At 60.2% G+C, this 43,730-nt stretch carries 49 protein-coding genes, 1 tRNA gene and 2 pseudogenes (1 of these 52 cut by a window edge); 23 read left to right on the top strand and 29 right to left on the bottom strand.

What is annotated here, in order from left to right; all coding sequences use genetic code 11:
• The 3 genes from IWX85_RS05590 to IWX85_RS05585 form a co-directional block, all read left to right on the top strand.
• Window positions 1-566 (top strand): hypothetical protein (locus IWX85_RS05590; RefSeq protein ID WP_196869030.1); only part of this gene is annotated, 566 nt, incomplete at its 5' end.
• The gene (locus IWX85_RS20320; RefSeq protein ID WP_231379549.1) at window positions 523-1,248 is read left to right on the top strand and encodes a hypothetical protein; all 726 of its coding nucleotides are present in this window, start codon (window positions 523-525) and stop codon (window positions 1,246-1,248) included. The genes IWX85_RS05590 and IWX85_RS20320, both read left to right, overlap by 44 nt.
• On the top strand, window positions 1,238-1,597 hold the full coding sequence (locus IWX85_RS05585) for an integrase core domain-containing protein (protein ID WP_370584221.1): 360 nt from the start codon (window positions 1,238-1,240) through the stop codon (window positions 1,595-1,597). The genes IWX85_RS20320 and IWX85_RS05585 overlap by 11 nt, the downstream gene beginning before the upstream one ends.
• Before the next feature lie 41 nt (window positions 1,598-1,638).
• Here IWX85_RS05585 and IWX85_RS05580 read toward each other — a convergent pair.
• A pseudogene (locus tag IWX85_RS05580) lies at window positions 1,639-1,809 on the bottom strand (IS630 family transposase); the annotation flags it as partial.
• Between the two features lie 49 nt (window positions 1,810-1,858).
• On the opposite strand from IWX85_RS05580, the gene IWX85_RS05575 reads away from it, so the two are divergent.
• Window positions 1,859-2,260 carry a transposase gene (locus tag IWX85_RS05575; protein ID WP_370584225.1) on the top strand — a complete coding sequence of 134 codons (402 nt, stop codon included), beginning with the start codon at window positions 1,859-1,861 and terminating at the stop codon, window positions 2,258-2,260.
• 303 nt (window positions 2,261-2,563) lie between these two features.
• On the opposite strand, the gene IWX85_RS20710 is transcribed toward IWX85_RS05575, so the two are convergent.
• From IWX85_RS20710 to atpD, 10 genes are all read right to left on the bottom strand, one after another.
• Window positions 2,564-2,695 (bottom strand): hypothetical protein, encoded by a 132-nt coding sequence (locus tag IWX85_RS20710; protein WP_255529376.1) that lies wholly within the window; start codon window positions 2,693-2,695, stop codon window positions 2,564-2,566.
• 135 nt (window positions 2,696-2,830) lie between these two features.
• On the bottom strand, window positions 2,831-3,715 hold the full coding sequence (locus tag IWX85_RS05565; protein ID WP_196869028.1) for a F0F1 ATP synthase subunit gamma: 885 nt from the start codon (window positions 3,713-3,715) through the stop codon (window positions 2,831-2,833).
• The gene (locus IWX85_RS05560) at window positions 3,712-5,307 is read right to left on the bottom strand and encodes an alternate F1F0 ATPase, F1 subunit alpha (protein WP_196869027.1); all 1,596 of its coding nucleotides are present in this window, start codon (window positions 5,305-5,307) and stop codon (window positions 3,712-3,714) included. The genes IWX85_RS05565 and IWX85_RS05560 overlap by 4 nt, the downstream gene beginning before the upstream one ends.
• Complete coding sequence (locus tag IWX85_RS05555) at window positions 5,304-6,104, bottom strand: F0F1 ATP synthase subunit delta (RefSeq protein WP_196869026.1); 801 nt, start codon at window positions 6,102-6,104, stop codon at window positions 5,304-5,306. The genes IWX85_RS05560 and IWX85_RS05555 overlap by 4 nt, the downstream gene beginning before the upstream one ends.
• Before the next feature lie 3 nt (window positions 6,105-6,107).
• On the bottom strand, window positions 6,108-6,392 hold the full coding sequence (locus IWX85_RS05550; RefSeq protein ID WP_036809362.1) for a F0F1 ATP synthase subunit C: 285 nt from the start codon (window positions 6,390-6,392) through the stop codon (window positions 6,108-6,110).
• Window positions 6,393-6,419: 27 nt separating this feature from the next.
• On the bottom strand, window positions 6,420-7,115 hold the full coding sequence (locus IWX85_RS05545; protein WP_196869025.1) for a F0F1 ATP synthase subunit A: 696 nt from the start codon (window positions 7,113-7,115) through the stop codon (window positions 6,420-6,422).
• Window positions 7,105-7,425, bottom strand: coding sequence for an ATP synthase subunit I (locus IWX85_RS05540; protein WP_231379548.1), 321 nt, complete (start codon window positions 7,423-7,425; stop codon window positions 7,105-7,107). The genes IWX85_RS05545 and IWX85_RS05540 overlap by 11 nt, the downstream gene beginning before the upstream one ends.
• On the bottom strand, window positions 7,418-7,729 hold the full coding sequence (locus tag IWX85_RS05535; protein WP_231379547.1) for an AtpZ/AtpI family protein: 312 nt from the start codon (window positions 7,727-7,729) through the stop codon (window positions 7,418-7,420). Before IWX85_RS05535 ends, IWX85_RS05540 begins: the two co-directional genes overlap by 8 nt.
• 16 nt (window positions 7,730-7,745) lie before the next feature.
• On the bottom strand, window positions 7,746-8,135 hold the full coding sequence (locus tag IWX85_RS05530) for a F0F1 ATP synthase subunit epsilon (RefSeq protein ID WP_036809369.1): 390 nt from the start codon (window positions 8,133-8,135) through the stop codon (window positions 7,746-7,748).
• Window positions 8,125-9,579: a F0F1 ATP synthase subunit beta gene (atpD, locus tag IWX85_RS05525; protein ID WP_196869045.1), complete on the bottom strand. Its 1,455-nt coding sequence runs from the start codon at window positions 9,577-9,579 to the stop codon at window positions 8,125-8,127. Before atpD ends, IWX85_RS05530 begins: the two co-directional genes overlap by 11 nt.
• A 489-nt stretch (window positions 9,580-10,068) precedes the next feature.
• Here atpD and greB point away from each other — a divergent pair, with 489 nt between their 5' ends.
• Window positions 10,069-10,641 carry a transcription elongation factor GreB gene (gene greB, locus IWX85_RS05520; RefSeq protein WP_196869044.1) on the top strand — a complete coding sequence of 191 codons (573 nt, stop codon included), beginning with the start codon at window positions 10,069-10,071 and terminating at the stop codon, window positions 10,639-10,641.
• A gap of 34 nt (window positions 10,642-10,675) precedes the next feature.
• Here the strand turns inward: greB and IWX85_RS05515 are convergent, their stop codons facing one another.
• The 4 genes from IWX85_RS05515 to IWX85_RS05500 form a co-directional block, all read right to left on the bottom strand.
• Window positions 10,676-12,913 carry a bifunctional (p)ppGpp synthetase/guanosine-3',5'-bis(diphosphate) 3'-pyrophosphohydrolase gene (locus IWX85_RS05515; protein ID WP_196869043.1) on the bottom strand — a complete coding sequence of 746 codons (2,238 nt, stop codon included), beginning with the start codon at window positions 12,911-12,913 and terminating at the stop codon, window positions 10,676-10,678.
• Window positions 12,914-13,029: 116 nt separating this feature from the next.
• Window positions 13,030-13,233 (bottom strand): DNA-directed RNA polymerase subunit omega, encoded by a 204-nt coding sequence (rpoZ, locus tag IWX85_RS05510; RefSeq protein WP_029523754.1) that lies wholly within the window; start codon window positions 13,231-13,233, stop codon window positions 13,030-13,032.
• 39 nt (window positions 13,234-13,272) lie between these two features.
• Complete coding sequence (gmk, locus tag IWX85_RS05505; protein ID WP_036809384.1) at window positions 13,273-13,893, bottom strand: guanylate kinase; 621 nt, start codon at window positions 13,891-13,893, stop codon at window positions 13,273-13,275.
• 53 nt (window positions 13,894-13,946) lie between these two features.
• Window positions 13,947-14,864 (bottom strand): YicC/YloC family endoribonuclease, encoded by a 918-nt coding sequence (locus IWX85_RS05500; RefSeq protein WP_196869022.1) that lies wholly within the window; start codon window positions 14,862-14,864, stop codon window positions 13,947-13,949.
• A 68-nt stretch (window positions 14,865-14,932) separates the two neighbouring features.
• On the opposite strand from IWX85_RS05500, the gene IWX85_RS05495 reads away from it, so the two are divergent.
• The 6 genes from IWX85_RS05495 (at window position 14,933) to IWX85_RS05470 (ending at window position 19,816) form a co-directional block, all read left to right on the top strand.
• On the top strand, window positions 14,933-15,940 hold the full coding sequence (locus IWX85_RS05495) for a serine/threonine-protein kinase (protein ID WP_196869021.1): 1,008 nt from the start codon (window positions 14,933-14,935) through the stop codon (window positions 15,938-15,940).
• Window positions 15,937-16,839, top strand: a complete 903-nt coding sequence (locus tag IWX85_RS05490) for a PP2C family serine/threonine-protein phosphatase (RefSeq protein ID WP_196869020.1) — start codon at window positions 15,937-15,939, stop codon at window positions 16,837-16,839. Before IWX85_RS05495 ends, IWX85_RS05490 begins: the two co-directional genes overlap by 4 nt.
• Window positions 16,840-17,142: 303 nt before the next feature.
• Window positions 17,143-17,751, top strand: coding sequence for an RdgB/HAM1 family non-canonical purine NTP pyrophosphatase (rdgB, locus tag IWX85_RS05485; protein ID WP_196869019.1), 609 nt, complete (start codon window positions 17,143-17,145; stop codon window positions 17,749-17,751).
• A gap of 19 nt (window positions 17,752-17,770) precedes the next feature.
• On the top strand, window positions 17,771-18,961 hold the full coding sequence (gene hemW / locus IWX85_RS05480) for a radical SAM family heme chaperone HemW (protein ID WP_196869018.1): 1,191 nt from the start codon (window positions 17,771-17,773) through the stop codon (window positions 18,959-18,961).
• A 17-nt stretch (window positions 18,962-18,978) separates the two neighbouring features.
• Window positions 18,979-19,209 carry a hypothetical protein gene (locus IWX85_RS05475; RefSeq protein WP_196869017.1) on the top strand — a complete coding sequence of 77 codons (231 nt, stop codon included), beginning with the start codon at window positions 18,979-18,981 and terminating at the stop codon, window positions 19,207-19,209.
• Window positions 19,210-19,315: 106 nt separating this feature from the next.
• The gene (locus tag IWX85_RS05470) at window positions 19,316-19,816 is read left to right on the top strand and encodes a hypothetical protein (RefSeq protein WP_036809403.1); all 501 of its coding nucleotides are present in this window, start codon (window positions 19,316-19,318) and stop codon (window positions 19,814-19,816) included.
• A gap of 209 nt (window positions 19,817-20,025) precedes the next feature.
• Here the strand turns inward: IWX85_RS05470 and IWX85_RS05465 are convergent.
• The 8 genes from IWX85_RS05465 to IWX85_RS05430 all read right to left on the bottom strand — a co-directional run bounded on the left by IWX85_RS05465 (window position 20,026) and on the right by IWX85_RS05430 (window position 25,228).
• A tRNA-Ser gene (locus IWX85_RS05465) sits at window positions 20,026-20,115 on the bottom strand.
• 60 nt (window positions 20,116-20,175) lie between these two features.
• Entirely contained in the window at window positions 20,176-20,832 is a 657-nt protein-coding gene (ureG, locus tag IWX85_RS05460; protein WP_036809406.1) for an urease accessory protein UreG, read from the bottom strand.
• 37 nt (window positions 20,833-20,869) lie between these two features.
• Window positions 20,870-21,568 (bottom strand): urease accessory protein UreF, encoded by a 699-nt coding sequence (locus IWX85_RS05455; protein WP_036809409.1) that lies wholly within the window; start codon window positions 21,566-21,568, stop codon window positions 20,870-20,872.
• 16 nt (window positions 21,569-21,584) lie between these two features.
• Window positions 21,585-22,217 carry an urease accessory protein UreE gene (ureE, locus tag IWX85_RS05450; protein WP_196869015.1) on the bottom strand — a complete coding sequence of 211 codons (633 nt, stop codon included), beginning with the start codon at window positions 22,215-22,217 and terminating at the stop codon, window positions 21,585-21,587.
• 7 nt (window positions 22,218-22,224) lie between these two features.
• Window positions 22,225-23,943 (bottom strand): urease subunit alpha, encoded by a 1,719-nt coding sequence (gene ureC / locus IWX85_RS05445; RefSeq protein WP_196869014.1) that lies wholly within the window; start codon window positions 23,941-23,943, stop codon window positions 22,225-22,227.
• The gene (locus tag IWX85_RS05440) at window positions 23,943-24,248 is read right to left on the bottom strand and encodes an urease subunit beta (RefSeq protein WP_036809418.1); all 306 of its coding nucleotides are present in this window, start codon (window positions 24,246-24,248) and stop codon (window positions 23,943-23,945) included. The genes ureC and IWX85_RS05440 overlap by 1 nt, the downstream gene beginning before the upstream one ends.
• A 12-nt stretch (window positions 24,249-24,260) precedes the next feature.
• The gene (locus IWX85_RS05435) at window positions 24,261-24,854 is read right to left on the bottom strand and encodes a HupE/UreJ family protein (RefSeq protein WP_196869013.1); all 594 of its coding nucleotides are present in this window, start codon (window positions 24,852-24,854) and stop codon (window positions 24,261-24,263) included.
• Window positions 24,855-24,925: 71 nt separating this feature from the next.
• On the bottom strand, window positions 24,926-25,228 hold the full coding sequence (locus IWX85_RS05430) for an urease subunit gamma (protein ID WP_196869012.1): 303 nt from the start codon (window positions 25,226-25,228) through the stop codon (window positions 24,926-24,928).
• Window positions 25,229-25,377: 149 nt separating this feature from the next.
• Between IWX85_RS05430 and IWX85_RS05425 the strand changes: the two genes are divergently transcribed.
• From IWX85_RS05425 to infA, 4 genes are all read left to right on the top strand, one after another.
• Window positions 25,378-28,908 carry an ATP-binding protein gene (locus IWX85_RS05425; protein ID WP_196869011.1) on the top strand — a complete coding sequence of 1,177 codons (3,531 nt, stop codon included), beginning with the start codon at window positions 25,378-25,380 and terminating at the stop codon, window positions 28,906-28,908.
• A gap of 5 nt (window positions 28,909-28,913) precedes the next feature.
• Window positions 28,914-29,948: a response regulator transcription factor gene (locus IWX85_RS05420; RefSeq protein WP_231379560.1), complete on the top strand. Its 1,035-nt coding sequence runs from the start codon at window positions 28,914-28,916 to the stop codon at window positions 29,946-29,948.
• Window positions 29,949-30,300: 352 nt separating this feature from the next.
• A complete protein-coding gene (locus IWX85_RS05415; protein ID WP_196869041.1) occupies window positions 30,301-30,540 on the top strand; it encodes a hypothetical protein in 240 nt (79 codons plus the stop codon).
• A 64-nt stretch (window positions 30,541-30,604) separates the two neighbouring features.
• Complete coding sequence (infA, locus tag IWX85_RS05410) at window positions 30,605-30,862, top strand: translation initiation factor IF-1 (protein WP_026780839.1); 258 nt, start codon at window positions 30,605-30,607, stop codon at window positions 30,860-30,862.
• Between the two features lie 115 nt (window positions 30,863-30,977).
• On the opposite strand, the pseudogene IWX85_RS05405 reads toward infA, so the two are convergent.
• Both IWX85_RS05405 and IWX85_RS05400 read right to left on the bottom strand, forming a co-directional pair.
• Window positions 30,978-31,608 (bottom strand): annotated as a pseudogene (locus tag IWX85_RS05405) (cation:dicarboxylate symporter family transporter).
• Complete coding sequence (locus IWX85_RS05400; RefSeq protein ID WP_196869010.1) at window positions 31,605-31,745, bottom strand: hypothetical protein; 141 nt, start codon at window positions 31,743-31,745, stop codon at window positions 31,605-31,607. Before IWX85_RS05400 ends, IWX85_RS05405 begins: the two are co-directional and overlap by 4 nt.
• Window positions 31,746-31,904: 159 nt before the next feature.
• Between IWX85_RS05400 and IWX85_RS05395 the strand changes: the two genes are divergently transcribed.
• Window positions 31,905-32,132, top strand: a complete 228-nt coding sequence (locus tag IWX85_RS05395; protein ID WP_196869009.1) for a hypothetical protein — start codon at window positions 31,905-31,907, stop codon at window positions 32,130-32,132.
• 270 nt (window positions 32,133-32,402) lie between these two features.
• On the opposite strand, the gene IWX85_RS05390 is transcribed toward IWX85_RS05395, so the two are convergent.
• The 3 genes from IWX85_RS05390 to IWX85_RS05380 form a co-directional block, all read right to left on the bottom strand.
• The gene (locus IWX85_RS05390) at window positions 32,403-32,567 is read right to left on the bottom strand and encodes a hypothetical protein (RefSeq protein WP_196869008.1); all 165 of its coding nucleotides are present in this window, start codon (window positions 32,565-32,567) and stop codon (window positions 32,403-32,405) included.
• Window positions 32,564-34,954 carry an ATP-dependent DNA helicase gene (locus IWX85_RS05385; RefSeq protein WP_196869007.1) on the bottom strand — a complete coding sequence of 797 codons (2,391 nt, stop codon included), beginning with the start codon at window positions 34,952-34,954 and terminating at the stop codon, window positions 32,564-32,566. The genes IWX85_RS05390 and IWX85_RS05385 overlap by 4 nt, the downstream gene beginning before the upstream one ends.
• Window positions 34,955-35,018: 64 nt before the next feature.
• A complete protein-coding gene (locus tag IWX85_RS05380) occupies window positions 35,019-35,441 on the bottom strand; it encodes a hypothetical protein (protein WP_196869006.1) in 423 nt (140 codons plus the stop codon).
• Between the two features lie 277 nt (window positions 35,442-35,718).
• On the opposite strand from IWX85_RS05380, the gene IWX85_RS20315 reads away from it, so the two are divergent.
• Window positions 35,719-36,105: a hypothetical protein gene (locus IWX85_RS20315; RefSeq protein WP_036809437.1), complete on the top strand. Its 387-nt coding sequence runs from the start codon at window positions 35,719-35,721 to the stop codon at window positions 36,103-36,105.
• 261 nt (window positions 36,106-36,366) lie between these two features.
• Window positions 36,367-37,458 carry an AI-2E family transporter gene (locus IWX85_RS05370; RefSeq protein WP_231379546.1) on the top strand — a complete coding sequence of 364 codons (1,092 nt, stop codon included), beginning with the start codon at window positions 36,367-36,369 and terminating at the stop codon, window positions 37,456-37,458.
• A 64-nt stretch (window positions 37,459-37,522) separates the two neighbouring features.
• Here the strand turns inward: IWX85_RS05370 and IWX85_RS05365 are convergent, their stop codons facing one another.
• Complete coding sequence (locus IWX85_RS05365) at window positions 37,523-38,611, bottom strand: NAD(P)-dependent alcohol dehydrogenase (RefSeq protein WP_036809443.1); 1,089 nt, start codon at window positions 38,609-38,611, stop codon at window positions 37,523-37,525.
• 340 nt (window positions 38,612-38,951) lie between these two features.
• Here IWX85_RS05365 and IWX85_RS05360 point away from each other — a divergent pair, with 340 nt between their 5' ends.
• The 5 genes from IWX85_RS05360 to urtC form a co-directional block, all read left to right on the top strand.
• Window positions 38,952-39,491, top strand: a complete 540-nt coding sequence (locus IWX85_RS05360; RefSeq protein ID WP_196869005.1) for a hypothetical protein — start codon at window positions 38,952-38,954, stop codon at window positions 39,489-39,491.
• A gap of 580 nt (window positions 39,492-40,071) precedes the next feature.
• The gene (locus tag IWX85_RS05355) at window positions 40,072-40,230 is read left to right on the top strand and encodes a nucleotidyltransferase substrate binding protein (protein ID WP_231379545.1); all 159 of its coding nucleotides are present in this window, start codon (window positions 40,072-40,074) and stop codon (window positions 40,228-40,230) included.
• Window positions 40,231-40,637: 407 nt separating this feature from the next.
• Window positions 40,638-41,921, top strand: coding sequence for an urea ABC transporter substrate-binding protein (urtA, locus tag IWX85_RS05350; protein WP_196869004.1), 1,284 nt, complete (start codon window positions 40,638-40,640; stop codon window positions 41,919-41,921).
• A gap of 97 nt (window positions 41,922-42,018) precedes the next feature.
• Window positions 42,019-43,593, top strand: a complete 1,575-nt coding sequence (gene urtB, locus IWX85_RS05345) for an urea ABC transporter permease subunit UrtB (protein ID WP_196869003.1) — start codon at window positions 42,019-42,021, stop codon at window positions 43,591-43,593.
• A gap of 127 nt (window positions 43,594-43,720) precedes the next feature.
• Window positions 43,721-43,730: the 5' end (the start) of an urea ABC transporter permease subunit UrtC gene (urtC, locus tag IWX85_RS05340; RefSeq protein WP_196869038.1), read on the top strand. 1,100 nt of this gene lie beyond the right edge of the window; 10 of the gene's 1,110 nt are visible here — the first part of the coding sequence; the start codon lies at window positions 43,721-43,723; the stop codon falls past the right edge of the window.

Genomic DNA, 43,730 nt, shown 5'->3' with positions numbered 1-43,730 from the left:
TCAGCGTTCACGCGCCCGGAATCGGTCCCCGCGAGCTACTCATTCCAGCGTTCACGTTCACTGGAATGGCTGTTCACGTTCGCCCGGAATACCCATTAAGCCTTGCCAGCGAGTTGAACATGTCGCCCGGCACCCTCAAGAGATGGGTACTGGACTCAGGCAAGGCGGCCGGACAGGCACGCGGGGAGCCAAGCCTTGCACTGGACGGCTTGGCTATGGCTTGGTCGCCATTGCAACGGCTGACGGCCTTGCAGGAAAGCTATGGGCTGAGCGATGCAGCGCTGGGGGCGTGGTGCCGCGAGCGCGGCGTGTTCGAGCACCAGCTGACGCAGTGGCGCGAAAACTTCTGCACCCCGATCACGCCCGCCTCGCGCGAGGCTAGCGGGGCCTTTCGCGAGCTGCAGCGCCAGCACGATCAGTTGCAGCGCGAGCTGCGGCGCAAGGAGAAAGCGCTCGCCGAGGTGGCAGCGTTACTGGTGTTGCAAAAAAACCTGCCAAGGCGCTGCTGGAGGGCGCGGACAAATGACGTCCGTCCAGCAGCGCCAAAAGTTGCTTGGCCTGATTGACAAGGCTTGCGCCGACGGGGCGCGCTTGAAGCGGGCTTGCCGTCAGATCGGCCAGTCGTGCCGCAGCGTGCAGCGCTGGCAGCGCATGAGTGCGCCTGAAGGGGACCAGCGCGAATCAGGCAAGCGGCGCTACGTGTGCCCGCCCAACAAGCTGTGCGAGGACGAACGCCAGACCGTGATGGCCACGCTCAACAGCGAAGCGTTCAAGGACCTGCCGCCGAGCCAGATCGTGCCTCGCCCGGCTGACACAGGCGTCTATGTGGCCTCCGAGTCCACGATGTACCGACTGCTGCAACAAGAGGGCCAGCTGGCCCATCGGCGCTCGGGACGTGCCGCGCAAAAGCGCAGCCGGCCGCGCGCTTTGGCTGCCACGGGGCCCGATCAGGTGTTCTGCCGGGATATCACGTATCTGCCCACCCAGGTGCGCGGCCAGCACTTTTACCTGTACCTGTTTGAAGACCTGTTCAGCCGCCAGAATCGTTGGCTGGCAGGTGTTCGATCACGAAAGTGCTGCTCTGGCGAGTCAGTTGCTGAGCGACATTTGCCTGCGCCATGGCATTGCGCCGGGTCAGCTGACGGTGCATTCGGACAATGGCGCGCCCATGAAGGGCGAAACCATGCTGGCCACGATGCAGCGTTTGGGTGTGGCCCACACGCGCAGCCGACCGTCCGTGAGCAATGACAACCCTTACGTGGAATCGGCCTTCAGAACGCTGAAGTATCGCCCCCAGCTGCCTGTCAAGCCGTTTGAGAACTTGCTAGCCGCGCGCCGCTGGGTGACGGACCTGGCGCACTGGTACAACCACGAGCATCGCCACAGCGCCATCGGCTTCGTGACGCCGGCGCAGCGCCATGCCGGCCTGGACCGGGCCCTGCTTGAGGAGCGCGCGCTCGTCTATGAACAGGCCCGCCAGGAAAATCCCCAGCGCTGGTCAGGGCAGCCTCGCCAGTGGGCGCATGTCGATACCGTTCACCTCAACCCAGAAACCCCACAAATCAAGGAGCTTCGAAACACGCAAAAAGTAGCCTGACTCACTTCACTTTAGGCGACAACTTGCTTGACAGCCACCGGCATCGTCGCAATGTCGCTGCTCCTAGGCCGCTCGCTACGGCCGCCCGACTGGTCACAGTTGAGCAAAATCAGGGCGTTGATGACTTTGGCCTCCGCGTGGGTGCCTTTGCTGGCAATGTCTTGCAGCTCGGCTCTTTCTTGCTCTGACAAGGTGACTTTATAATGTTCCATCCCCCTATTGTCATACGTCAATTAACTCGTGACACGACACTAGGTTGACATTCTCCGAGACACATCCGGCAAACCCGATCTAAACCACTGGCTGACGCATTTCACCAGTGGATGCTGCTGCAGCGCCAGAAGATCACGGACGGCTCGGCGACGGCTAAAGCGCTGGGTTGCACTGACCCGATTTTTGGACGATGGGCAACTGCCTGTCGACAATAACTGGATCGAGAACCAGATTCGCCCGATAGCTGTCGGCAGAAACAATTGGTTGTTTGCGGGGTCACTGCGCGCCGGGCAACGCGCCGCTGCGGTGATGAGTCTGATTCAGAGCGCCAAGCTCAATGTCCACGATCCGTATGCCTACCTGAAAGATGTGCTGGCACGCCTGCCCACGCACAAGAACAGCCGCATTGAAGAACTGCTGCCGCATCGCTGGCAGCCACTCGTCACATAACGCCTGCGCCGTCAAGGTGTGTTGGCCGCGCGCTTACCGCTCAGCGCCACTAGCCGGTTGTCATTGAGCGCGGCAATAAACTGGCGCCCCCGTGCGGTGATGAAGTCAAAGTTTTCTTGCGAAGCAAATCAGCTGTCCATCAGGCAAAAGCGAAACTTCAACCCGTTTCGCAGGCACGTCTCAATCATCTCGCGCAGCAGCTCATTTTTGGCGACCTCACTTTTTCGCTTGAGCTTTTTGGTGGTCCATCGTTCTTACCATCGCCTTGACTTGCAGCCACAAGTCCCGGGACGTGTACTCCTGCTATGAAAAAAACTGCCTGATCCGGTCATGGCTTACCGCGCCATCCACCATCTTCGACAGCCCAGTCGCCGTCGCCGCACCAAACGTGCTCAACAAATAGTCCGTGTACAACTCCAGTTCAGAATTGTTCATTTCTGCACCCCTCAAATCTGGAGACTATCGAATTCATTTGCGCTGCGTAAGGTCAGTCAGTGATTTACCTTTCTGAGAATAAATTTTTTGTTCGCACTTGATGGCTCTGCTTTCAGCCTGTGCATTCAGTCGGGTTTAGCCGCCTGTCAGCGCCTCGAAGCCGGAGATGACATCGAATAACTCCTCGTCGATGCCACTTTGGCGCAGGCGATGAAACGAGCGATTCAAGTCTTCCAGCAGTTCCTCGATATTTTTTTCAGCCCGCTGCATGGCGGCCAGGCGACTGGCGTTTTCGCTGGCGAGGGATTCGGCGCAGGGCCTGAACAGCGAGACGAACAGGTATTCCCGCACGAAAGCCAGCAAGGTCGCCGCCCCGCCATTCATGACCTCCGGCAAAATTTTGGTCGGCCAGGCCGTCGCCGTCAACTGACGCCGCCAGACCGCGTCCAGCGGCAGCAGCCGCTGGCAAGTGGGGCTGTAAATTGCCCCGGCTTGGGGGCTGTTGTGAAAAACGTAGACCTGTACGATCTCACCTTTTTCACGAAGCGTTTCGATCTCGATAAGAATCTGCCCGACCAGCGGTGTGATCGCGCCAATGGAGCCCGGAAGAATGAAGCTTTTGTCCAAGCGCAAATCTGTTTCCGCCAGCCGCGACCGGATGCGCTCGCCGACGGTCCAGACGGTCTTTTTAACTGCCAAATCCTCCAGCGTTTTGACCACAAAATCGGCCATCACGTCGTTGAACTGGCCGACCAGCCCCTGGTCGGAGCCGAACACCACGGCGGCGATTGGCCCGGTTTGCCTGCGCTGTGCTGGCGCCGGGGCAGCAGGCCGCTCCATCTCGCGCAAGCAGGCGACTAACCCCAATTGCACCGTGCGGTAGTAATCATCCAGGGCGCGCACAGCACTTTCGTATTGACCGATGCTGGACGCGGCCACCGCCTTCATCGTGCGCACCACGGATTGAAGGTCGCCCGCCGTGCCAATCTTGCGGCTCAGGCTGGCGGTGGTGTCGCTCATGCCGATGCCCTGCCGGCCGACTTGGTCTGGAGGCCGACGTCCGCTTCAGGCTTGGGCGCCGTCTCGGGCTGAAAGCTGGCAAGCGCGGTGCGGGCGATCTGGACAATGGCATCCCGATCTTCATCACTCAGTTTGGCGGCGGTATCGAAACGTGCATGCACCTCGTCGGGCAGCTGGATTGCGGCCTCGCGCACGGCGTGCTCGGCTTCTCTCATCCGGTCAAGCGGCACGCTGTCAAAGAGTTTTTCAGTCAATGCCATGAGTACCGCAATTTGTGCGGCCACCGACACTGGCGCAGATTGCGGCTGCTTCAGACAAGCCCGAATACGCCGGCCGTGCTCGATGATTTGGGTGGTGCTTTCGTCCAGCCTGGCGCCAAAGCGGGCAAAGGTTTCCAGCTCTTCGAACTGGGCGTAAGCGAGCTTGAGGTCGCCGGCCACCGCCCGGTAGGAGGCGCGTTGCGCCTTGCCGCCTACGCGCGAGACGGATTTACCTACATCGACGGCAGGCAAAACGCCGAGCTCGAACAGCGAGGGCGAAAGGTAGATCTGCCCGTCGGTAATGGAGATCAGGTTGGTCGGGATGTAGGCGGAAATGTTCTGCGCTTCCGTCTCGATAATCGGCAAGGCCGTGAGCGAGCCGCCGCCGCGCTCGTCACGCAAATGGGTCGCGCGTTCCAGCAGGCGCGAGTGGATGTAGAAAATGTCGCCGGGAAAGGCTTCGCGTCCGGGCGGGCGGCGCAGCAGCAGCGACAGCTCGCGGTAGGCGCGGGCATGCTGCGTGAGGTCGTCGTAGACGATCAGCACGTCGCGGCCCGCTTCCATGAAATGCTCGGCGATGCTGGTCGCGGCATAGGGGGCAATATAGGCCAGGCCCGGCGGATCATTGCCCTCGGTGACCACCACGACGGTGTACGCCATCGCGCCCTTGTCCTTAAATACGGCGGCCGCCTTCGCCACGGCGGAAGCACGCTGGCCAATCGCGCAATAGACGCACACCACATCCTGGCCACGCTGGTTGAGGATGGTGTCAATCGCAATGGCGGTCTTGCCGGTCTGCCGGTCGCCCAGAATCAGCTCGCGCTGGCCGCGCCCGATCGGAATGAGCGCATCGACGACCTTCAGGCCGGTCTGCAGCGGCACGGTCACGGGTGCGCGGTCCATGATGGGCGCTGCGGGCCGTTCAATGGGAAATCGTGTGCTGGGGGCCACCGGCCCCTGGCCGTCGAGCGGGCGGCCCAGCGGGTCAATCACCCGGCCCAGCAAGCCGTCGCCCACGATGACATCCATCACCCGCCCGGTGCGCTCGACTTTATCGCCCGCGTGCAGACGCGAATAGTCGCCCAGCAGCACAACGCCGATTTCAGTCTCGTCCACATTGAAGGCAATGCCAAACACATTGCCGGGAAACTTCACCAGCTCGTCGTAGCCCACGCCAGGCAGGCCGGAAACCATGGCAATGGCGGTCGAGACGCTGGTGATCGTGCCCACCTCCTGCGGCGTCAATTGCGCCTGGTAGGTGTCGCGTCCCTGGCTCAGGCCCGCAAAGGTGTTGTCCAGGACACTTTTCAGGGTGTCAGAGGGCGCGCTCATGGGGCCTTCTCTGGCGCGGCGGGATGGACTTGCGGTTCGGACTGCTCCTTGATGCGTTCGTCAATGCGCTGCTCCAGTGAGGCGAGAAAATCCGCGATATTCCAGGCAACCTTCCATCCGTTGGCCGAGAGTTCGATGCCGCTGATCAGGTCCGGCGTCGTGTCGAACGTGATCTGGATGTCGCACGAGAAGGTTTCATTGAGCGCGCTTTGTATCGCGTCCCGCTGCGCCGGCGACAGTTCGAAGGCGCTGCGCACGAGCACGGTGCCGGACGCTGTTTTTAGCGCCTTGGCGAGGCCGGCCTTTCCCGCATCGTCAAGCGCTCGCAAGCGCTGCGTGAACACCGTGCCCATGCGTTCTTCAAGCGTTGCGCCCGCCAGATCGGTCAGCACCTTTTGTGCAATGGCCAACACTTCCTCGCGGCTGCGGCGGGCGATGTCCTGGTGCAGGGACTGCAGTTCGCTGCTCAACGCGTCCTGCCCTTTGACGCGCAAGGCATTGGCGGCCTGCCGGGCATCCTCCAGCAAGCGCTGCCGTTCGGTCTTGATCTCGTCCTGGAGCTGGCTCAGCTGCCTGTTGCGCGATTGATCAAACACCTCATTTTTTTTCTGGAATTCGTCGCGTTCTTTCTGGGCTTCTCCCTTTTTCGCGGTGGCGTCGGCAAGGGCCAGGGCAATCCGTTTTTCCCGCGCGTCAATGGCGTCGAGGACAGGTTTGTAAAGAAAGCGCTTCATCAACCACACAAGGACGAGAAAGTTGAGCGTTTGCGCACCGACGGTGAACCAGTCAAAAAGCATGGCTTACTTTGCGGCAGCCAGGGCGGCGATGCCGTAATTCCAGAACGGGTTGGCAAAAATCAGGATCATCGACACCACGAAGCAATAGATCGCGGTGGATTCGATCATCGCCAGGCCCACGAACAAGGTCCGGGTGATCGTGGCCGAGGCGTCGGGTTGCTGCGCCAGTGCAGTGAGCGCCGTCGCAACGGCGCGCCCTTCTGCGAAGGCGGGGCCCATGGTGCCAAAACCCGTGGTGAGGCCGGCGATGACGATGGATGCCACCGCGATGATTGTCAGGCTGTCCATAGCGAGTCCTTGATAGGTAAGTTGTGTTCAAATTTTGGGCGCCGGCTCAGGCTTGGGCTTGCGCACATGGGTGGCGGCGGCGATGTAAACCGCCGCCAGGATGCTGAAGATGTAAGCCTGCACTATCCCCGTGAGCAGGCCCAGCACCGTCATGACGATGGGAAAGATGAAGGGCGTGATGCTCAGGAGAATGCCGATGATCATGGCCCCGCTCATCATGTTGCCAAACAGGCGCACGGCCAGCGCCAGCGTGCGCGAGATTTCACTGATGAGGTTGAACGGCAGCATGATGGCGGTCGGCTCCAGGTAGGACTTGAGGTAGCCGCCCACGCCCTGGTCCTCGATGCCGAACAGCGGCACGGCCACCATCACGCACAGGGCAAGCGCTGCGGTGGTGGACAGCGACCCGGTCGGCGGCTCATAGCCCGGAATGACGGTACACAGGCTGGCCATGGCGACAAAAAGAAACAGCGTGCCCAGAAAGCCCATGTATTTGCGCGGATTGCTTAAGCCGACCTCTGCAATCTGATTCTCGATGCCGGTCACGACGATTTCAAGCAGGTTCTGCCACCGGGAACGCTTGTGATCGGTGGAAAGATGGCGCGTGATGAGGCGAGAGCCCACCACCAGTACCAGCATCAGGGCCCAGGTATAGGCAATGGTGGCGTTGAGCTTGAAAAATCCGACTTGCCAGAAGATGATTTCATCGGGGCTAAGGCGCATGGCGTGCCTCATTCGGCTTGCGTGCCGGACTATCTTCAGGCGACCGGGTCAGCCGAATCACGATATGGCGCGCCATGAAAAAACCGACCACGCAAGCCAGCAAACGTTGCCAGTTGGCACCCGAAACAACGTAAAAACCGGTCATCGTGACGCCCATGCGCAGCAGCAGGCTGCAAAACACCCAGACGGCGGGCTGCCGGGAAGCAAGACTCTTTCTGACGGTCCACCACAGGCCGCCGAAAAAAAACGCACCCATCGCACCACCTGCAATCCAGGCCAGCACCAGGGCCAGGGCCAGTGTTTCATTCATCATCATTTTCCTGTTCTTCCCGCATGGCCTGGTCTTCCTGGCTCACCCAGTGCCATGCGTTCAGACAGCCCAGCGTCAGCCCGGCCAGCAACAAGGCCAGCGTCCACGAGCGGCCTCCCGGGTAGCGCCGGTCCAGCCAGAGGCCGAGCGCAGCGCCCAGCAGGGTCGGCACTACGACCGACCAGCCGATGACCCCCATCAACCCCAGACCCGACCACATGCCGGGCGTGGCGTTGCGCTGCGCCTTGAGCTTGCGCGCAGCCTTGACACCGACCTGCTCGGCCAGGCCGGGTTCTTTTTTCAAGTTTTTCTCAAACGGATCAGTCATGCTGCAAAGTCGCGAACCGGCGCAAAAAACCGGTTTCCAGTTTCACCAGGACCGAGCGCACGTTTTGCTCATGCGCGTCCAGCGCCAAAAACTCCTGCTCCACCGCCTGGCGCAATTGGCCGAGGTCCGCGCCCCCCATGGCTCGCCGCACGGAAACCAGCACATCCGGCCCGGTCTTGACCAGCACGCCGCCATCGACGGCCACAAAAACTTCCCCGTCAGCCGCTGTTTCGTAGATCAGGATGCCTGGCTGCAGCGCCGCCACGCAATCGCGCCGGTGCGGCAGCAAGCCAAACGAGCCCGCACGGGTTTCAGAGACGATGCGCGACACGTCTGTTTTTTCGGCAAACACCTTGAAAGGCAGCAGAATCTTAAGATTCATGGGTGTCGGCCGTTTTTGTCTCTAACTCTGGCTTGGTTTCTGTCTTGGGCTGTTTCGCCTTCGCTTCGTCAATCTTCCCGATCATGTAGAGCGCACTCTCCGGGTAATCCTTGAATTCGTCGTGCAGGATGCGTTCGCAACCGTCCAGCGAATCCTCCAGGCTGACCAGCTTGCCCTGTATGCCGGTGAACTGCTCGGTCGTGAAAAACGGCTGGGTCAGGAACCGCTCCAGCCGGCGCGCTCGGCCGACCACGTTGCGGTCTTCCGGCGACAGTTGCTCTAGCCCGAGCATGGCAATAATGTCCTTGAGCTGCGCATATTGGGCCAGCGTGCGCCGGATTTCCTGGGCCAGCGCGTAATGCCGTTCGCCCACGATGCCAGGCGTGGCCATTTTGGAACTCGACTGCAGCGGATCAATGGCCGGATAAAGGCCTTCGCTGGCTCGCTTGCGCGAGAGCACGATGGAAGCGGAAAGATGCGAAAACGTATGCACCGCCGCCGGATCGGTGAAATCGTCTGCCGGCACATACACCGCCTGAATCGAGGTGATGGCGCCCGTGTCGGTGTTGGCGATGCGCTCCTCCAGCCCCGACAATTCGGTTCCCATCGTGGGCTGGTAGCCCAGACGCGACGGCATCCGCCCCATCAGGCCGGACACTTCGGAGCCGGCCTGGATGAACCGGAAGATGTTGTCGATGAGCAGCAGCACATCGCGGTGCTCGTCGTCCCGAAAATACTCGGCTATGGTCAGCGCCGCGTGACCAACCCGGAACCGGCTGCCCGGCGGCTCGTTCATCTGGCCGAAGATCATCACCATGTTGGGCAGCACGCCGGCGGCCTTCATTTCGCGGTAAAGCTCTTCTCCTTCACGGCACCGTTCGCCAATGCCGCAAAAAATACTGACGCCCTCCTGATGCCCGACCATGTTGTGAATCATCTCCGTCAGCAACACTGTTTTGCCAACCCCCGCGCCGCCGAAGAGTCCAGCCTTGCCGCCGCGTTCCAGCGGCAGCAATACATCGATGACTTTGATACCGGTTTCGAAAATTTCAGAGTGGGTCGAACGTTTGACCAGTGTTGGCGGCGCGCGATGCACGGAACGCCATTGGACATCTGTAGGTGCCGGCTGGCGGTCGATCGCATTACCAAAAACATCGAACATGCGAGAAAGAATTCCCTTGCCGACGAGCGCCTTCAACGGCCCGCCGGTGTCCGTCACGGTCATGCCACGCGCCAGGCCTTGTGTTGGTGTCAGTGCAATTGCGCGCACATGCTGCAGGTCACGCTGCGCGAGCACCTCGACGATGATGCGCCCTTCGTCGGCATGCAGCATGCTGTGGATCGGTGGTAAATTTTCATTGAACCGCACATCCACGACGCTGCCGCGCACTGAGACAACAACGCCGAGATTTGGAAGGTCTGTATTAACCCTAGGATCAGGCATCTCGCTCCATTCATTTTCAGCATGGTTGGTGATGGGTATTGCGTCAATATGACAGGCGTCAATTTGGATGGCGGAAACATCACTATCGACAGCAACCTGCATAAACAGTCAGTCCGTCCGAATGAACCTCAATTGTCGGAAAAATCATAGGGTTATTTTCTGAAGCCACGCTTGCAGTGACGTAGGACAAGACCGCTGACTGTAAAGAAGCCTCGTGTGGCTGAAGTAGAGGGATCATTTTTCGACCTGCTGTTACGCAGCCGCCATGAAAAGCTGAAGCTTGGCGTACGCGTTGCAAGATGCATGAGCAGTTTGCAGCAAAACGCAAAGGGACTGAGTTTGGTTGTGATGCGCAGGCATTTGCAGTGCGCAAGGTGCATTGCGATGCGCGGTGCAAATGAAAAGCCTGCAACGAAAGTTACAGCTTTTTTTTCTTATGCGTTTCGACGCTGGCAACTGCATGCGTGTGAATGCTATTCTGGCACCAGAATGAACAAAGCCTTCACCAAAGAAACCGATGCTGACGACGAAGACGAATTCCCCGCACCCCGTCTTTCAGCAAGTGGCAAGAACTACATCACGCCTGAGGGCTATGAGCGCTTGCGTCTGGAACTCCTCGATCTGATCGACAAGGAGCGGCCCAAGGTCGTCGATATCGTGCACTGGGCGGCAAGCAACGGCGATCGTTCGGAAAATGGCGATTACCTCTACGGCAAGAAGCGGCTTCGAGAGATTGACCGGCGTATCCGCTTTTTGACACAGCGTCTCGAAATCGCCGAAATCACCGACCCTGGCATCCACTATGGTAATGACCAGGTATTTTTTGGCGCGACGGTCACCTATGCCGACGACCAGGGGCACGAAAGGACCGTGACCATTCTGGGCGTTGACGAAGCCATCAGTGCCATGGGGCAGATCAGCTGGATTTCGCCGGTGGCCCACGCGCTATTGAAGGCGCGGAAAGGCGATGAAGTGACCTTGGTCACACCGCAGGGAACGCAGTTGCTGGAAGTACTGAAAGTAGACTATCCGAAGGCCGGCAGGGCGGTTGGGAAAGGCTGATCCGTCCCGTCCTCCAATGCAAAAGCCAAGCCCTTCATGCGCCGGCCTTGAACCGCTGAACCCGAAGCACAGATGGGGCACGCTTGACATTGCGCATCGCTGCGGCCAGGTGAACACGGTCACGCACCGCCACGCTGAACCTGAGGTCAGTGGCGCCGTTTGCCGGTTCATGCCCCATGTCCACATGGGTAATGTCCACCTCGGCGCTGGCCAGCGCGGCAGCCACCTTGGCCAGCACACCCTTTCCATTGGACACCGTGACCATGAGATTGGTTTCAAACGTTCTGGTGGGCTCGTCTGACCAGTCGACGGCAATGAACCTTTCAATGTCACGTTGCTGAAGCCGCTTGGCCACTGCGCAGTCCTCGGTGTGAACAAACAGGCCTTCGCCCCGCCCAAGATAACCTACGATGGCATCGCCGGGAATCGGGCTGCAGCACCGTGCGAACTGGACAGAGCTTTTCTCACTGCCATCAAGCACCAAGCCCCCTTGCGAAATGGATTCCTGCGGAATGTAGCGTTCCCGGCTCATCAGCAAGGCATCAGGTTTCTCGCCTTTCTCAGCCAGAAAGGCGACGATACGCTTGGCGATCATGCTGGCAATGCGCTTGCCCAAGCCGATGTCAGTCAGCAACTCGGCGCGCGAGCGGTTGCCAGTAAAGCGAAGGATTTTTTCCCAGGTCGCGTGATGCGCGTCGTCGTCTTCTGAAAGACGCTGCCGGTCTATGCCCTCTGCTCGCAGCGCCTGGGCGAGCATTTTTTCACCAAGTTCCTGGGATTCCGTGATCGCCATGCTCTTGAGATGATGGCGAATTTTTGAACGCGCCTTGCCGGTACGGACAAATCCCAGCCAGGCTGGATTCGGAGTGGAAACCGGTGCGGTGATGATTTCGATAACATCGCCGTTCAGCAGTTCAGTACGCAGCGGAACCTGTTCGCCATTGACCTTGGCGGCAATCGCATGGTGGCCGACGTCGCTGTGAATGGCATAGGCAAAGTCGACAATCGTGGCGCCTCGCGGCATCGCCATGATCTGGCTTTTCGGAGTGAAGACGTAGACCGCCTCAGGAAACAGATCGATTTTGACATGGTCCCAGAACTCGGCTGCGTCATGGGTTTCATTCTGGATGTCGAGCAGCGATTGCAGCCACTTGGTTCCCAGGCGCTGCGAGGTGTCGCTGTTTGGATCGGACGCCTTGTAAAGCCAGTGGGCCGCCACGCCTGCCTCTGCCACTACATGCATCGCATCGGTGCGCATCTGGAACTCGATGTTGGTTCCAAATGGGCCGACCAGTGTGGTGTGCAACGACTGGTAGCCATTAACCTTGGGAATGGCAATGTAGTCCTTAAACTTACCCGGCAAGGGTTTGTAAAGCTGGTGCAGGATACCCATGGCGCTGTAGCAGGTCGTTACCTCGTTCAGAATGACCCGAAACCCGTAAAGGTCGGTCACCTGCGCAAAAGACAGGTGCTTTTGGTCCATCTTGTGGTAAATCGAATAAAGCGTTTTTTCACGTCCGTAAATCCGCACGGGAATCTGCGCCGTAGCAAAAGCCGCTTCGACTTCAGACTGCACCCGCTTGATCACGTCGCGGCGGCGCCCCCGCGCACGGGTCAGTGCTTTGGTCAAAATGGCATAACGCCACGGATGCAGGTGCTGAAACGACCGGTCCTGCAGTTCACGATAGGTTGAGTTCAGGCCCAATCGATACGCAATCGGGGCATAGATATCCAGCGTTTCGCTGGCAATCCTGTTCCATTTCGAACGCGGCGCGTCGCCAAGTGTTCGCATGTTGTGAATGCGGTCTGCCAGTTTGATCAGGATGACCCGGACATCGCGCGCCATGGCCAGCAGCATCTTACGGAAAGATTCCGCTTGGTTTTCTTCACGGGTGTTGAATTCAAGTTTTTCCAGCTTGGTCAGTCCATCGACCAGATCGGCTACCGGCGCACCAAAGCGCTCGATCAACTCCGGCTTGCTGACATCGCAGTCTTCCATCGCATCGTGGAGCAGCGCTGCCATCAGGGCCTGCGCATCAAGTTTCCATTCGGCGCATTGCTGGGCCACCGCGATCGGATGCGTGATGTAGGGCTCACCACTATTTCTCAACTGTCCCAAGTGGGCTTCGTCGGCAAAGCGGTAGGCCAAGCGGACATTTTCTATGTCCGCGGCGTTCAGATAGTCGAGTTTGGTCGTCAGGGCCGCAAAACTTGCTGCCGCCGCATTGGCTGCGGCAGGTGTCGGCTTATAGGGAACGTCGTTCGTCGGCATTGCGTTCATAACCCTAAATGTAACGTTACCTGAATAAAGTTAATGAAAAATGGTCTTAAAAGGCTTTTGAAATAAAAAAAGCACCTCGTAAGGTGCTTTTTTTAAATTGAATCAATTTAATTAGGGACTTTTTTAAGCATTTCCAGACCCACCTTGCCTGCGGCAATTTCCCGCAGAGCAGTGACGCCGGGTTTGTTCTTGCTTTCAATCCTGGCGGCATGTCCCTGGCTGAGCATGCGAGCGCGATAGGTGGCAGCCAAAACCAGTTGGAAGCGGTTCGGAATTTTTTCGAGGCAGTCTTCAACGGTAATGCGGGCCATGGTGTTCTTTCAGGTGATCGTTGACTTAGGGACAGTAACTTAAGGAATGTGAAGCGCCATGAAAGTCTCGGCTCTGGCGCGTCGCTGGGCCGAATATTTCAGCCGCTGGGCATGCACGATGGTTTTCAAGTCGAAAACTGCCCGCTCAAACAATTCATTGATTATAACGAAGTCGAATTTTTGAGCCTGCGCCATCTCCACGGCAGCGTTCTGGAGCCGCAGTTCAATGACCTCAGGACTGTCCTCGCCGCGACGTTGCAGGCGCGAGCGCAGTTCTTCCCAGCTTGGCGGAAGAATGAAGATCAGGACTGCGTTGGCAAAAATCTGCTTGATGTTGATGGCCCCTTGGAAATCGATTTCCAAAATCACGTCGGCGCCATGCGCTACTCGTTCTTCGATGGTGTGGCGCGACGTGCCATAGCGGTGGCCGTGGACATGCGCCCATTCCAGGAATGCATCGCGCGTCACCATGCCGTCAAACTCTTCAGTCGACAGAAAAAAGTATTCTCTGCCATGCTTTTCCTGTCCGCGCGGCGGGCGGGTGGTATGTGAAACCGCCGGCTGAATGGCTGAATCGAGTTCCATCAGGGCTTTGACCAGGCTGGATTTGCCAGCCCCGCTGGGGGCGGCTACAACAAATAGATTTCCGGGATATTCCATACAGGGCAAGTAATATTTGCTATTGGTTTAGAAGTTGTAGAGGGTATGCGGTGTCATTCGATGTTCTGGACCTGCTCGCGAATCTGCTCGATCAACACCTTCATGTCGACCGACACGCGCGTTAGTTCCAGCGACGCCGATTTGGAGCCCAGGGTATTGGCTTCGCGGTGAAGTTCCTGAATCAAAAAGTCCAGGCGCTTGCCCAGCTCGCCGCCGCTGGCCAGCAGGCGGTCGATTTCATCGAGGTGCGATGCCAGGCGGGTGATTTCCTCGGCCACATCAATCCGGATGGCAAATGCGGTCGCCTCAGTCAGTGCCCGATCCTGGGCAATTTCCGGCAGCACGCTGCTGCTGCCCAGCGCCAGAGCTTCTTTCCAGCGTTCCAGAAAACGGGTTTTTTGCTGCTCGACCAGTTTTGGGACCATGGGAACGGCTGATTCGGCCAGCGCCCGCAACTGGGCTGTCCGGTCCAGCAGCATGAGGCTCAGGCGTGCGCCTTCCCGCGCCCGCGCCGCCATCAACTCATTCATCGCCTGTCGGGCAGTCTCAAGCAATTCCTCGCTGTAGTCATGCGGTTTTTTATCTTCATTCGTAGCAATCCGGAGTACGTCCGCCACGCTGAGAGGCGCAGCTTGCGGCAGCCATGACTTGATGCTGTCTTCCAGCGAGCCGAGCCGCTGCAATGTGGCCGCTGAAGGCGCGCGCAGGCTGCCGGCAGCAGTGCTTTCGAGCGAGACACGCATCTCTACCTTTCCGCGCTTGAGCTTGCCAGTGAGCAACTCGCGCAGCGCAGGTTCAGCCTGGCGCAGCTCGTCGGGCAGGCGAAAAGCAAGGTCCAGGAAGCGGCTGTTGACGGAACGGATTTCAACGCCCAGCCGGGAACTGCTGCTGCGTGCCGGTTCGGTTTCAATGGCTTGCTGCGTAGTGCTGGACTGCAGGCTTGCATAGCCCGTCATGCTGTAAACTGACATTAGCTTTTTGCGCCTTCTTTAAGAGAGAAGAGAGTGGGTGGACTTTCACCCAGCCCACCAGAGAATTTATGTCAAAGGTCAAACCTTCATCCCTGCCGCCTGACACCATGATCGGGGGCTATCGCATTGAGCGAAAGCTTTCGGCGGGTGGATTCGGTGTAGTTTACTTGGCCGTTGACAAAGAGGGTCAGCAGTTTGCCATCAAGGAGTACTTGCCTTCCTCTCTGGCCAGCCGCGCCGTCGGTGAATTGCTGCCGCAGGTCCTGCCTGAAAAACTGTCCCTGTACCGCTTGGGTCTGAAGAGCTTTTTCGAGGAAGGCCGATCGCTGGCACAGATTTCACACGGGTCGGTGGTCAGCGTGTTGAACTTTTTCCGCGAGAACGAAACCGTCTACATGGTCATGAATTATCTGGAGGGCGGAACCCTGCAGGACTTCATCATCACGGCGCGTGATTTGAAAAAACCCAAGGTGTTTCGCGAATCCACCATTCGCTCGCTGTTCGACGAAATCCTGCGCGGGCTGCGCATCGTGCACCAGCACAAGATGCTGCACCTGGACATCAAGCCGGCCAATATCTTCATCACCGACGACAACCGGGCGGTGATGATTGACTTTGGCGCAGCCCGTGAGGTGCTGAGCAAGGAGAGCAACTTCATACGGCCCATGTACACGCCCGGCTTTGCAGCGCCTGAAATGTACCGGCGTGATTCGTCCATGGGTCCCTGGACCGACATCTATGCGATCGGCGCCTGCATCTACGCCAGCATGCAGGGCTATCCGCCCAACGACGCGCCGCAACGGACTGAAAAAGACCGGCTGTCACTGGCCTTGTCCCGTCTTCGCGGCGTTTATTCCGACAACCTGATTGAGGTCGTCCAGTGGTGTATGGCCCTGGACCCCCTGGCGCGGCCGCAGTCGGTGTTTGCGCTGCAAAAGGAACTGAGTCGTGAAAGCGAGCGCCGCTATACCAAGCTCACGGTTGGCGAACGGGTGCGGCTGCAGTTTGACAGCGTGGTGTCCGACACCAAGAAAACATCGCGCAAGGCCCATGTATCGGGAACCCGGTTCAAATGAGGTTTTCGGTTTTTCAGCTCAGTCGCATCGGTGGCCGGGCCATGAACGAAGACCGCATGGGCTACTGTTACACCCGCGAGTCGGGCCTGTTTGTGCTGGCCGACGGCATGGGAGGACATCCTGAGGGAGAAGTCGCCGCCCAGATCGCCCTTGATACCATTTCGGCCCTGTACCACAAGGAGGCAAAACCCATGGTCGGCAATCCGGCTGAATTTCTTGCCAGTGCGGTGCTGGCAGCGCATCACCGCATCATTCGGCATGCTTCCCAAAAAGGCCTGCTTGACACCCCGCGAACCACGCTGGTGGCGGCGGTTGTGCAGGGCGCCAGTGCTAGCTGGGTGCATTGCGGAGATTCGCGCCTTTACCTGGTGCGCGATGGCCAGCTACTGATGCGCACCCGGGACCATTCATTTTTTGAGCAGGAGCGGGCCGGGTTGAACGAGATCGAACCCGTGAACCGCAACATCCTGTTCACCTGCCTTGGCTCGCCCGCCAAGCCAACGCTGGAGATTGCAGGTCCGTTTGCCTTGCAGCAGGGCGACAAGCTGATGCTCTGCTCGGATGGTTTATGGGGCAGCCTGAACGATGCGGAGATGGTTGCGCAACTGAGCGGCCAGAGCGTTTGCAAGGCAGTCCCGGCCCTCGTGGAAAGTGCCTTGCTGGCTGGGGGCGAGCACAGCGACAACGTCACCGTCCTGGCCATGGAATGGGAAACGCCCGATGTGTTTGCGCCCACACGGCACGGCCCTGCCGACAGCGCGATGGACGGCAGTTTCGCCTCCACCCTCGATGCAGGTGGCTTTGACAGTCAGGCCGATGACCTTGATGAAGCCATGATCGAGCGCTCGATTGCCGAAATCAATGCGGCCATTCGCCGTTCAGCTGCCAGGAACGCCTGAGCGGCGCTGTTCAGTGCGCCCCGGCCAGGTCTTGCCGAACCTGGTTTTCTCCTTGCTGCCCCATCCGGCGTTTTCCAGACCGAAAGTAGTCACCATGAGCCCGTACTAGCAAATCACTGAGCGCACGCAACCCGCATCACATGTACTTACGTAACTGGCGTGGCATTTTCGCGTCAGGAAATGAATGCACTGCTCGCCCTGGCCGAAAGCGGTCTCCGGGTATCCCTGGTGCTGCCACGGAATTTACTATTAAATAAATAGCTAACAGTCCATGTTGGACAAGCGCTAAACCTCTATTTCATCATGAAAATTATCCTCGCATCCAACAACCAGGGCAAACTGGACGAACTTCAGGCCATGCTGGCGCCGCTGGGCCTGGAACTGGTCAGACAGTCCGATCTGGCCATCCCGGAGGCCGAAGAGCCGTTTCGCACCTTTGTCGAAAACGCCCTTGCCAAGGCGCGCCATGCGTCAGCCCTCAGCGGCCTGCCGGCGCTGGCCGATGACGCCGGCCTGTGCGTGGAAGCGTTTGGCGGGCAGCCCGGCGTGGACACCGCGTTTTATGCCACGCAGTATGGCTATGCCAAGAGCGACGACAACAACGTCAAGGCCTTGCTGGAACAGATGGCGCACCTGACGCAGCCCGCAGAGCGTCGCGCAGCCCTGGTCAGTACGCTGGTCGCGGTGCGCTCTGCGGATGATCCTGAGCCGCTGATCGCCAGCGGACGCGTGGCCGGCGAAATCGCCCTTTCGCCCGTGGGCAGCAACGGCTTTGGCTTCGACCCGGTGATGTTCGTCCCCGCATTCAGCCAGACCTTTGCGCAACTGCCGGTCAGCGTGAAGAACGCCAACAGCCACCGCGGCAAGGCCATGCGCCAGATGATTGAATTGCTGCGTGAACGCTGGCTGTAAAACCGGACTCGAATCCCTCATGATCCCAAAAGACATTCAGCACTACATGCGCAGCGGTACGCTGCAACTCGCCGCGCTGCCGCCGCTGTCGCTGTATGTGCATTTGCCCTGGTGCATCAGGAAATGCCCGTACTGCGATTTCAATTCGCACGAAGTGGCGGGCGACATGCCCGAGCAGCGCTACATCGATGCGCTGGTGGCCGACCTGGAGGCTTCGCTGCCGCTGGTCTGGGGCCGCACGGTTCACAGCATTTTCATTGGCGGCGGCACGCCCAGCCTGTTTTCGCCGCAGGCCATCGACCGCTTGCTGGGTGACATCCGCGCCCGGCTCAAGCTGACTGCAGACTGTGAAATCACCCTCGAAGCGAACCCCGGCACCTTTGAAAAAGACCGCTTCAAGGCGTTTCGCAGCGCCGGCGTGAATCGCCTGTCGGTCGGTGTGCAGAGTTTTGACGATGTGCACCTGAAGGTGCTCGGCCGCGTGCACGACCGCGCCCAGGCGATTGCGGCGGTGGAAGAGGCCGCGCAGGCCTTCGACACGTTCAACCTCGACATCATGTATGCGCTGCCCGGCCAGACGCTGGAAAACCAGGCGCAGGACATGCGCCAGGCGCTGGCCTTGGGGCCTCCGCACATCTCAATCTACCACCTGACGATCGAGTCCAACACCTACTTCGCCAAGTTTCCGCCGGTGATCCCTGAGGAAGACACGGCCTACGCCATGCTCGACCAGATCACCGAAATGACCGAAAACGTCGGACTGCAGCGCTATGAAGTGTCGGCCTATGCCCGGCCCGGTCACCGCTGTTTTCACAATACCAACTACTGGCAATTCGGCGACTACTTGGGGCTAGGCGCCGGCGCGCACAGCAAGCTCAGTTTTGCGCACCGGGTGGTCCGCCAGGTGCGTTACCGCGAACCCAAGCTGTACATGGACAAGGCGCTGGCCGGCCATGCGGTGACGCAGGAAACCGAGGTCAGCCGTGCCGATCTGCCGTTTGAGTTCATGCTCAACGCCTTGCGGTTGCGCGAGGGCTTCAAGCTACAGGATTTTGCCGACAAGACCGGCCTGCCGTTCACCGCGATCCAGAAAGGGCTGGAAGAGGCCGAGCGCAAGGGACTGGTTGTGCGCGACCTTGTGCATGTCCGGCCGACCGAGCGCGGCTTTGATTTTCTGAACGATCTGCAATCGCTTTTCCTGGCTGACTGACCCGGCATTCACACATCATGCAACTGGAAACTTCAAGCATTGTCCTGCTGGCCGTCAGCACCGCCGTGAGCTTCGGTTTAGGACGCACCTTCATGCATTTCCGCAAGAAGACGCAGAAAAAAGAGGCCCGAGAACGCGAGGCGCGAGCCCTGCGCGACCGGCCTGCCGAGCTGGAATCGAAAAACAAGAGCAAACGCAAACGGCAGCTTCAGCAGAGGGAAAAAGGGCCATCGGACCAGAAGCGCTGAGGCCCTGCGCAGAGGGCCAGAAAAGGCCGCGTGATTTTTCAGGCGGGTAGGGTCTGGCGACAAGAAGAGGTGCTACCTTTCGCAGTGCCGATATTGGCGTTTGGAGATGAACGTGGCCAACCTAGAGATGAAGAAATACCAGGATGCGACAACGGCTGAAAAGCTGAGCAAAGGTGTCCAGCATGCACAGGAACTCCATGCGCAGTTTTTCGCACTGTTCGACCAGTACAGGCCGGCGCTTCTCAGCCTTGACATCGCTTCAGAACCGATGCCGCAGGGCGATGGCCCGACCCGGGTGCGGGTCATCACGCCATTCGGCAGCCTTTATGCCACCGCAGCCTATACCTTCGATGACGGACATGCCGGCGCCGCCATGCTGTTTACCGATGAGAAACGAGTCGATGACCGGACCGTTTCGCGAAAACTAAATGCTGTGGTCCTGGGCCGGGAGGGGTTTTGGATCGACTCGGACGGCGACAGCTTGAAGACGCCCTTCACAGAGATGAGCGAGCACGTCGCCTACGCAGCTGTCCACAAGGCGCTGGCCGCGAAGTTAAAGGCTGACTCGGAATACGTCTCCAGTTTTACGCGTGCATTCCTGGTGTAGGCGCGATCTCACCGAATGGGGCTTGGGGCAGAAGCGGACGGGTGCCGGACTGCATTTTGTACTTCAGGGTTGATACCCATGCCCCAGTATCGGGGGGGCAACCTCCGAAAGCTGCAATGAAAGCCCGTTTTCAGGCATTTCAGCGATGGGGGTAACGGTGTGGGGAATGTCACCTGATTGCCGAGAAACCTGCATGAATTCCAGGGTTCTGGCGGAAGCGGTGAGATTCGAACTCACGGAGGACTCGCATCCTCGGCAGTTTTCAAGACTGCTGCATTCAACCGCTCTGCCACGCTTCCAAGCCTACTAGTTTAACCGCTGGGCTGGCAAGCCACGGGCGGTTGTCTGAAAAATAACGCTCAGGCCGTCTGCAGCATGCCTTTGCTTTCGATGAAGGCGACCACCTCGGCCAGGCCCACCTTGGTTTTCAGGTTGGTCATGACGAAGGGCTTCAGGCCTTTGGCCGTGGTGCGCATGCGGATGGTGTCGGCCTCCATGACGCCCAGGTCGGCACCCACGTAGGGCGCCAGGTCGGTCTTGTTGATGACGAACAGGTCACTCTTGGTGATGCCGGGGCCGCCCTTGCGCGGAATTTTTTCGCCGGCGGCCACGTCGATCACGTAGATCGTGAGGTCGCTTAACTCGGGGCTGAAAGTCGCCGCGAGATTGTCACCGCCGGATTCGATGAACACCACGTCGGCATCGGGAAACTCTTCGAGCATGCGGTCGATGGCCTCCAGGTTGATCGAGGCGTCTTCGCGGATCGCCGTGTGCGGGCAGCCGCCGGTTTCGACGCCCATGATGCGTTCGGCGTCCAGTGCGCCGCTCACCGTAAGCAGGCGTTGGTCTTCCTTGGTGTAGATATCGTTGGTGATGGCCACCAGATCGTATTGTTCCTTCATGGCCTTGCAGAGCATTTCCAGCAGGGTGGTCTTGCCCGAGCCGACCGGCCCGCCGATGCCCACGCGAAGGGGCGGCAGTTTCTTGGTGCGGTGGGCGATGTGGTGCAGGCGCATGGAAATACCTTGGAGGATTGAAGATGGCGGCGCTTCATCAGGAGCGAAACAGCCGTGAATACTGGGTTTCGTGCTGGGCCGAAAGAATCGCCAGCATGGGTGAAAAGGCCTGGCGTTCATTGTCCGAAAGCCGCATGGCAGCGTCGACGGCGGCCGGAATGTCCCGGCTCAGGCGGGCCAGGATGCGCTGGCCGGCGCTCTGGCCCAGCGGCACGGATTTGAGCGCGGCCTGCATCATGTTTTCGGCCCAGCCAAAGGCATAAGCCAGCAGGCAGTCGCGCACGCCAGCCGCAATTTGCGAAGCGGCCAAGGAAAACGCGACCGGATAGGTCGGCTGCATCAGGGCGCAGGCCGCAATATGGTCGGCATTGACGCCGTCATGGTTGCGCAGCCAGTCAAGCAGCGAGCGCCCCATCTGCTCGGACTGCAGCCGCAACTCGCTGGTTTCGCGGGTCTGCAGCACCCAGTCGTTGAGTTGCCGGATGCGCACCAGGTCCGCTTCACGCCAAGCCGGAATGGCCTGAGCAATCACGGCCAGGTCGCCGCGCGCCTGCGTCAGGTGGAGCTGGTCGGTCAGCCAGTCAGAGGCCATGCTTTCTGTGGCTACTCCCGACCGTTCCACGGCCGATTCAAGCACTTCTGAATAAGAAAATCCGCCCACGGGCAAGGCCGGGGAGGCGAGCCAGATCAGCTGGAGCAGGCTGGCCGAGGGCAGGGCGGGTGCCGCTTGCGTCATCAGTCCCGTGCCTTCGTCATTGGCTGTGCGGCTTGCGCGGATGAAGCTGGATGGCGACGGGCTTGATGGCCGCATGCGCATGCGCATGGCCGTGATCGTGCTGGCAGTCCGGCCCGTGGACATGGGCTGCTGCGGGCGGCACAGCCGTTACAGCCGGTGCGTCAGGCGTATGGCTGGGTCCGTGGCTGTGGCCGCCCGCGCTGTAGGCGCCGCCTTCGGGCTCAAAGGCTTCGGCAACTTCCTGAACGGTCAGGTGCATGGCGCGCAGCATGTCGGCCAGCACATGGTCGGGTTCGATTTTCAGGTGGTCAGGCTTGAGCTCGATCGGTACATGGCGGTTGCCCAGGTGGTAGGCGGCGCGGGTCAAATCGAACGGCGTGCCGTGCGCCGTACAGGCCGTGATGTGCAGAACGGCTTGCGGCGCGGCAATCACCTTGACCATGGAGCCGTCTTCTGCAATCAGCACGTCGCCGCCACGCACCAGCGTGCCGCGCGGCAAGAACACACCGAGCTGGCGGCCCAGCGAGTCGGTGGCGTCAAAGCGGCTTTTCTGGCGCACGTCCCAGTCGAGTTCGAGGGTGGCAGCGCGCTTGACCAGCACCGGGGCCAGGCCGGCGCCTTGTGAAATGAGTTTGGAGATTTGAAGCATCAGGCCATTAAAACAAAAAGTAGCGCTGCGTCATCGGCAAACTGGTGGCGGGCTCACAGGTCAGCAACTGGCCATCGGCCCGGACCCGGTAGGTTTGCGGATCGATTTCCATGCTTGGCAGGTGGTCGTTGTGAACCATGTGCTGCTTGCGCACGCTGCGGATGTTTTTTACCGCGCTTAAGCGTTTGGTCAGGCCGAAGCGCCCCTGGATTCCGGCGGCCAGCCCGGCCTGGGACACAAACGTGAGCGAGCCTTTGGCAATAGCGCCACCGAAAGCGCCGAACATGGGCCGGTAATGTACCGGCTGCGGCGTCGGAATCGAGGCGTTCGGGTCGCCCATGGCCGCCATCGCGATGAAACCGCCTTTCAGGATGATCGACGGCTTGATGCCGAAAAACGCTGGTTTCCACACCACCAGGTCGGCGAACTTGCCGACTTCGATCGAGCCGACCTCGTGCGAAATGCCGTGGGCAATCGCCGGGTTGATGGTGTATTTGGCTAGATAGCGCTTGACGCGGTAGTTGTCGTTGCGCTCGGTGTCGCCCGGCAGCTTGCCGCGCTGCTGTTTCATCTTGTGGGCGTTCTGCCAGGTGCGGATGATGACCTCTCCCACGCGTCCCATGGCCTGGCTGTCGCTGGACATCATGCTGATGGCGCCCAGGTCGTGCAGGATGTCTTCGGCGGCAATGGTTTCCTTGCGGATGCGGCTTTCGGCAAAGGCCAGGTCTTCGGCAATGCCTGCGTCCAGGTGGTGGCAGACCATCAGCATGTCCACATGCTCGTCGAGCGTGTTGATGGTGTAGGGCATGGTCGGGTTGGTGGAGGACGGCAAGAAGTTGGCCTCACCGACGACGCGCAGGATGTCGGGTGCATGGCCGCCGCCCGCGCCTTCGGTATGAAAAGCGCACAGCCCCCGGCCCTTGGTCGCGGCAATGGTGTTCTCGACAAAGCCCGATTCGTTGAGCGTGTCGCTGTGAATCGCGACCTGCACGTCGGTTTCTTCTGCGACATCGAGGCAGTTGCTGATGGCCGCCGGCGTGGTGCCCCAGTCTTCATGCAGCTTCAGGCCGATCACGCCCGCATTGACCTGCTCATGCAGCGCCGCAGGCAGGCTGGCATTGCCCTTGCCCAGAAACCCCAGGTTCATCGGAAAGGCGTCGGCGGCCTGCAGCATGCGCTCGATGTTCCACGGGCCGGGCGTGCAGGTGGTGGCAAAGGTTCCAGTGGCTGGGCCCGTGCCGCCGCCCAGCATGGTGGTCACGCCCGAGGTCAGGGCTTCCTCGATCTGCTGCGGGCAGATGAAATGAATATGCGAATCGATGCCGCCGGCGGTGACGATCATGCCTTCGCAGCTGATGATTTCGGTGCCGGGGCCGATGATGATGTCGATGCCTGGCTGCACGTCAGGGTTGCCGGCCTTGCCGATGGCGGCGATGCGCCCACCCTTCAGCCCGATATCGGCCTTGACGATGCCCCAGTGGTCGAGGATGAGCGCATTCGTCATCACCGTGTCCATCGCGCCTTCGGCGCGGGTTCTCTGCGACTGCGCCATGCCGTCACGGATGGTCTTGCCGCCGCCGAACTTGACTTCTTCGCCGTAGCTGCCGGCGCGCAGGGTGTAGTCGGCCTCGACCTCGACCCGCAAATCGGTGTCGGCCAGCCGCAGCCGGTCGCCCACCGTGGGGCCGAAGATTTCCGCGTAGGCGCGTCTGCCGATGGTGGCCATTAGAGTGCTCCCTGGATGAGGCCGCGAAAGCCGTAGATTTCCCGCCTGCCGGCGTAGTCGACCAGTTCCACCGTGCGCTGCTGGCCCGGCTCGAAGCGCACGGCCGTGCCCGACGCAATATTCAGCCGCATGCCGCGCGAGGCCTCACGGTCAAAACCGAGCGCCGCGTTGGTTTCGGCAAAGTGGTAATGCGAGCCGACCTGGATCGGCCGGTCAGCGGTGTTTTGCACGATGACGGTCAGCGTGCGCCGGCCTGCATTGAGAAGGTGGTCGGGGCCATCGGTGAACAGTTCGCCTGGAATCATGGGGTGTTTCCTTCAGGTCAGTTGGGCCAGCAGTGTCACGCCCAGCGCCGCAACGCTTGTGCCGGCCAGGCGTGAAATCCAGGTGGTGTCGCGAAAGGCCAGGCCCAGGCCCAGACCGATGGCATGCAGCGCCAGCGTTGCCAGCAGCATGCCCGACAGCGGTGCCCAGAGGTTCGCGGCGCCCGTCAGTTCGGTTCCATGCGCCACGCCATGAAAAATCGCAAACAGGCCGACCAATGAAGCGGCCAGCGCGGCAGGCAGGCGGGTGCGCAGTGCCACCAGCAAACCCAGCACCAGCAGCGAAGCGGCAATCATCGGTTCGACCGCCGGCAATTCAATGCCGGCCAGGCCCAGCAGCGCGCCCGCCAGCAGCATGGTCGCAAAGGCCAGCGGCACCGTCCACAGGCGGCGGGCGCTCAAGGCGCTCCAGAAGCCCATGGCCAGCATCGCGGCCACGTGGTCCAGGCCGGTGAAGGGATGCTGCAGGCCTTCGGCAAAGCCAATTTCTGCATGGGCACCAGAATCAGTGCCAATATGGGCCATGGCGCTCGTGGATAGGGCGCTGATAGCTATCAAAAAAATAGTGCGAAGCGGTTTGCAAGACATGGGGCTGATCTCCTTGGAATGAATGGCTTTCGGTGGAGCGGGGCAAATGCGCGTCAACCGGCTGGTGCAGTTCAGACAATCGGCTGATGCACCGTGACCAGCTTGGTGCCGTCGGGAAAGGTGGCTTCGATCTGGATGTCCGGGATCAGCTCGGCGATGCCGTCCATGACATCGGCGCGGGTCAGGATGGTGCGGCCCTCGCTCATGAGTTGCGCCACGGTTTTGCCGTCGCGTGCACCTTCCATCACGGCGGCGCTGATGAGTGCCACGGTTTCCGGGTAATTGAGCTTGAGGCCGCGCGCGCGGCGCCGCTCGGCCAGCAGGGAAGCTGTGAAGATCAGCAGTTTGTCTTTTTCTCGCGGGGTCAATTCCATGGGGCTCTTTCGGGTTCGGCGATTCAAAATCGCAAGATTGGTGCCACCGGATTTTGTGCTGATCAGAGGCGCGCTTATATGGCATGAAACCTGCACCAATTTCGGGTATTTCACTTCTTATCCTCGATCTCCCGATCATTCAGAGATTCATGGACGCCCTGGTTTCGTCGTCACCACTGCCACTGCCTCCACCCGGCCCGGCTACAGGCCTGCCGGGTGCAGACGCGTGCGTTGGCAAAGGCCCCGGGGTGGCGGCGCAGCGCATAGTCAAGGTCAGGCGCGACTACAACAGCTGGGTGGCCAGCGAAACCATGGAAGACTATGCGCTGCGCTTCACGCCGCAGCGCTTTCGGAAATGGTCGGAATGGCGGGTGGCCAACACCGCTTTTGGCGCGGCCTCGTTCCTGATCCTGGAAGCGGTGGGCGCGACCTTGCTGGTGAAATACGGCTTCACCAATGCCTTCTGGGCCATCGTGGCGACAGGGCTTATCATTTTTCTGGCCGGCCTGCCGATCAGCATTTATGCGGCGCGTCATGGCGTGGACATGGACTTGCTGACGCGTGGCGCCGGTTTTGGTTACATCGGCTCGACGCTCACGTCACTGATCTACGCCTCGTTCACCTTCATTTTCTTTGCGCTGGAAGCGGCCGTCATGGCCTATGCGCTGGAACTGGCTTTCGGAATTCCGCCCAGGTGGGGTTACCTGGTCTGTGCGCTGGTGGTGATTCCGCTGGTCACGCATGGGGTTTCGACCATCAGCCGGCTGCAGGTCTGGACGCAGGCGCTGTGGCTCATCATGCTGGTGGTGCCGTTTGCCTATGTTTTTTTGCACGCGCCTGGTGCATTTTCTGGCGTTGTGAATTACGCAGGAGAAAAAGGTGCATCGGGCACATTCAACCTGCATCTTTTTGGTGCAGCCTTGACTGTTGGCATTGCTTTGATCACCCAGATGGGCGAGCAGGCCGACTACTTGCGCTTCATGCCGGTGCAGACGGAGGCCAACCGCTGGCGCTGGTGGGCTGCCGTGCTGGTGGGTGGGCCGGGCTGGGTGGTGTTGGGTGTCGTCAAGATGCTGGGCGGCGCGTTGCTGGCCTATCTGGCGATTTCCAGCATGGTGCCCCTGGACCGTGCCGTGGACCCCAACCAGATGTACCTGGCAGCTTACGAATACGTGTTTCACGACTACGGCTGGGCCGTCGGGGCGACGGCGCTTTTTGTGTTGGTCTCGCAACTCAAAATCAATGTCACCAATGCCTATGCCGGCTCGCTGGCCTGGTCGAATTTTTTTTCGCGTCTGACGCACAGCCACCCGGGTCGGGTGGTCTGGCTGGTGTTCAACACAGTCATCGCCTTCATGCTGATGGAAATGAATGTATTCCAGGCGCTGGGCGATGTGCTGGGGCTGTATTCAAACATCGCGATTGCCTGGGTCATGGCAGTGGTGGCCGACCTGGTGGTGAACAAGCCTTTGGGCCTGTCGCCCAAAGGCATCGAATTCAAACGCGCCCATCTTTACGACATCAATCCGGTCGGCGTAGGCGCGATGGTGCTCGCTTCTCTATTGTCCATCACCGCACACCTTGGGCTGTATGGCGAGTTGGCGCGGGCGTTTTCAGCGGTGATTGCGATGACCACGGCATTCGTGGCGGCGCCGCTGATTGCCTGGGCCACGAAGGGTCGCTATTACATCGCCCGCCAGCCCCCACAACCGGCTAATGTCGGGCTCTACGAGCGCTATGCCACCCAGCGCTGCGTGATTTGCGAGCGCAGCTACGAAGGCCCTGACATGGCGCATTGCCCGGCCTACCAGGGGGCGATCTGCTCACTGTGCTGCACGCTCGATGCGCGCTGCGGCGACCTGTGCAAACCCCACGCCAGCCTGACGGCCCAGTGGTCGGCGGCGTTGCGCTGGGTATTGCCGCGTGCGGCCTGGCCTTTTCTGGACAACGGACTGAGCCACTTCCTGCTGCTGATGGGCGTCATCGTGCCGCTGCTGGCCACGGTGTTTGGCCTGCTTTATCGCCAGGAGATGACCTCGCTGGCTGAACTGGCAGGGTCTGAATCGGCCTTGCGTTCCGGATTCTTGAAGGCCTACATGGCGCTGCTGGTGATTGCCGGGCTGGTAGCCTGGTGGCTGGTGCTGGCGCACAAGAGCCGGCAGGTGGCCCAGGAAGAATCCAACCGCCAGACCCATCTCCTGATGCAGGAAATCGAGTCGCACCGGCAAACCGACGAAGCCCTGCAGCAGGCCAAGCGTGTGGCCGACCAGGCGAATCAGGCCAAGAGCCGCTACATCAGCGCCATCAGCCATGAACTGCGAACGCCGCTCAACAGCATCCTGGGCTATGCGCAACTCATGGGTGAAGACAGCACCATTCCGCCGCACCGCCAGCAGGCCGTCAGTGTCATCAAGCGCGGCGGCGAGCATCTGCTGTCGCTGATTGAAGGTACCCTGGACATCGCCCGCATCGAAGCCGGCAAGCTCATGCTCAATGTCAGGCCGATGCAGTTCGCCGACTGTGTGCATGAAGTGGCTGGCATGTTTGAATTGCAAGCGGCGGCCAAAGGCCTGCGCTTTGCGTTTGAAGCCGCTGGCAACCTGCCCGAACTGGTGCGCGCCGATGAGCAGCGGGTTAGGCAGGTGCTGATCAACCTGGTGGGCAACGCCATCAAGTTCACCGCCGAGGGGCAAGTCACCTTCCGGGTGCGCCATGCACGTGAAATGGCACATATCGACATCAAGGACACCGGCCCCGGCATGAACGCAGCCGAGCTGGAAAATATTTTCGAGCCCTTTGCGCGCGGTAGCACCGCCGGCCAGAGCGTGGGCGGTGCATCGGGCGCCGGCCTGGGCCTGACGATTGCCAAAATGCTGACCGACCTGATGGGCGGCGAGATGACGGTGGTCAGCACGCCAGGCAAGGGCTCGGTGTTTCGCATCCGGCTTTTCTTGCCGGAAGTGCATCTGGATGCCGGTGCGAGCCGTGGCATCAAAGTGCGCTCTGCCAGGCGCCAACCGCAGGGTTATGAGGGGGTGCGGAGAAAAATTCTGGTGGTCGACAACGAAGAACCCGACCGCGAATTGCTGGTGCAGTTGTTCTCGCCCATGGGCTTCGAGTTGTACGCTGCTGCCAGCGGACACGACTGCCTGGACCTGCTGGCGGCCGGCCTGCGGCCCGATGTGATTTTCATGGACCTGGCCATGGCCGGCATTGACGGCTGGGAGACGCTGCGCCGTGTGCGCAGTTCGGGGCATACCGGCATTCACCTGGCGATTGTGTCGGCCAACGCCTTTGACAAGGGCATTGACAACGATGTGGGCATCAGGCCTGAAGACTTCATTCTCAAGCCGGTGCGCCATACCGAATTGTTTGACTGGCTGGAGCGACAACTGGGCCTGCGTTGGCAGTATGAAGCGCAGGCCGTAAATGCCGAGCCGGTTGCGGCAATGGCTGCGCCGCATGTCTGGCCCGATGACGCCCAGCTCGCCAGCCTGCTCGAAGTCGTCAATTTGGGGTTTTACCGTGGCATCCTGAACAAGCTTGCAGATATCGAAAACCAGCAACCCGATACTGCTGCCTTTGTGGAGGAAATGCGCGTGCTGGCACGGCAATTCCGGTTTGAAACCATGGCCAGCCAGCTCACACAGAAAACAGCCATACAAGGAGAGCGGCCGTGAACAAGATGACTGACGACCGCCAGATGGCGGATAGCCGTCTGGACCGCACACTGGATCGCGCCAACAGCGACATCGTGTTGATTGTTGACGATGTGCCCGACAACCTGTCGGTGCTGCACGACACACTCGATGAATCGGGCTATACCGTGTTGGTGGCGACCAGCGGCGAGGCTGCCTTGCAACGCGCCCGGCAGGCCCTGCCCGACATCGTGCTGCTCGACGCCATGATGCCCGGTATGGACGGCTTTGAAGTCGCCCGGCAACTCAAGGCGATGCCCGAAACTGCCCATATTCCGATCATCTTCATGACCGGCCTGACCGAGACCGAGCACCTGGTGGCCGCCTTGCAGGCCGGCGGCGTGGACTATGTGACCAAACCCATCAAGCCCAAGGAGGTGATGGCCCGTATGGGCGTGCACCTGCAGGGCGCGCGCCGGGCCCGGCAGGAAGTGCGGCAGGCCGGTCAGGCGCGCAACGCCCTGGATGCGTTCGGCTATGCCAGCATGACGGTACGAACGAATGTCAACGGCCAGGGCCACGGCCACGGCAAGCTGATCTGGCAGACGCCGCTGGCGCGTGATCTGCTTCTGCGCTACTACGGAACCACCGCGCCGCAAACGCCGGGCCCCGTTCTCGACTGGTTGCGCCTTCACCTGGCGGATGCCGAGCGCCAGATCGAACCGCCGCGCCTGACGGTAGAGCAAGGGCCGCGCCGCCTGACGTTCCGGCTGCACCAGCAAACCGAAGACAGCGACAGCGGCGGCGACTGGCTCATCGTGATGCGCGAAATATCGGACGATGCGGTGTTGCAAGCCATAGCCTTAAGCTTCAAGCTGACCGCCAGAGAAGCCGAGGTGCTGTACTGGGTGGTCAAGGGAAAGGTCAACCGCGATATTGGCGACATCCTGGGTTCCAGCCCTGCGACGGTGAAAAAACACCTGGAACGTATTTACGCCAAGCTTGGCGTGGAAACCCGCACCGCGGCCGCTGGCCGGGCCATGAACCGCATACGGCAACTGCATCCGCACTTTGAATGCTGAATGAATAAACCGTGCTTGGTGGGCTGCGCGGTTATAATGGGGGGTTCGGTAACGCATCAGCGTTTTTCATCGAAGTCTTTATTACATCCGGCTTCTTTCTCAAATGCGGCGCTTCCTGGAGCCCCGAATTCCCTGCGCGATGACCGTGCTTTCAACGCTTTTTCAGCCTTGATACCAACAGCGCGGTTTCATTTCCTGGCGAGCACTTCCCCCAACGCGGTGCCCACTCAATGGCTCAACCTGTCCGGCTTTTCAGTAGCTTGGCAGGCTAGATACCGAATACACGTTGGCTTGCACGCAGGCTGGTTATTTCTTTCCCATCAAGCCGGAACAATATCTGGTGAAGACTTTTATGAACATGAACGACACACAATTAGAGGTAGGAAAATACCTTGTATCGCCGCTTGCCAAGCAGCAAGGCGAAGGCCGCTACGCAGCTTCAGTTTCCATCCGCTCCGGACGCGGAAGTGGTACCCATGACAGGGTGCTGCGTTTCACCGGACTTTTCGACAGCGCCGCCGCTGCCGTACATTACGCTACCGAACACGCGCTGGGCTGGATTCACGAACGCTCGGCACCTGTTTGCGCATGAAATACTGTCAGCCCGCGTGGGCTGGTGACACAAAATAATTTTTTCGAAATATCAGGAGTTTTAGATGGCAAAAGAAGAACTTATCGAGATGCACGGACTGGTTGACGAAGTCCTGCCTGACTCGCGCTTTCGCGTGACGCTGGACAACGGCCACAAGCTCGTGGCGTATACCTCGGGCAAAATGCGCAAAAATCACATTCGCATACTGGCCGGCGACCAGGTGTCGCTGGAACTCTCGCCTTACGACCTGAGCAAGGGCCGTATCACCTTTCGCCACATTGCCGGTCGCGGACCCGGCCCTGCGCCGCGCCAGAACCGCTAAAGCGCAACGCCGTTTTCGCGCTATTTCCACAGTCCCCGGCAGCCTTCGTGCTGCCGCAGTTGGCGGGCGATAGACCCCGAAAAACGCTTGGCACGGCGCGCCTTCGTTGGAAATATCAAGGCCCAACGGCCATGTCTTCCGCCTTCTTGTCCAGCACCATTTCAGGTTCCTGGGATTCTCGCCATGTCTCGTTGTTCAAGCCGGCTTGGAGTCGTACGGCGTCCAACTCGTTGGTTCATAGCGCCACGACCAGGGTGGCCACGCTATTGCCGAACACGCTGGTGAACGCGCGCGCTTCTGGCATGAAGCGGTCAATGCCCAGGATCAGCGCGCCTGCCACCGGCACAGTCCCAACCGCCGACAGTGTCGCCGCCAGAACGCCCGCTTTCGGTCACGCCCACCGCGCCTTTTGAGGTCATTAGCAATACGCTCAGCAGCGTGATTTCCTGCATCAGCTTGACCAGTACCAGCCCGATGACCATCGCGAAGGTATCGACGCCTTCAAAGTAAAGCATCGCCAGTCCGCCGGTCTTGCCAACCTTCTTCATGTCTTCCATGCCGGCGTTGCCGATCACCACGGTGCAGAAAATCATCGGCGCGATCATCATCTCAACCAGCTAGATGAAGCCACCGCCCAACGATGGATGGAAAAACCCCAGTGCGATACCGGCAATGAGGGCACAGATCACCTGGAAGTACTGGGAACGGTGGGGCGGCGGTTTGGACGGGAGTGTCAAGGCGGTCATGAAAGTAGGACATCGGCTGATGCGGCATCGAGGTGAAATTCAATATAGCCGGGGCATGCTGATTGAATATTCATGAAAACTACAAGCGGCGTTTTCCCGCAAGAAAACAAGGCTCCGTCGTATTTTTTCGATTCCATGACCGCCACAATCCTTGCGGATATCGCAACCGGAATTGAAAGAACAAGAAACGCCGCCGTCCTACAGTCATGTCTGCCAGCGAATGCTTAGATGGTTGGCTTGACGGCGTAGGCATAAGTCGCCACCACGCCTGTGATTCCCACACTAGGAGTTCCTTCATGTCCCTGAACACGACCCCTTCGCTTCGCAGCGGCTACCTTGCCAAGGATGTAGTAAATACTGATCTCCGGATCGAATATGCCCATTTGCGTGAAGAACTGGAACGCCTGCTGACTCAGCCAGAGAAGGATTTTCAAAGAATCGATGCTCTGGTTGACCAGCTTGAACTGGTTCAGCTCGCTTACAAAGAGCAGCACGGGATCAAGGGAAACAACCCGAATGAATAAGGTGACAAAAGTTCGAAGAATGTCTCTGAATCGCGTCCGAAAGCATACGTGATACAGCGTTTTCATCTGTGTACGACGCTCTGTTTTTTATAGCGTAAAACCTTTTACAACATTGCGTATAAGACGATTTTCATTTGTGCTGCACCGGGTGTTTGGCATGCCGAGATCGAGAACGATTTTGCAGAACTACACGGTCTTCGGAGATTTCTTACGGGCCTGTGTCTTGTACGCTGGCAAGAACCACGAACGTTTTCTTTTAACTTAGGGCTGTCAACGGTACTGACCCATTTCAAAGGAGATCAAAATGCCCATCATTGCCTGGTTACTCGGCGTTCCCATCACCGTCATTTTGCTGCTGATGCTTTTCGGGGTGTTTTGAAAAGCAAGTCGCTTATCTGGAGACGTCAAAGAACCCGCCGAGGCGGGTTTTTTCATGGCTGATCTCCGTCGGCGGATGCTGCCTTGGGCGCGGCTGCATGGGTCTTGTTTGCGGGCTGGAGGCGCATTTGCCGCACCTGCCACCACGCGGGCAGCAAGCGTTTGACTTCCGGCCGTGCGAACCGGTCGTCCATCAGGAAGACCACGCCCTGGTCCCGCGTGGTGCGTATCACCCGGCCTGCGGCCTGAACGACTTTTTGAATGCCCGGATAAAGATAGGTGTAGTCATACGCCTGCCGGGCACCAAAATTTTCAGCCATCCGCAACTTGATCTGCTCGTTGACCGGGTTGACCTGCGGCAGGCCCAGCGTGGCGATGAAGGCGCCAATCAGCCGCTGGCCGGGCAGGTCGATGCCCTCGGCAAACGCGCCGCCGAGCACGGCAAAACCAATGCCTTTTCCCTCCGGCACAAAGCGCGCCATGAACTCGTCACGTGCCGCTTCATCCATGCGCCGGGTCTGCTTCCACATCGGCACTTGCAAATACAGCTGCTGGAAACGCTCAGCCAGCTTTTCCAGGTAGTCGTAGCTGCTCACGAACACCAGGTAATTGCCTGGCTGTTCCCGGTACTGCCGCGCCATCAGGTGCGCGATGGGTGCGAGCGACAACGCGCGGTGCTGGTAACGGGTGGACATGTCGCTGACCACCTGCACCGCCAGCTGCGCGGCCAGGAACGGCGACGGCACATCGACCCATGCGGTGTCGGCCGGCAGGCCCAGCGTGTCGGCATGGTAGTTTTGCGGACTCAGCGTCGCGGAAAACAGCGCGGCCGACCGGGCAGCGGCAAAGCGAGGAGCCAGGAAAGGCGCGGGAACGACGTTGCGGATGCACAGCCGGCTGAACCTGGCCGCCGGGCGGCTGGACCCCGGAAAAACGTGCCGGCCCTGCGCGGCTTCGAGGGTGAGGTCGAACAGCGAATGCGCGCCAAAGCTTTCGGCCATGCGCGAGAAATGCAGCGCATCAAAGTAAAAGCGCTGCAGCGCGGCATCCACCCGCGTCGGATGCGCTTCCAGGTCGTCGGTGATGGCGCTGGTGGCCTGTTGCAGGGCCAGCAGGAATTTTTCCGGCGGGCTGGCGCGGACCTGGTAAGCGCGGTCCGGCGGGTGTTGCGGGTCCTTGGCCAGGTCGCGCCAGACGCGGTGCAGGCGGTCCAGCGGCTTTTTCAGCGCCGGCCCGGCCGACTGCCGCACGCCGGCCAGCTCGGCCTGGTCCAGCTCGGCGGAATACATCTTTCGCGCCCGCTCCACCAGGTTGTGTGCCTCGTCAACTAGCACGCTGACGCGCCAGCCATGGGCCACCGTCAGGCCATGGAGCAAGGCGCTCACGTCGAAGTAATAGTTGTAGTCGCCGACCACCACATCGCTCCAGCGCACCAGGTCCTGACTCAGGTAATAGGGGCACACGCCATGCGCCAGCGCCACCATGCGCAGCGCCTCCTTGTCGAGCAGGCCGGCCGCAACGGGTTCGGCCAGCGCCGCACTGCGCGCAGCCGGCAGGCGGTCGTAGAACCCCCGGGCCAGCGGGCACGACTCGCCATGGCAGGCCTTGTCCAGATGCTCGCAGGCCTTGTCGCGTGCCACCAGCTCGATCACGCGCAGCGGCAGGGGCGGCGCGCTGTGCTTGACCAGCGCCAGCGCATCAAGCGCCAGGCGGCGGCCCGGGGTCTTGGCCGCCAGAAAAAACACCTTGTCGATGTGCTGACGGGGCGCCGCCTTGAGCAGCGGAAACACCGTGCCGATGGTCTTGCCGATGCCGGTGGGCGCTTGCGCCATCAGGCAGCGGCCGCTGGCGGCAGAGCGGTACACCGCCTCGGCCAGTTCGCGCTGGCCGGTGCGAAAGCCCCCATGCGGAAAAGCCAGCGCCGCCAGCGCTGCATCGCGAGCCGCCCGGTGCGCCAGTTCCTGCCGCGCCCAGCCCAGGAATTTTTCGCACTGCGCTTCAAAATAGCCTTTCAGCGCAACGGCGGTAAAACTTTCCGCTAAAACCGTTTCCTGCTGGCTGCCGATGTCCAGGTAAACCAGCGCCAGCCGCACCTCGGCCAGTTGGAGCTTCTGGCACAGCAGCCAGCCGTAGACCTTGACCTGGGCCCAGTGCAGCTGGCGGTGGTTTTCCGGCATCGCAGCCAGGTCCCCCCGGAAGGTCTTGACCTCTTCGAGTTGCTTGGTTTGCGGGTCGTAGCCGTCGGCACGGCCACGCACCCGCAGCTCCTTGTAGTCGCCCGCCAGACTCAGCTCGGCCAGGTAGCCTTCATGACGGCGTGATGCCACCAGCGCATGGCCGGCGATGCCTTCCTGGGCAGAAGGGGAGGGCGTGAAACGCAGGTCCAGGTCGCCCTGCTTGGCAGTAAATTCGCACAGCGCCCGGACGGCGACGACATAGCTCAATGCAGGCGCTCGCTGGCTGTTTCGGCAGCCTCGTTGGGCAGACGGGCCACGGCATGAGGGACCGTCACTTGGGCCTGACGTAATTCATGGCCGCATCGAATTCCTCGCGCGACAGGAACGCGTCCTGATTGGTGTCGGCCCGGTCGAAGTTTTTCGCCACGCCGCGAAACCCCGAAGCTTCCTGCCGACTGACCTTGCCGTCGCGGTTGCCGTCCATGAACCCGAAGGCCCGTTCGAGTTCGCTGGCCGCGTAGCGCGGCGCCGGAACTTCAGCAGCAGCCCCGCCGGAGGTGGGCGCAGCGGGGGAATCGGTGTCTTGGGCCTTGACGCTCAAGGCCAACACCGCAGCGGCCGCGCTCACGCCCAGCCTCCTGACCCAGGCTTGCAAGAACGGCCTGCTGGCGCGCACGGCGAGAGCCGTGCGAACTACGGAAATAGCTGGATTGCGGTGAAAAGCTTGCGGGGAATGGACCGTGGAAAAATTCATGGAGGGGTTTGCTAACGCGAAAGGATCAAACATTCGTGCCATTGGACGCCAGTTCGCTTGGCGGCTCCAGCAAACTTGCAGCGTGTTTCGCGGCTTTACGCGGCGTGCACACCAGCCTGCATTGCTGTGTCGTCTCAATGGGCCAGGATGGTTTCATGCCACGGCAATGCATGCGCTTGCGCTGACAACAGGGACATGGACTGTCCCACAGCACCCGCTGGCCCGGCTTTCGACAATCAAGGCATTCGAACGGATTTTAAAAGCACAAGGAAACACCATGGCAACCAGCAGCATTTTGGGCGGCTCCAAAGCCCCCGAGGAAATCAGCGGAAAAGACGTGCATGCCCTGGGCCCCAGCGACAACTCCGACAGTGGAAGTGACGCGGCAGGCGCCTACGGTGACGATGAACTGTCAAGCCACAGCGACGCCGCGGGCACCGGTGAGCGCGCTTCGGCAGGCCTTGGCCGCGATCAGCCGGATGCGGACATCCTGCCCGACCACATTGAACCGGCTCCTGGCGCCGATGCGGACACCGACATTGGCGGGGATGCGGGCGCCGATTTGAATGACCTGAGCACCGTCGAGGCGCTGGCCGATGACAACGCAGACCTGGACATCACTATGCAGGATGACGACGACGAGGCCGAAAACAGGTCGCGCTGACCCTGGTGTGTGCCGAAATTCGCTTCACTTCCCGATCAGCGGTTTCCGGCAGAACACGGTGTTTCATTGGGTGCCAACTTGTCGCGGGTTGGCTTCCTGGTGCAGGGTCGCGCCGTGTAGCGGGCTCTTGAAAAACATTCAACTGCCACAGTCAAGCCAATTTCAGCCTGGTTCAATGACTTGGGTGCAACCGGTCCCGGTTTCGGCAACCAATAGCATTACCATGGGCGCTTCAGTTCTATCAACCCTTTGCGCAAGCCTATGAAACTCTCAAAAATGGCCCAGTCTTCCCGTCTGGAAGACCGGTCCTTCCTGCTGCTGCTGGCCCTGGTTTCACTGGCTTTTTTCTGGGTTCTCTGGCCCTATTACGGTGCCGTTTTCTGGGGTTCGGTTCTCGCTATTTTGTTCAACGCGCTGTTTCTTCGCCTGCTCAGAAAGATGCCGAAAAAACGCACGCTGGCCGCCTTGCTGATGCTGTCCATCATTCTGGTGCTGGTCATCCTGCCGGTGGGGCTGATCAGCGCCCTGCTGACGCAGGAAGCCGCCAGCATGTACCAGCGTGTGCAGTCCGGTGAACTCAGTTTTAGCCGCTATTTCCAGCAAATCTACAACGCCCTTCCGTCTTGGGTGACCGGAATCCTCAACCGCTCGGGTCTGGACAACCTGGTGCTGATCCAGCAGCGCGTGACCAGCAGCCTGACGCAGGGAAGCCAGTTCATCGCCACCCAGGCACTGAGCATCGGGCAGAACGCTTTTGATTTTTTCGTCAGCTTTTTCATCATGCTCTACCTGTTGTTTTTCTTTCTGCGCGATGGCGGGGCCCTGTCCCGGCGCATCAAGGAGGCGATTCCGCTTGAAGCCGAGATCAAACGCAACATCTTCAGCAAGTTCACCACCGTGATCCGCGCCACCGTCAAGGGGAACATCGTCGTGGCCATGCTGCAGGGCGCACTGGGCGGACTCATGTTCTGGTTTCTTGGCATTCATGCGCCGGTGCTCTGGGGCACGCTGATGGCCTTCCTGTCACTGCTGCCGGCTGTCGGCGCCGCCATCGTGTGGATTCCGGTGGCTGTTTACTTTCTGGTCACCGGCGCCATCTGGCAGGGCGTGCTGCTGATCGTCTTTGGCGTGCTGGTGATCGGCCTGGTCGACAACATCCTGCGCCCGGTGCTGGTTGGCAAGGACACCAAGATGCCCGACTATGTGGTGCTGGTCTCCACAATCGGCGGCATGTCGCTGTTCGGACTCAACGGTTTTGTCATCGGCCCGGTGATCGCGGCGATGTTCATGGCGACATGGGACATTTTCATGAAGTCCCGGGAGGACGAGCCTGCCGAACCGCCACTGGCTTGAAGCACGGGTTTTTCAAGTGAAAATTCCTTTTTGCGCAATGGACACAAGCACAGAAAGCTATCGATTAAACAGCCGGCTGAACCGGGGTCGCTTGCTGGCCGGTGGTCAGCGTCGCCATGTCCACCACAAAGCGGTACTTCACATCGCTCTTGAGCATTCGCTCGTAGGCCGTCTCGATCTCGTCCATGCGGATCGCCTCGATGTCCGACACCAGCCCATGCTTTGCGCAGAACTCCAGCATTTCCTGGGTTTCCCGAATGCCGCCAATCAGCGAGCCGGCCAGGCGGCGGCGCTTCATGATCAGGTTGAACACGCCGGGTGACGGATGCGGGGTGGCGGGCGCGCCTACCAGTGTCATGGTGCCGTCGAGCTTGAGCAGCACCAGAAAGGCGTCCAGGTCATGCGGTGCGGCCACGGTGTTCAGGATGAAGTCGAAACTCCCGGCATGCGCGGCCATTTCGTCGGCGTTTTTCGACACCACGACTTCCCTGGCGCCCAGGCGCAACGCGTCCTCGCGCTTGTTTGCCGACGTGGTGAACAGCACCACATGCGCGCCCATGGCGGCGGCAATCTTCACGCCCATGTGGCCCAGTCCGCCCAGGCCGACAATGCCGACCTTGTGGCCCGGGCCGACCTTCCACTGGCGCAGCGGCGAATAGGTGGTGATGCCTGCGCACAGCAGGGGTGCGACGGCGGCCAGGTCAGCTTCAGGGTGCGAGATGCGCAGCACGAACGATTCGCGTACCACGATGTGACTGGAATAGCCGCCATAGGTGTTGGCGCCGGTGCCCTGCTCGGGGCCGTTGTAGGTGCCGGTGAAGCCGTTGTCGCAGTACTGCTCCAGGCCGCCCTCGCAGGGCGCGCAATGCTGGCAGCTGTCAACCATGCAGCCCACGCCGACGATGTCGCCGGCCTTGAACTTGCTCACCAGGTCGCCAACGGCCGTGACGCGTCCGACGATTTCGTGGCCGGGAACCGAGGGGTACACCGTGTTTTCCCATTCATTGCGCGCCGTGTGCAGGTCGGAGTGGCAGACGCCGCAATACAGGATGTCAAGCGCTACATCGAGCTGGCCGGGTGAACGGCGCTCGAAGGTGAAAGGCGCGAGCGCGGTTGCAGCAGAGGTGGCGGCATAGCCGAGTGCTTGGGTCATGGCGAAATCCAGGTCTTGAGAGTTGACAGGCCATTGATGCTAGCCCTTTGGCGCCTTCACCACATGATCTGGTCGCCCAAACCCGCGTAGGACCAGACTTCATTGTCATGCGTTCATTTCAGGCGGGGTTTGCATGTCTTGCGCATGCCAGGTAAGCATGAGCAGCTATTTATTTTGTAGCGAAGCCCATCCGCAGGCATTTGAACGCTGCCAGCGCTTGTCGCAAAAGTCACCCGGCAAACCCCCCTTGTTTGGGGGATAGCCATCGACACGCTCTCTGGTCACGATAGCTGAACGGTACGCACACGCACCGTAGGATAAAAAAGTAACAAGGGGGAAGATGATGCTTATTTTCAGCAGTCATGAGGTTGAAGGCCGGGTCGCCACGACAGCTGTCGAACAACAATTTACAGCCATTGCGGATCCGCTGGCGCGGGCCAGCCGAAAGCACGCGCCAAAGACGCAAGAAAATGGCTGGAAAGTGGTGCGAATAGACTGTGACGTGGATGATGCCAAATCCATGAATGATTTGTTACAGTTGTTTCAGGAAGCTCGACCGCTCCTGATTTACCTGCATGGCTACAACAGCTCGCCGGCTGACTGTTTTGAACGTTGCGACCGCCTGGAGTCGCTCTATGGCCTGGAAATGGTCAGATTTTCCTGGTCGGCCAAAAAACACCTGCTGGCTGATGGCTTGCGTCGCGGTTTCGATGCCGGGGTCGGCCTTGGCCTGCAGCGGGAACTTGACCGCCTTTTTGGCTCGCAGAAGAGTCTGCCCTCCAGAAAATACCTTGCGCTGTCTGAACCGGTTGCCTGCGATCTGGAAAACGTGAGTTGTTCATGGTGGCTGATGATGGCCCTGCCGGGTGTGCGCCATTGAGCCAGTGCGGCCTGGGGACGGTCCGGTAAGCGCCTCAATTCGGATTGAATGAGAAACGCAACAAGGATTTGGCCATCCATAACTTCCAGTCCGTCATACCCGCAAAGGCGGCCCTCCAGCGACACCGCCTGAAATGCTCAAACGGGTCTGGATAGACGCCTGCGCGGGTATCACGCAGGAACGTTATTGTTGACCGCATGCCAACAGCCTGCCCAGCCTGCCCAGCCTGCATGGCAGGCATCGGGTCTTTTCAGACTGACAGCGCGGTGGAACAGCGTGAGAAGAGGGGCGCGTGCTGCGGAACGACCCAGGCGGTTTTCTAATAAATTCCCAAGAGTTTCAGGCCGTTAGCGCAATCTGTGCTTGCGTAGACAGCTATCTATTTCATAGCTGGGGCTGTTGCCGCGAGACCGGCACATAAGCCGCCAGCGTCTGCAACACAATTTATTCAACATTTTCAAAAAAGCCCCACCATGCGCCTTGACTTCACCGCCTTGTAAAGCGCCATAGGGCAACTTGAAAAAAGTCTGGCCTGTGCCTGTTCGCCTGCCACACTGGCCGACGCGGGTTTGCTGAGCAGTTGCGCAACTCGGTTATCCAGTGCTTTGATTTCACCTATGAACTCAGCTGGAAAATGCTCAAGCGTTATCTGGAGGCCACACAAGCCAGCCCGGCGGCGCTGGACACCGCCAGCTTTCAAAACCTGATTTACGGATGGTTGCCACGCCCTCTGGCGTAAAGACAAGGATCGCGAAGTCCACAACTGAAGACTTCTTTACGAGGGCGTCAATGGTCACCGACCCAAGATCAAAGGTGCCGACTCGCCAGAGAGTCGGGATGTGTCGCATGGTCCAAGTCTGCGTTCAGGGCTTCAGCCTGCGCGAGGCCCTCTGCTGAAGATGCAATGGAAACGGCTGGCTTTTCTTCGTTCACGAACTCCGATCCTTGATGCTTCAGCATGCAACGCATAGCGGCGGTAGCAGGGCGATTGATTGGCACAGGCGCCAAGCCACCCCGTACGCCACTCGGCGTATTCCCCAATTTCCCGCTTCTCCCTAAAGTTCATCCATCGCGACGCAAAAGGCTTGTTTTCCCAGGCCCCATCCAGCGAGACGGAAACTTGTCAACCCCACCGGAGAAGCACTCATGCAACGTCGATTCACTCTCAAGGCGCTCACCGCCGCCGTCGCCCTGACCACCCTGTCTGCGCTGCCCGCGTACGCGGCGGAAGACACCATCAAGGTCGGTATCCTGCACAGCCTGTCGGGCACCATGGCGATTTCCGAGACCGTGCTGAAGGACACGGTGCTGATGGCGATTGACGAGATCAACGCCAAGGGCGGCGTGATGGGCAAGAAGCTGGAGCCCGTCGTCGTCGATCCGGCCTCCAATTGGCCGCTGTTCGCCGAAAAAACCAAGCAGCTGCTGGGCCAGGACAAGGTCGCCGTGATTTTTGGCTGCTGGACCTCGGTGTCGCGCAAGTCGGTGCTGCCGGTGGTGGAAGAAATGAACGGCCTGCTGTTCTACCCGGTGCAGTACGAGGGCGAAGAGCTGAGCAAGAACGTGTTCTACACCGGCGCGGCGCCCAACCAGCAAGCCATTCCTGCCGTCGATTACCTGATGAGCAAGGCCGGCGGCGGCGCCAAGCGCTGGGTGCTGCTGGGCACCGACTACGTGTACCCGCGCACCACCAACAAGATCCTGCGTGCCTACCTGAAATCGAAAGGTGTGAAAGACACCGACATCGACGAGAAATACACGCCGTTCGGCCATTCGGACTACCAGACCATCGTGGCCGACGTGAAAAAGTTCTCCCAGGACGGCAAGACGGCGGTGGTCTCGACCATCAATGGCGACTCGAACGTTCCCTTCTACAAGGAACTGGGCAACGCCGGCCTGAAGGCCAAGGACGTGCCGGTTGTCGCCTTCTCGGTGGGGGAAGAGGAACTGCGCGGCGTGGACACGAAACCGCTGGTCGGCCACCTGGCGGCCTGGAACTATTTCATGTCGATCAAGAACCCGACCAACACCGAGTTCATCAACAAATGGTCGGCCTATGCCAAGGCCAAGGGCATTGCCGGTCACAAGGACAAGCCTTTGACCAACGACCCGATGGAGGCGACCTACATCGGCATCAACATGTGGAAGCAGGCGGTTGAAAAAGCCAAGTCCACCGACACCGACAAGGTGATTGCCGCCATGGCCGGCCAGACCTTCAGCGCACCGTCGGGCATCGTGTCCAAGATGGATGAGAAGAACCACCACCTGCACAAGTCGGTGTTCATTGGCGAAATCAAGGCCGACGGCCAGTTCAACGTGGTCTGGAAAACGCCGGGTCCGGTCAAGGCCAAGCCCTGGAGCCCGTACATCGAAGGCAATGACAAGAAGCCTGACGAGCCGGTCAAGGGCATGAGTGTCGCGAAGAAGTAAAGCTGATTCGGGGGCTTCCCGGCCCTCGACGTTTCAAGGAAGTTGCAGTCTGGGCGTGCCGCCACGGGCCGTGCCCGCCCAACCTACAGGTTTTTTCATGCCACTTCGACACCTATTCCTGATTGCTACGCTTTTCATAGCTGCTACCGCCCATGCCATAAGCGCAGATGAGGTAAAAGGCATCACATTTGGCGATGTTGAAGCGCGCGTGACGGCGCTGAACAAGGCCGCGGCCGATGCAGATGAGAAAACTGTCGCCTTCATCCAGGCGCTGTCTGACGATGCCGTCAAAACGCGCGGCGACAAAGTGTTCGTCATCAAGGACGACAAGGCGCTGGACCCGCTCAGCGGCGCCGAAGTGCCCTTGCCGCCGGATGCCGAAGACGTGATCAACCCCAACTTTTTGCGCAGCGAGATGGACAACGCGCTGGCCGCGCTCAAGCTGCTGTCCAAAGACGAGACGACGCGCGCCGCTGCCATCAAGACATTGACCGGTGAGACTGACGAGGCGCGCCTGCCGCTGATCGACAAAGCCTATGCCGCCGAGACCGTGCCGTCGCTCAAGGACAAACTGGAGATGATGCGCGCCGCCATTCTGCTGGGAAGTAGCGACAAGGCCAGGCGCCTGGACGCCGCGGCGCAGCTTGCAGGCAGCACGAACCCCATCACCAAGACCGTGCTGATCGAGCGCCTGCCGCTGGAAACCGATGCCGATGTGAAAGTCGCGCTCAAGGCGGCGCTGGCCAGGGTGGAGGCTTCACTCGCCTGGGGCGACAAGCTGGGCGCGATGTTCAGCGGCATCAGCCTGGGCAGCATCCTGCTGCTGGTGGCGCTGGGGCTGGCGATCACCTACGGCCTGATGGGCGTCATCAACATGGCGCATGGCGAACTGATGATGATCGGCGCCTATGCCACCTATGTGGTGCAGGGCCTGTTCCAGAAATACCTGCCCGGTGCGTTCGACTGGTATCTGCTGGCCGCCGTGCCGGTGGCGTTCATGGCATCGGCGCTGATGGGCGCGGCGCTGGAGCGCAGTGTGATCCGTTTCCTTTATGGCCGACCGCTGGAAACGCTGCTGGCCACCTGGGGCATCAGCCTGATGCTGCAGCAACTGGTGCGTTCCATCTTTGGTGCGCAAAACGTCGGCGTGGAAAACCCGGTCTGGATGAGCGGCGGCGTGCAGCTGCTGGGCAACCTGTCCTTGCCCTACAACCGGCTGGTCATCATTGCTTTTGCGGTAGCCGTGCTGCTCGGCGTGGCCTGGCTGATCAGCAAGACGCGGCTTGGCCTGTTCGTGCGCGGCGTGACGCAAAACCGGCCGATCGCGTCCTGCATGGGTGTGAACACGGCGCGCATCGACACCTATGCCTTTGCGCTGGGTTCCGGCATTGCCGGGCTGGCCGGTTGCGCGCTGAGCCAGGTCGGCAATGTGGGGCCGGACCTGGGGCAGGGCTATATCGTCGATGCCTTCATGGTTGTGGTGCTGGGCGGCGTCGGCCAGCTGGCCGGAACGGTGTATGCGGCCATGGGGCTGGGCATTTTGAACAAATTCCTCGAAGGCTGGACCGGCGCCGTGCTGGCCAAGATTGCCGTGCTGGTGATCATCATTGTCTTTATCCAGAAGCGGCCCCAGGGCATCTTCGCCATGAAAGGCCGTTCGGCGGAGGCATAAGAACATGAGCACACCTTTTTCCACTATCACCGAATCCCTGCAGGCCGAAGCCGGTGTAGCGGCTTCGGGCGCTGTGACGGTTGCCCGCCCCTCACCCCCGCCCTCTCCCCAGAGGGGCGAGGGAGCAATGCGGGGGC

Origin of the sequence: Polaromonas sp. CG_9.11, from assembly GCF_015752225.1 — a bacterium.
Lineage (GTDB): Bacteria > Pseudomonadota > Gammaproteobacteria > Burkholderiales > Burkholderiaceae_C > Polaromonas.
This window is presented reverse-complemented; position numbering and strand designations above follow the sequence as displayed.

Excerpts from the sequence above, each read along its gene's own strand:
- hemW (WP_196869018.1), top strand. The coding sequence starts at position 17,771 with ATGATCCCAAAAGACATTCAGCACTACATGCGCAGCGGTACGCTGCAA.
- IWX85_RS05500 (WP_196869022.1), bottom strand. The coding sequence starts at position 14,864 with ATGTCAGTTTACAGCATGACGGGCTATGCAAGCCTGCAGTCCAGCACT.
- IWX85_RS05560 (WP_196869027.1), bottom strand. The coding sequence starts at position 5,307 with ATGAGCGCGCCCTCTGACACCCTGAAAAGTGTCCTGGACAACACCTTT.
- IWX85_RS05365 (WP_036809443.1), bottom strand. The coding sequence starts at position 38,611 with ATGACCCAAGCACTCGGCTATGCCGCCACCTCTGCTGCAACCGCGCTC.
- IWX85_RS05370 (WP_231379546.1), top strand. The coding sequence starts at position 36,367 with ATGAAACTCTCAAAAATGGCCCAGTCTTCCCGTCTGGAAGACCGGTCC.
- IWX85_RS05550 (WP_036809362.1), bottom strand. The coding sequence starts at position 6,392 with ATGGACAGCCTGACAATCATCGCGGTGGCATCCATCGTCATCGCCGGC.
- IWX85_RS05395 (WP_196869009.1), top strand. The coding sequence starts at position 31,905 with ATGTCCCTGAACACGACCCCTTCGCTTCGCAGCGGCTACCTTGCCAAG.
- urtA (WP_196869004.1), top strand. The coding sequence starts at position 40,638 with ATGCAACGTCGATTCACTCTCAAGGCGCTCACCGCCGCCGTCGCCCTG.
- ureC (WP_196869014.1), bottom strand. The coding sequence starts at position 23,943 with ATGGCCACCATCGGCAGACGCGCCTACGCGGAAATCTTCGGCCCCACG.
- rdgB (WP_196869019.1), top strand. The coding sequence starts at position 17,143 with ATGAAAATTATCCTCGCATCCAACAACCAGGGCAAACTGGACGAACTT.
- IWX85_RS05420 (WP_231379560.1), top strand. The coding sequence starts at position 28,914 with ATGACTGACGACCGCCAGATGGCGGATAGCCGTCTGGACCGCACACTG.
- rpoZ (WP_029523754.1), bottom strand. The coding sequence starts at position 13,233 with ATGGCCCGCATTACCGTTGAAGACTGCCTCGAAAAAATTCCGAACCGC.
- ureG (WP_036809406.1), bottom strand. The coding sequence starts at position 20,832 with ATGCGCCTGCACCACATCGCCCACCGCACCAAGAAACTGCCGCCCCTT.
- gmk (WP_036809384.1), bottom strand. The coding sequence starts at position 13,893 with ATGGAATATCCCGGAAATCTATTTGTTGTAGCCGCCCCCAGCGGGGCT.
- ureE (WP_196869015.1), bottom strand. The coding sequence starts at position 22,217 with ATGCTTCAAATCTCCAAACTCATTTCACAAGGCGCCGGCCTGGCCCCG.
- IWX85_RS05415 (WP_196869041.1), top strand. The coding sequence starts at position 30,301 with ATGAACATGAACGACACACAATTAGAGGTAGGAAAATACCTTGTATCG.
- greB (WP_196869044.1), top strand. The coding sequence starts at position 10,069 with ATGAACAAAGCCTTCACCAAAGAAACCGATGCTGACGACGAAGACGAA.
- IWX85_RS05380 (WP_196869006.1), bottom strand. The coding sequence starts at position 35,441 with ATGAATTTTTCCACGGTCCATTCCCCGCAAGCTTTTCACCGCAATCCA.
- IWX85_RS05430 (WP_196869012.1), bottom strand. The coding sequence starts at position 25,228 with ATGGAATTGACCCCGCGAGAAAAAGACAAACTGCTGATCTTCACAGCT.
- IWX85_RS20320 (WP_231379549.1), top strand. The coding sequence starts at position 523 with ATGACGTCCGTCCAGCAGCGCCAAAAGTTGCTTGGCCTGATTGACAAG.
- IWX85_RS05490 (WP_196869020.1), top strand. The coding sequence starts at position 15,937 with ATGAGGTTTTCGGTTTTTCAGCTCAGTCGCATCGGTGGCCGGGCCATG.
- infA (WP_026780839.1), top strand. The coding sequence starts at position 30,605 with ATGGCAAAAGAAGAACTTATCGAGATGCACGGACTGGTTGACGAAGTC.
- atpD (WP_196869045.1), bottom strand. The coding sequence starts at position 9,579 with ATGCCTGATCCTAGGGTTAATACAGACCTTCCAAATCTCGGCGTTGTT.
- IWX85_RS05565 (WP_196869028.1), bottom strand. The coding sequence starts at position 3,715 with ATGAGCGACACCACCGCCAGCCTGAGCCGCAAGATTGGCACGGCGGGC.
- IWX85_RS05540 (WP_231379548.1), bottom strand. The coding sequence starts at position 7,425 with ATGAATGAAACACTGGCCCTGGCCCTGGTGCTGGCCTGGATTGCAGGT.
- IWX85_RS05545 (WP_196869025.1), bottom strand. The coding sequence starts at position 7,115 with ATGCGCCTTAGCCCCGATGAAATCATCTTCTGGCAAGTCGGATTTTTC.
- IWX85_RS05495 (WP_196869021.1), top strand. The coding sequence starts at position 14,933 with ATGTCAAAGGTCAAACCTTCATCCCTGCCGCCTGACACCATGATCGGG.
- IWX85_RS05470 (WP_036809403.1), top strand. The coding sequence starts at position 19,316 with ATGAACGTGGCCAACCTAGAGATGAAGAAATACCAGGATGCGACAACG.
- IWX85_RS05475 (WP_196869017.1), top strand. The coding sequence starts at position 18,979 with ATGCAACTGGAAACTTCAAGCATTGTCCTGCTGGCCGTCAGCACCGCC.
- IWX85_RS05555 (WP_196869026.1), bottom strand. The coding sequence starts at position 6,104 with ATGCTTTTTGACTGGTTCACCGTCGGTGCGCAAACGCTCAACTTTCTC.
- IWX85_RS05530 (WP_036809369.1), bottom strand. The coding sequence starts at position 8,135 with ATGAATCTTAAGATTCTGCTGCCTTTCAAGGTGTTTGCCGAAAAAACA.
- IWX85_RS05435 (WP_196869013.1), bottom strand. The coding sequence starts at position 24,854 with ATGTCTTGCAAACCGCTTCGCACTATTTTTTTGATAGCTATCAGCGCC.
- IWX85_RS05515 (WP_196869043.1), bottom strand. The coding sequence starts at position 12,913 with ATGCCGACGAACGACGTTCCCTATAAGCCGACACCTGCCGCAGCCAAT.
- IWX85_RS05390 (WP_196869008.1), bottom strand. The coding sequence starts at position 32,567 with ATGAAAAAACCCGCCTCGGCGGGTTCTTTGACGTCTCCAGATAAGCGA.
- IWX85_RS05440 (WP_036809418.1), bottom strand. The coding sequence starts at position 24,248 with ATGATTCCAGGCGAACTGTTCACCGATGGCCCCGACCACCTTCTCAAT.
- urtB (WP_196869003.1), top strand. The coding sequence starts at position 42,019 with ATGCCACTTCGACACCTATTCCTGATTGCTACGCTTTTCATAGCTGCT.
- IWX85_RS05455 (WP_036809409.1), bottom strand. The coding sequence starts at position 21,568 with ATGACGCAAGCGGCACCCGCCCTGCCCTCGGCCAGCCTGCTCCAGCTG.
- IWX85_RS20315 (WP_036809437.1), top strand. The coding sequence starts at position 35,719 with ATGGCAACCAGCAGCATTTTGGGCGGCTCCAAAGCCCCCGAGGAAATC.
- IWX85_RS05400 (WP_196869010.1), bottom strand. The coding sequence starts at position 31,745 with ATGGAATCGAAAAAATACGACGGAGCCTTGTTTTCTTGCGGGAAAACG.
- IWX85_RS05425 (WP_196869011.1), top strand. The coding sequence starts at position 25,378 with ATGGACGCCCTGGTTTCGTCGTCACCACTGCCACTGCCTCCACCCGGC.
- IWX85_RS20710 (WP_255529376.1), bottom strand. The coding sequence starts at position 2,695 with ATGAACAATTCTGAACTGGAGTTGTACACGGACTATTTGTTGAGCACG.
- IWX85_RS05360 (WP_196869005.1), top strand. The coding sequence starts at position 38,952 with ATGATGCTTATTTTCAGCAGTCATGAGGTTGAAGGCCGGGTCGCCACG.